The sequence below is a fragment of the Ruegeria aquimaris genome (genome assembly GCF_025751555.1).
In the GTDB taxonomy this organism is placed as follows: Bacteria; Pseudomonadota; Alphaproteobacteria; order Rhodobacterales; family Rhodobacteraceae; genus Ruegeria_B; species Ruegeria_B aquimaris.
In genome coordinates this window covers 1-57671 of record NZ_JAOWLB010000023.1, presented here as the reverse complement: position 1 = coordinate 57671, position 57671 = coordinate 1, and the positions used below count along the sequence as shown (strand labels likewise).

Here is a 57671-nt window from a genome sequence, read left to right as displayed (position 1 = left end):
GTCGGGCGTGTCGTAATCGGTGCCATGGATGGTGAGCGCATCGCGCTTGCCGTCGATCGCGTCCAGGATCAGCGGGATCAGATGGGTCTCGGGGCGGTGGAACTCGCCCACCTCGCCCTCGGGGTCGGCGCCGGCCACGTTGAAATAGCGGAAGATCACGTGGCGCAGCCCGTGCGCGGCCTCGAAATCGCGCAGCATGTCCTCGATCGCGCGCTTGCTGGCGCCATAGGCGTTCAGCGGAAGCTGCGGCGTGTTTTCGTCCAGCACCACATTGTCATGCTCGCCATAGGTGGCGCAAGTCGAGGAGAACACGAAGTCCAGACACCCCGCATCCACCGCCGCCTGGATCAGGTTCAGCGAGCCGGTGACGTTGTTGGACCAATAGCGGCCCGGCTCCGCCATCGCTTCGCCCACCTGGCTCAGCGCCGCGAAATGCATCACCGCAACAGGCCGATAAGCGGCAAAGACCTCGTCCAGCCGCGCCCGGTCCATCAGGTCGCCCTGTTCGAAGGGGCCGAATTTCACCGCGTCGCGCCAGCCGGTGACCAGGCTGTCATAGGTAACCGGGATATAGCCCGCACCGGCCAGAACCTTGCAGGCATGGGATCCGATATATCCGGCCCCACCCGTCACCAGAACATAGCTCATCCGTCAGTATTCCGTTTATTCCGCCGCTTTCGAGGTCTGCATGACCTCGCCCAAATAGCGGTTCAGATCATCGCGTAGATCCTCGCGCGCCAGGGCAAAGGCCACGGTCGCCTGCAGGAAACCCGCCTTGGAGCCACAATCGAACCGCTGGCCGCGGAACCGGTAGCCATAGACCGGGGTGCCCGACTCGATATCCTCAGCGATGGCGTCGGTCAGCTGGATCTCGCCACCGGCGCCCTGTTTCATCTTGTTGAGATTGCGCAGCACCGAGGGACCCAGGATGTAGCGGCCGATCACCGCCAGGTTTGAGGGCGCGGTGCCCGGTTCGGGCTTTTCCACCATGCCCCGGGCGGACACCACCGACCCCATGTCATCGGCCACATCGAGCACACCATAGGCGCTGGCCTTCTCCGGCGGCACTTCCATCGCAGCAACCATGTTGCCCCCCGTTTCGGCATAGGCCTCGACCATCTGTTGCAGACAGGGTTTTTCGGCCGCGATCACGTCATCGGGCAGCATCACCGCAAAGGGCTCGTTGCCGATCAGTCGGCGGGCACACCAGACCGCGTGTCCCAGCCCCAACGCCTTGTGCTGACGGATATAGGCGATGGCCCCGCTGTCCATGTTGGTCGTCTTGAGGATATCGAGCAGATCGGTCTTGCCCTTCTTGCGCAATTCCTGCTCAAGGATCGGGTTGTGATCGAAATAGTCCTCAAGCGCCGATTTCCCGCGCGAGGTGACAAAGATGAATTCCTTGATCCCGGCGGCGCGCGCCTCGTCGATGGCGTATTGCACCAGCGGCCGGTCGACCAGGGTCATGATCTCCTTCGGCACTGATTTGGTTGCAGGCAGGAAGCGCGTTCCCAGGCCTGCGACCGGGAAAATGGCTTTCGTAACCTTACGCATCATAATCCATCCTCATACAAAACAACAATTTAGAACCCGCAGGGTCGGTTCTCTTCCTGATACGCCGGAACCTCATGAAAACGCAATGCCGTCAGATAGATTGTACATGTTTGAAAGAAGATGAGGCGACACCCAAAGCAGGTTCTCGCTCATTTCCGGAACAGGTTCCCTATGGTCTGGAATACCAGGTCAAAATCGTAGCACATGTTCTGGTGGCGCTGATAGATGAGGTCCAGCCGGGCCTTGGCTGGCACGCAGGTCCGGGAGTAGACCGCGTCGGTCTCCTCGGGCGAGGCGCAGCGCTCCAGCAAGGCTGCCTCGTGCTTGTGATAGACAATCGAGGCGAGCCCGGTGACGCCGGGCCGCGATTTCAGCACCTTGCCGTAGATCTCGGGGTAACGTTCGACATATTGCCGGAGCGGCGGGCGCGGCCCGACAAAACTCAGATCGCCCCTGAGGATGTTCCACAGCTGCGGAAACTCGTCGAGCCGCTTCGAGCGCAGCCAGGCGCCGGTCGGCGTGATCCGCGCGCTCTTGTCGCCGCCCGAAACGCCGCTATCGGTGTCGACCACGGTCATGGTCCTGAGCTTCCACAGCATGAAGGGTTCATCCACCCCCTTCATCCGCTCGGCAACATAGAAGATCGGGCGCCCCTCCTTGATCAGCAGCCAGATCAGCAGACCCAGCAGGATCGGACCCAGCACCACGACCAGAAGCGAGGCAAAGAACAGGTCGAACAGGCGTTTGCTCCAGGTCATGATCTCTCTTGTCCTTCCGCCAGACAGGGCCACATCCGCTGCCAGTCCGCCACCATGCCGGCCGGATCGGCGGGCGCGGCGCCCACCGGGCTCAGGGCAGCCAGGCGGGTGGTGTCCAGTTCCACCCGCGCGATGACATCGGCGGGGGCGGGGCGCGGATGCCAGTCGAACCCGGCCGCGTCCAGGAGATCGCCCATCGCCACGGTGCCGGGGCTGGCGATGTTCAGGACAGCGGGCAACTCGGGCGCGGCCACCACCGCGGCCAATGCCGCGGCCAGATCGGACAGGCCGATATAACTGCGGTGGGGCGTGCCGCCACCGGGCAACACATCCAGTTCGAATCCCGTGCGCCAGCCCCCCAGAATAGAGTCTAATCCAGCGATATTTCCGATCCTGAGTGACGTCAGCGGAACACCCAGATCAGCGGCCAGCGCCGCGCCCCGCGCCTCCATCCGGGCCTTGGCCCGGCCATAGGCGTTGACCGGTGCCAGTGGCAAATCCTCGCCCAGCAGACCCGGCCGGTTGCCGTAAACCGCCGCCGACGAGGCCAGCAACACCCGCGCGCCCGAGGCCGCACCGGCACGAAGCGCCGCCTCGGCCAGCCGCAGGTTGTCCTCGAAATCACCCCCCCGGGCCGCCTGTACATGGGTCACCCCGGCCAGGCACAGAATCACCAACCGGCCCCGTGCGGCTTGTTCGCCTGCGGCCATATCGCGCAGCGGATCGTATACCGCCCAGTGCCCCCCGGCCCCGGACGGGCGGTATCGGCCCTGCCACAGCACCTTGTCCCCCTGCCCCGCCCAGCAATGGCGCAGCACCCGGCCGATACGGCCGGTGGCTCCGAGAACCAGAAGGGCGGGAAATGACATAACACTCTTTGTTCAGGTTGACGGGTTGTCCTATGCCAGTATCTTGCGGACACCAAAAATCAAGGCGTTTTCCCGACAGGCGGTATTCATGCGGCACCTTATGATCCTTCTCCTCCTGGCCAGCATCGGCCTGCTGCCCGCCGCCTGCTCACGCAGCCGGCTGCCCGGCGGTGCCCCGGTCAGCGAAGAGATCCTGAAACAGGCCGACTCGGAAAACGCAGATTTCGCGCTCTACACGGTCAATCGCGCCTTTTTGCCGACCGTTTCGCAATGGCCGCCCACCGGCAAGCAGGAGAACCTGCGCTGGATCGGCTCCAGCCAGGGCGCCAAGACCCAGATCATCCAGCCCGGCGACAAGCTGACGCTGCGGATCTGGGACAGCAGCGACAATTCGCTGCTGACCTCGACCGAACAGAAGATGGTGCAGTTGCAGGATGTGACCGTTGCCGCCAACGGCTCGATCTTCATGCCCTATGTCGGCAATATCAGCGTCATCGGCCTGACCCCGGACCTGGCACGCGAGAACCTGCAAGCGGCGCTGGAGGCGATCGTGCCCTCGGCGCAGCTCCAGCTCGACATGCGCGAGGGGCGCAACAACTCGGTCGACCTGGTCAGCGGCGTGGCCAAACCCGGCACCTACCCGATGCCCGACCGCAACTATACGGTGATGGGGCTGATCTCGGCAGGCGGCGGGCTCAGCCCGACGCTCAACAATCCGCAGATCCGGTTGGTGCGCGGCAGCTCGATCTATGGCACCTCGGTCGATGCCCTGCTGAACAACCCAAACTACGACACGCTGCTCAGGGGCGGCGACCGGGTCTTTGTCGAAGAGGACGAACGCTATTTCCTGTCCTTCGGCGCCACCGGGCGCGAGGATCTGCATATCTTCACCAAGGACAAGCTGTCGGCGATGGACGCGATGTCGATCGCGGGCGGATTGCAGGACAGCAAGGCCGACCCCAAGGGTATCCTGGTGCTACGCGAATACCCCTCGTCGGCGGTGGCGGCCGGCAACCGCGGGCCGCGCCACATGCGGGTGGTGTTCTCTCTGGACCTGACCACGGCGGACGGGCTGTTTTCGGCGCGCCAGTTCCAGATCAACCCCGACGACTTGGTCATCGCCACGGAATCGCCGATCAACGATGTGCTGACCGTGTCGAACATCATCGGTAACTTCGTCGGCGTGTTCAGCGCCACCGCCAATATCACCAACTGATCCGGGACATCCCGGATCAGGCCGGCAGCGGGATTTGCCTGTCTGTCGGCACCAGGCTGTTCATCTGCCGGATATGCTCCGGCAGGCAGCGGGTGAGAAAGTCGTATTTGCCCACCACATGCGCGCGCGCCGCCGGGCCCAGATGGGCATAGGCGCCGGGATTGGCCAGCACGTCGATCACCTGATCAGCGAGCGCATCCGGGTCGAAGAAATCCACCAGCATCCCGGTTTCACCATGGCTCAGCGCCTCGCGCACCGAGGGTACGTCCGAGGCCACGATGGTGGCCTGCATCGCCATCGATTCCAAAAGCGACCAGCTGAGCACGAAGGGCATGGTCAGATGCAGGTGACAACGGCTGATCTGTACCACCTGGCAATAGGCCGAATAGGGCACCCGGCCCAGGAAATGCACCCGGTCCCAGTCGACGCGGTCGCCCAGTTTCTCGGTCAGTTCCGCGCGCAGCCCCTTGGGATGCTTGCTGCGCCGCCCGTAAGAGACATCGTCGCCCCCCACCACCAGCACCCGGGCCTGTGGACGCGCCGCGAGAATTTTCGGCAGCGCCGCCATGAAGACATGAAACCCGCGCGCATGTTCGAGATTGCGCGCCAGATAGGTAAAGACCTCGTCCTGACGCGTGAGCGGCCGGTCGAGCCGACCCAGGTTCAACGATACATCCGGATCGGGGCCCAGCCGGTCGGTGCGGATGCCGTCATGGCAGGTATAGAACTTGTCGTGGAAACTGGCCGGAAAGGTCTGTTTCTGCCATTCGGTCGGCACATGGCCCAGATCCACATGCTGGATCGCGGCATAGGGCACCGCATTGCGCGCCTCCATCAGGAAGGGCATGTGATCCGAGACCGGTTCATCGGGGTCAAATCCCACCAGCCCGCCGGTGGCGTTATAGAAATATTCAAAAAAGCCCAGGATCGGCACATCCGACCAGATCTGCTTCATGAACAAGAGCTCGCCCCAGCCGGTATGGCCCAGGATCAGGTCGGGGCGGAACCCCTCCCGGTCCAGCTCGCGCGCCGCCATGGCGGCGCCGAACCCGGCGCCAGTAGCCTCTTCCCAGACCTTGGACAGGCCATAGGCCTTGTCAGGCGCCTTGTGATGGGTCGCATAGATCCGGGTGGTGACCCCGGCGATCTGCGGCGCATCCTTGCGCTGGGTCAGAAAGACGATGCGATGTCCCCCTTGCGCCACCAGCCACATCAGCAGCTCCCGGTATTGTCCGGGCATGTTCTGGTGAACAAAAAGGATATTCATCGGCACCCTCTCAGGAAATCAGTGCAGCAGCCCCTTGAGATAAGCACCATATCCGTTTTTCTTGAACAGCTCGGCGCGTTCGGCCAGCGCTTCGGTCGAGATCCAGCCATGCTGATAGGCGATCTCCTCCAGGCAGCCGGTCTGCAACCCCTGGCGTTTTTCCAGCGTGCGCACGAAATTGCCCGCATCCAGCAGCGACCCATGGGTGCCGGTATCCAGCCAGGCATAGCCTCGACCCATGCGTTTCACCCGCAGCTGTTCCTCGCTCAGGTACATCTCGAGAAGCGAGGTGATCTCGACCTCGCCCCGGGGCGAGGGCTTGACCTCGCGGGCCCGCGCCGAGGCGGTGCCATCGAGGAAATAGAGGCCGGTCACCGCATAGTTCGACGGCGGCACTTCGGGTTTCTCGATGATCGCGCGGGCCTTGCCTGCGGCGTCGAAATCCACCACGCCATAACGTTCGGGATCCGAGACATGATAGCCAAAGACGGTACCGCCGGTCTCTTCCTTGTCGGCCGCCGACAGCAGTTGCGGCAGGCCGTGACCGAAAAAGATGTTGTCGCCCAGAACCATCGCGCTGGGGGCGCCGGCCAGGAAATCCTCGGCCAGGATATAGGCCTGTGCCAGGCCGTCGGGACTGGGTTGCACCACATAGCTCAGCGAAATCCCCCACTGGCTGCCATCGCCCAGGGTGCGCATGAACTGGTCCTGGTCCTGCGGCGTGGTGATGATGCAGATCTCGCGGATGCCCGCCAGCATCAAGACGCTGAGCGGATAGTAGATCATCGGCTTGTCGTAAATCGGCAGCAGTTGCTTGGAGACCCCCATGGTGATTGGATAAAGCCGGGTGCCGCTGCCACCTGCCAGGATGATGCCCTTGCGATTGCTCATGCCTTGTCTTTCAACCTCTTGGAATATGTCGCCTTTTTCAGGCCCTAATAAGGAAATTCAGTCTTGTTTCAATGCACCGAGATCGGCCAGGATCTCGGTCAACCCGGCGCGCCAGTCGGGCCGGGGCAGGCCAAAGGCCGCCTCGGTGGCCGAATTGTCCATGCGCGAGTTGAACGGGCGCTTGGCCGGGGTGGGATAGTCCGAACTGGGAATATCGACCACCTCGCAGGTGATCCCGGCCTGGGCAAAGATTTCGCGTGCGAAATCGGCCCAGCTGACATCCGGCCCGCCCGAGACGTGATAGGTGCCCGATTTCGACGGATCCGCCACCAGCTGCCGGGCCGCCGCCAAGCAGGCATCGGCGAGCGCCGCCGCCGGGGTCGGGCCGCCGACCTGATCGGCCACGATGGTCAGCCGGTCGCGCTCGGTCCCCAGTTTCAGCATGGTCTTGATGAAGTTGTGGCCATGGGACGACACCACCCACGAGGTACGCAGGATCGCGTGCACGCCACCGGCGGCGCGGACTGCGGTCTCGCCATTCAGCTTGGTGCGGCCATAGGCCCCCAGCGGCCCGGTCGGCGCATCGACGGCAAAAGGCTGGTCGCCCGACCCGTCGAACACGTAATCGGTCGAGACCTGCACAAAGGGCAGCCCCCGCGCCGCCGCCGCCCGCGCCAGCGCGCCCGGCGTGGTGGCGTTGATCTGCTCGGCCAGGGCCTCGTCCTCTTCGGCCTTGTCGACCGCGGTATAGGCCACCGCATTGATCACCGCATCCGCATCGGTGGCCTCGACAAAGGCGACGCAGGCGTCAGGGTTGGTAAAATCGGCAACATCCAGCCCGCGGATCTCGAGCTCTGTTTCGCCGGCGCGGCGGATCAGTTCCTGACCCAGCTGGCCGATCTCTCCGAATACCAGGATCTTCATGCCTTCACCCCCAATCGCTGACCAACACCTTCGCGGTTCTGCAACGCGCGCCACCAGTCCTCGTTGTCGAGATACCACTCAACCGTGCGGCGCAGCCCCTCCTCGACGGTGACGCTGGGCCGCCAGCCCAGTTCCTCGCGGATGCGGGTCGGGTCGATGGCATAGCGCGCATCATGTCCGGGACGGTCGGTGACAAAGGTGATTTGCTCGGCATAGGCCTTGCCATCGGCGCGCGGGCGCAGGTCGTCCAGGATGCCGCAGAGCGTGTTCACCAGCTCCAGGTTGGTACGCTCGTTCTCGCCACCAATGTTGTAGGAGCGGCCCACCGCCCCCTTCTGCACCACCAGCAAAAGCGCGTCGGCATGATCCTCGACATAGAGCCAGTCGCGAATGTTCGAGCCGTCGCCATAGATCGGCAGCGGCTTGCCCGCCAGCGCGTTCAGGATGATCACCGGGATCAGCTTTTCGGGGAAGTGATAGGGGCCGTAATTGTTGGAACAATTGGTCAGCACCACCGGCAGGCCATAGGTCTCGTGCCAGGCGCGCACCAGGTGGTCGGAACTGGCCTTGGAGGCCGAATAGGGGCTGCGCGGATCATAGGCGGTGTCTTCGGTGAACATCACCGCCGGATCGGCGGGCAGGCTACCATAAACCTCGTCGGTCGAAATGTGATGAAACCGGAAACCCGCGGGCTTGCCCGCCTGCATCCAGTACTTGCGCGCCGCCTCCAGCATGTTGAAGGTGCCGGTGATATTGGTCTCGATGAAATCGCCCGGCCCGTCGATCGACCGGTCGACATGGCTTTCGGCGGCCAGGTGCATCACCGCGTCGGGCCTGTGTTCGGCAAAGACGGCATCCAGCGCCGCGCGGTCGCGGATATCGGCCCGGACAAAACCGTAACCGGGATGCCCGGCCACGCTGGCCACATTGTCGAGACAGGCGGCATAGGTCAGCGCGTCGAGGTTGACGACCTGGTGACCATCCCGGATCGCGTTCCGCACAACGGCGGACCCGATGAAGCCCGCGCCCCCGGTTATCAGCAGTTTCATCTGTTCTTATCCTTCCCAGACAAAGGGGCTGTCAAAATCAGCCAGAGCAGGCGCGGCGGCATCCTTGGGGCTCAGAACCGGGTCGCCATCGAATTCCCAGGGGATGCCGCAACTGTCCCAGCGCACCGCGCCATCACATTCCGGCGCGTAATAATCGGTGCATTTATAGCAGATCTCGGTGTTGGGCGCGCGGGTGACAAACCCGTGCAGGAACCCCTTTGGCACCAGCAGTTGCTTGCCATTCTCGGCGGTCAGTTCAACCCCGACCCATTGGCCATAGGTCGGGCTGCCCTTGCGGATATCGACCGCGACGTCAAACAGCGCCCCCTGGCCACAGCGCACCAGCTTGTCCTGGGCCGCAGGCGGGCTCTGGAAGTGCAGCCCCCGGATGGTGCCCACCTGGGCAGACATCGAATGGTTATCCTGCACGAAATCCAGCGTGATCCCTTGCTCGGCCAGAACCTTGCGGTTCCAGCTTTCGCTGAAGAATCCACGGTCGTCACCAAATCGCTTTGGGGTCAATATCTTCACCCCGGGCAACTTTGTCTCTTCTATCTGCATGGTCTTCCAAATGTTGTCCTGAAACTCTGCCCCCCTTACCAAGCCTGCTCCGGGCTGTCACCGGGGCTGGTCGACAAAAATCCCGAACCGGCCTCAAAACAGCATCTATTTCGGACCTGACCGTTTTCTGACCCACCCGAGGAAAGCCCCGTCCGGCCGCCTGAGCCGCGGCGCCCCCGACCGGGCCCAGACCCCCCGCCATTCCGCCTCGAGCGCATAGACATCCTGACCCGGCATCAGGGCGCGCGCCGCCTCCAGCGTCTCGGCGCGCAGCGCCGGCGGGCGGGCCTCGCCCTCGACCAGCCCGCCGCGCGGGGCAAAGCGGATCAGGTCGCCGGGCTCTTCGCTCATCTCGTAATCAGGCAGGTGACCGGCCTCGATCATGTCGCGCAGCATCTTGCGGAACACCCGGCGGGGCGAGGCCGAGCCGGATTTCTTGAGCAGCGTGTCGACCGAGACGGTCCAGGCCGGCTGACGCCCGCAATGTTTGCGCGCCAACTCGTAGATGCGCCGCTCGAGCGGTTTGCGCAGGCGGAAGTAATCGCGGCTGAGCGTCAGCACCGATTTCGACAGCACCGCGCGATAAAGCCAGTCGCTAAGCGTCACCGCCACGCTGACCATGCGCCCGCCCCGCGTCTTGCGCACGATCTCCCAGCTTTCGATCAGGCCGAACCCGGTGGTGGTCTCGATCTCGCCGGTGACGATATTGGTGGTGATGCGGGTGCCCGCCAGCCGCTCAAAGGCCTCGCGCAGGCGGCGATAGGCGTCTCCGCTGGTCTCGCGATTGGTGGCGATCAGCAGGTCATGCGCCTTGAGCTGCACCGTGCGGCTGACCCGGCGACCCGCGTTCAGCGCCGCCATCAGCTGGCTGATGCAGAAGATCAGGATATCCTTGTCATGGATGGTGGCCAGGCCCCGCACGCTGGGGGTGACGGTGATCTCGGTGCCGTTGTGATCATACTGCAGGATGCGCCGGTCGGGCCGGGTCGCCAGCGAGAACAGCGGATGTTCCATGCTGGCGATGTCGTCCTTGGGAATCGCATCGAAGATATCGCAGACGAAGAAATCGCCCTGCTGATGGTGATCGGGCAAAAGCCCCGCGCCCATTGTTGTCACTGCCCTGCTCATGGCCCTGCCTTCGGTGCCCGTTCTGCGGTCGGTATCCGACTCGTTTTCTTTCGTGGTTTTAGTGACACCACCCTAGAGTTATCCACAAGCCCGCACAACGGGGGTTCGGAGTCGCCTGATCGGGGGTTCGGAGTCAGTCTTTCGGGGGTTCAGAGTCGTGTCCTCTCCTGAAATTCAGGTTTACCGATTGATCATAAAGAAAAAAATGGCAAATCACCTACCCCGTAACAATTGAATAACACAAATCTAACACTACAAAAAAATCGCCAACCCGATGGAAATGCGGTAAAACAGCCTCACCACCCCCTTAATTTGCTTAGAAAATCCGCGCGACATGCGCCTTTTTCTTCCATGTGCCGTCTTTTCCGGTATCATGAGGAAAACACAGCACATCGAGCAGATTTCCCATGTCCAAGGACAGCACCCCCCTGCCCCCCTATTTCAACATCGACCCGGACGCGGCGCTGGCCGAGCTGGACTTACCCACAGGTACCGAAGGGTTTGCCGCCATTGCCGAGGCCTGTACCCGCGGCCGCGCCGACCTGGCCAGCCGGGGCATGAACGAAGAGGGGCGCAAGACGCTGCGCCTGTTTTCCACCTGGGAGATCACCCGCTATCTGATCCCGGTGGCCCAGGCCCATTTCCGCCGGGTGCTGAAACAGAACCCCGACCTGCCGCAAGGCCGTTCGGAAACCGAGGGCGGCGCCAAGTGGTTCACGCTGGACGAGGTGCTGCGGCTCAGGGCGCATTTCGGGGCGCAGGGGTCGAAGGCCAAGAACTATCTGCCCTACCGCCCCAAGGGGCAGCCCGCGAAACTGGTCGCCGTGGCCAATTTCAAGGGCGGCGTGGGCAAGACCAGCACGGCGGCGCATCTGGCCATGTCGGCGGCGCTGGATGGCTACCGGGTGCTGGTGATCGACCTCGACAGCCAGGGTTCCATGACCTCGATCTTTGGCGGCCGGGTCGAGGATGAGTGGCAGACCGCCTTTCCCCTGCTGGCGCGTCATTACGGCGAATATCTGCGGCTGGAGAACCAACGCCGGCTGGACCGGGGTGATGCGCCGCAGCCGCTGGACGAGGCGCTGAGCGCGGCGATGAAGATGACGGCCAAGGACGTGATCCAGTCCACCCATTGGCCCAATATCGACCTGATCGGCGCGCAGCTGAACCTCTACTGGGCCGAGTTCCAGATCCCGGTCTGGCGCATGGCCGCGCGCGGCTGGAAGCTGTGGGACGCGCTGACCGACCGGCTGGCGGCCGACGGGGTGCTGGACGCGTATGACCTGGTCTTCATCGATACGCCGCCCGCGCTGGGATATCTCACCATCAACGGTCTGGCAGCGGCGGATATCCTACTGGTGCCGCTGGGCGCCTCGTTCCTGGAGTTCGATTCCACCGGGCGCTTCTTCGACATGCTGCATTCCACCTTTGCCAGCATCGAGGATGGCGAGAATCTCGCCGCGCGCGCGCTGGGGCGGCCCGAAATGGCGTTCGAATGGGATGCGGTGCGCGCGGTGGTCACGCGCTTCGACGGGGCACAGCAAGGCGAACTTTCGGCTCTGATGCAGGCTTATCTGGGCAAGACGCTGTCGCCGCACCGGCAGGATTTCACTGCTCTGATCGGTCAGGCGGGCGAACGGGTGCATGGCATCTACGAGGCCGATTACCGCGATTTCAACCGCGAAACCTATGCCCGCGGGCGCGAGACCTTTGACGCCACCTATGCGGCGTTCAAACGGCTGTTGCTGGGGGTCTGGCGACGCGACGAGCTGGCCGCGCAGGCGGCGGCGGAATAACAGGGCCTAACAAGGGCAAACCCGGAGGTAGAGATGGCAAAACGCAAGCGACTGAGCCCGGCACAACCGGTTTTCCTGGACGGTCCCGTGCCCGGCCAGCGGGCGCCCGAGACCAAGTCGATGCCGCTGGGCGCGGGGCAGGCACCGATTGCCCAGGTGGCGGGCGATGCCTCGGCCCGGGCGGCGCTCGACGAGATGAGCCAGGCCATGGCCACGGCGCGGGCCGAAGGTCGGATGATCGAGCTGCTGCCGCTTGACGTGATCGACGAACGCCACTTGGTGCGCGACCGGCTGGAGCAGAACGAGGACGAGATGACCGCGCTGACCGACAGCCTGCGGGCGCGCGGCCAGCAGATGCCGGTCGAGGTGGTCCCCCTGCCCGATCCCGCTGGCGGGCGCACCCATGGCCTGATCTCGGGCTGGCGGCGACTGACCGCGCTGCGCAGGCTCTATAAAGAGACTTCAGACCCTAAATTCGCCACAGTGCGCGCCATGGTGATCGCGCCCGAGACCGCGCAGGACGCCTATGTCGCGATGGTCGAGGAAAACGAGATCCGGGTGAATCTCAGCCATTACGAACGCGCCCGTATCGCGGTGCGCGCGATGAAGGAAGGCGTCTATCCCAATCAGCGCGCCGCCTTGCAGGGGCTGTTTGGCAATACCACCCGTTCGCGCCGTTCCAAGATCGGGACCTTCATCCTGCTGGTCGAGGCATTCGACGCGGTGCTCTACTTCCCTTCGGCGATTTCCGAGAAGCTGGGCCTGGCGCTGGCACGCGAGATGGTGCGCGATCCGGGCTTTACCGATCTGCTCAAGGCGCGGCTCAAGGACAGCCCCCGCGACAGCGCCCCGGCCGAAATGCGCATTCTGGCCCAGTCCCTGGCCGAACGACAGGCACCACCGCCCCCGCCGGCCGACCCCGAACCCCCTGCCCGGCCCAGGCTGCGCTCGACCGCGCAGAACTCGGCCGCCGGTGAGCGGATCGTCACCCGGGTGACCCAGGGCATCGAAATGCGCTTCACCCCGGATCAGGGGCGCATCGAACTGGTGGGCGACGGTATCTCCGAACGCCTGGCCGAAATGCTGGAAGACTGGCTCAAATCCCTTTGACAGGGTCTTTCCTCTTGCTCCAAATATCCCAGGGGAGCCGCGTCTGACGCGGCGGGGCAGAGCCCCCACCTGCCCCGCGATGTTTCGCGCGCGAAACGTTTCGGTAACCAATCGGGCTAGCGCCCGACCCCGATGTAGCGCTCGAACCCGGCCTTGCGGGCGGCTTTTTCCGAGTAGATGTTGCGCAGATCGACCATGCGCGGGGTCTCCATCTTGCGCGCCATCTGCTTGAGGTCGAGGGCGCGGAATTCGTTCCACTCGGTCAACAGCACCACCAGATCCGCCTTGCGTGCCGCCTGATAGGGGTCGTCCATCCACTTGACCCCGGGCAGCAGCGCCTCGCCCTCGGCCTTTCCCTGCGGATCGACGACCCGCACCCGGGCGCCTCCCCCGATCAGGGTCGGCACGATGGTAAGCGACGGCGCCTCGCGCATGTCGTCGGTATTGGGTTTGAAGGTCACCCCCAGTACCGCGATGGTCTTGCCGTTGAAACTGCCGTCCAGCGCGTCGCGGATCTTCTCGACCATGCGGCTCTTGACCTCGTCATTGACCCGGATCACCGTTTCGGTGATCCGCATCGGAAAGGCGTGGTCCTGTCCGATGCGCGCCAGCGCCGCGGTATCCTTGGGAAAGCACGAGCCGCCATAACCGGGGCCTGCATGCAGGAACTTGTTGCCGATCCGACCGTCCAGCCCGATGCCGCGGGCCACCTCCTTGACATCGGCGCCGACCCGTTCGCACAGGCCTGCCACCTCGTTGATGAAGGTGATCTTGGTCGCGAGAAAGGCGTTGGCGGCGTATTTGATCATCTCGGCGCTTTCCAGATCGGTGGTCAGGATCGGAAAGTCGCGCAGATAGAGCGGTCGGTAAATCTCGGCCATCACCTCGGCGGCGCGGGCGTTCTGCACCCCCACCACCACCCGGTCGGGTTTCATGAAATCCTCGATCGCCGCCCCCTCGCGCAGGAATTCCGGGTTCGAGGCGACGTCGAATTCGGCCTGCGGATTGGCCTTGGAAATTGTCTGCTTGACCTGCCGGTTGGTGCCCACTGGCACGGTGGATTTGGTCACCACCACGGTATAGCCGGTCAGGGCCTGGGCAATCTCTTTGGCGGCGGCCATCACATAGGTCAGATCCGCATGGCCATCGCCGCGCCGGGTGGGGGTGCCTACGGCGATGAACACTGCCTCGGCACCGTCCACCGCGACGGTCAGATCGGTGGTGAAGCTCAGCCGCCCGGCAGCCACGTTCTTGGCCATCAGCGCGTCGAGCCCCGGCTCATAGATCGGCACCTCGCCGGCATTCAGTCGGTCAATCTTGCTTGCGTCCTTGTCGACGCAGATCACATCATGTCCGAAATCGGAAAAACAGATGCCGGAGACCAGGCCTACATAGCCGGTTCCGATCATGGCGATCCGCATAACCCCTACCTCTCTTGTTGTGCCGGGCTGCTCTTCCGGCCTGTTTACAATCTTCGGTTCCGCTTTCTGTTGCAACGCTGCTCTGCTGCGCTGGCTCAGATCCGGTAATAGTCGCGATACCAATCGACGAAATGCTGCATGCCGGTGGCCAGCGGCGTGTCCATCCCGGCGCCGGTCAGGTCGCGCAACAGCCGGGTCTCGGCCCAGGTGGCGGGCACGTCGCCGGGCTGCATCGGCAACATCCGCATCTCGGCCGGGCGGCCGCAGGCGGTTTCGATGGCGCGGATGAAGGTCATCAGCTCGACGGGCTGGCTGGCGCCAATATTGACCACGCGAAAGGGTGCCACCGGGCTGAGACTGTCGTGGTCGCCCACCGGGACCTCTCCGGGCACGGCTTCGGCCAAGCCCAGGATGGCCCCGACCAGATCGTCGATATAGGTGAAATCGCGTCGCATCCGGCCGTTGTTGTAGACGTCGATCGTCTCGCCGCTCAGGATGGCGCGGGTGAACTTGAAATAGGCCATGTCGGGTCGGCCCCAGGGGCCGTAGACGGTGAAGAAGCGGAACATCGTCACCGGCAGGTCATAGAGATGGGCATAGGAATGCGCCATCGCCTCGTTCGCCTTCTTGGTGGCGGCATAAAACGACATCTGGCTGTCGGCCTTGTCGGTTTCGGCATAGGGCATCGCGGCATTGGCGCCATAGACCGAGCTGGTCGAGGCCAGCAGCATATGGTCGGGGGGATGGGCGCGGGCGGCCTCGAGCAACTCGTAGGTGCCCAGAAGGTTTGCCTCGACATAATCGCGGGGCGCCTCGATCGAATGGCGCACGCCCGCCTGGGCGGCCAGGTGGAACACGCGGGCAGGGCGATGGGCGGCGAAGATATCTGTCAGCAGGCCGGGGGTTTCCAGCTTGCCCGTCACCGGCAAGAAACCCTCCTGCCGATTGAGCATCGCCAGTCTGCGTCGTTTCAGTTCCGGGTCATAATAGGCGTTCAGGGAATCGAGGCCGACCACACGCCATCCTGTCTGCAACAGGCGCAAGCTCAGGTGGTATCCGATGAAGCCGGCTGCGCCGGTGACGAAGGCTGTGCGCATGGGGTGTTCGGTCGGTCCTGTGGTTTGGTGCGAAGCTTTCAGGGCAAACACCACCGAAGGCAACACCCGATCTGCAGAAGATCCGGCCGGGGCATAACCGGCTCTACAGGAATCCAAGCCGCTTGGCCCTGTCCAGCAGCATCTTGACCGAAGAGGGCTGCCACCGGGTGCGCCCACGCGGTGTACGTTCGCGCATCGCCTCGAGCCGGTCGCAGATGGCCTGCAGGGTGATGTCCGGGTCCGCGCCCTTCATGGCGGCGATAATGGCGGGTAGGCGATCTTCGGCCTCGATTCTCCGGGCTCGGCCCAGGACGGTGTCCGGCAGAAATCCGTCGCGGACATAGGCTTTGACCGCGCGCAGGAGGCGGGCCTGTGTCCAGCGCCGCTCGGACGGAAGCGCCGCGTTGATCACTCGGACCACGTCTTCCCAAGGCGTTTCCGGGCGCATCCGGTGTACATGCGGCGCCCAATCGGCCGCAGTCTCGTTTAGGCGTTCCATGTAGCCGATCTGGCGGGCCAAGCGCATCTTGCGCAGCGCTACCGGATCCCGGGCGCGTAGGCCCGGGTTGCCGCCGACCCGCCCTCTTGCCCGCGCCGAGGCAAGCCCGGCCTTCGTACGCTCGCGGATCAGGGCGCGTTCGAACTCGGCGGCGGCGCCCAGAACCTGGAGCGTGAACTTACCCTGCGGCGAGGCGGTGTCGATCGGGTCCTGCAGAGAGCGGAAGAAGGCGCCCCGTGCCTCAAGCTGCTCAATCACCTCCAGCAGGTGCGAAAGAGAGCGCGCCAGCCGGTCAAGTCGCACAACAACCAGCGTATCCCCCTTACCGACCCGCTCCAGCACTCGGGCCAGCACCGGCCGTGCCCGACTGCCGCCCGAGGCCTGTTCCTGAAAGATCTCGGTACAGCCCGCGGATCTCAGCGCCTCTGACTGGGGCAGGGGGGTCTGGTCTTCCGTGGAAACGCGGGCATAGCCGATCAGGGGCATGAAACTAGAGACATTTTCAATCTAGGGGATCGCATATAAACGACCGTTTGTAAACGAATGCAAGTGGGAGCTCTGTCGTCATGTTGGCGCAAATCCCCTTGGAGTCCTTGCGCTGAGCGTCACGGGGGAGGTGTTGCGGATGACTGTGCGCGTATGCTTTGCAATGAGTATGTCTCTTTGCAAGAAAGTCACTCATATAATGTGCATAATGTTATATTAATGATCGTGTATATTCTATAATTCTGTTTTATATTATCTTTTCATGATCGATGATCAAACGGGCATGAGTGTGTCAAGGAATGTGCAGCCCTCCGATTCCTGCCCATGTATTGAACCTGTAAACCGAAACAACCCTTCAAACTCCTGCCCCGACAGGATAAGGAACCCTAGGCGCATTTGGCGGGGCGAAACGCCAGTTTATGACTGTCCATCCATATACGAAGGTATCGTTGAGTTGAATCAAGCCGCAGGTCAAACCCCCGAAACTTCATCCAGTTTGTTCTTCGTGGATTTTGCCGTCGAGATTGGCCGATGGACATATGTGGCTGGTTGGTGCGGCAGTAGCGTTTCTGACATCGGGGCCACCGTCGGGGAGCAGACATGCGAAACCCGGATTGAACGCTATTCCCGCCCGGATGTCGCAGCGATCTATGGTGAGCAGATCCCCAAGGATGCCGGGTTCATCCTGTCGATCCTGCGCGGAGATACCGAGGGTGAGGTGATCCTGCACTGGACCCGTCCCGATGGAGGGGACCAGACCGGCATCACGCTGCTGGACGATCTGCCGGACAATTTCATGCAAAGCCTCAGGCCAATCCTGGAACGGCAGGTTGCCGGGTTTGAAACAGGATCCCCTGACTGGATTGCCCATCAACTATTCCTGCCGCCCGGCGAGGAAGAGGATATCGAGATCCGGGGGGCGGTGGATGGTCTGTTTTCCCACCCGGATAGTGGCAGCTTCATCCACGGCTGGATTCTCGGGGACGAGGATGTCGCGATCGTCCTGCTGGAAAAGGACGGCACGTTTCATGCGCTGCAGGATATGTACCGCTTCCCGCGGCCCGATCTGGCCGCCAATTTCGACGCTGGGCAGGCGCAGGTTTCCAGGGCGGGTTTCGTCGCACGCTTGGAAAACAGGGTCTCCGGACCGGGCATGCTTCTGGCGATGTCCGGGACTGCGACCCTCACCCTGACAAAGACCCCCAAGCCTCGGCTGCTGCCGGCGGCCCCCAAGGCAGCGGCGAAGATTCTGTTGGGGGTCGAGACTCCCTTGCCCGATCTTGTTACACGCCTGTCGCGGGTGGACTGGCCCATCCTGGCCCCGTTGATTGCGCAGGAACAAGCGGGCTGGGCGGCTGAAGAGGTCGTTGGGGCGGACCTGGGTCCACAGCCGGACAGTCCCGAGGTCAGCCTGATCATACCGCTCTATGGACGCCATGATTTTGTGGAACACCAGTTGATGGAGTTCAGTCGCGACCCCTACATGCGGGAAAAGGCCGAAGTGATCTATGTGATTGACGATCCGGCCATCAAGGAGGCGTTCATCGCGTCCTGCAGCGAGTTGTACCAGCTTTATGGGTTTTCGTTCCGCTGGGTCTGGGGCGGGGTCAACCGCGGTTTCTCGGGGGCAAACAACTTGGGCGCCTCTCAGGCCCGGGCGCCTCGGCTTCTGTTCATGAACAGCGACGTCTTCCCACAGCAGGTGGGCTGGCTGGAGCAGATGGTGACCGCGCTGGACACGCATCCGGCACTTGGTGTCGTGGTGCCGCGCCTGCTGTTTGCCAACGGTGGTATCCAGCATTGCGGCATGATATCCAAGCGGTTGGACAGTCTCGGCATATGGATCAATCACCACCCTAACTTGGGGCTGGATCCTGCCCTCGATCCCCGCAAGGAACTGGAGGCGGTGGAACTGGCGACCGGGGCCTGCATGCTGGTGCGGCGCGAAGAACTGGAACGCCTGGGCGGCTGGAACACCGGCTACCTGATCGGGGATTACGAGGATTCTGACCTCTGCTTTAGCTACCGGGCGGCCGGGCTGGACATCGGCTACCTGCCCACCGTGTCCCTGGTTCACCTGGAACGGCAGTCATTTTCGCAGATCGGCGCGGATTCCTTCAAGATCAGGGTGATGGTCGCGAATTCGCTGCGCCACATGAACCGCTGGCCGCAGTTCCTGTACGCCTGATCCGATTTACCTGCAGACAGAGATTTCCTTGATGAACAAAGAACGCATTCTGGTCATGGCCCACGGGCATCCCGACTTCTCCAAGGGAGGAGGCGAGATCGCAGCCTACAACCTGTTCAAGGGTTATCTGGATCAGCCGGAGGTGGAGGATGCCTGGTTCCTTGCCCGCGCCGACTTGGGACGTGGCGCGACGGGGCGGATCGGCAAGCGCCGCGACAAGGAGTATCTCTGGGAGCAGTCGACACCGGAGGTAGTGAATTTCCGTGCCGCAAACCGGTTCGAGACCGTTGGCTATTTCGCTGAACTGCTGCGCGCCTTGCGTCCGACGGTCGTGCATGCCCATCATTACCTGCACCTCGGGCTCGAATTCCTGCAGGTGGTGAAGCGGGTCGATCCGAACATCAGGATCGTGCTGACCCTACACGAGTACCTGGGGATCTGCCTGCAGAACGGCCAGATGGTGAAACGGGGCAGCCTGCGGCTGTGCCACAGTTCCGACTACCAGGATTGCCACAACTGTTTTCCCGAGTTCTCGGCCGAGGATTTCTGGCTGCGCAAGCATCGGATCATGTGGTTCTTCGACCTGGTCGACCAGTTCGTCGCCCCCTCGGAATTCCTGCGCCAGCGCTACATCGACTGGGGCATCGCCCCCGAGCGTATCACGGTGATCGAGAACGGCCAGAACGATACCGTCGCGCTGCCGCCGCGCCCGCTGGAAGAAGGCGAGACCCGAAACCGCTTCGGCTTCTTCGGGCAGGTCAACCCGTACAAGGGGGTCGATGTCCTGCTGCAGGCCGCGAACCGGCTCTCCCGCAAGGAACGCAAGAATTTCGTGCTGGAAATCCATGGCGCCAACCTGGAAAACCAGACCGAGACCTTCCGCGAGAAGATTGCCGATCTGCGCGCCCCGCTGGAGAAGCACGGCACGCTGGAATGGGTCGGTCCCTACGAGATGACGCAGTTACCGGTCCGGATGCGCTCAGTGGACTGGGTCGTGGTCCCGTCGATCTGGTGGGAAAACTCGCCCATGGTCATCCAGGAGGCGTTTGCACTGGGGCGTCCGGTGATCGTCTCGGACATCGGCGGCATGGCGGAAAAGGTCACCGACGGGGTCAACGGACGCCATGTCCAGACCGGCAACCCGACCGCCTGGTCCAAGATGTTGCTGGAGCTTGCTACGACTCCCGGGGAATGGGAGCGTCTGCGGGGCGGAATAGAAAAACCCATTACCCATGCTGAATGTGCAAGGATTCATCTGGGCTTGATATCTGGATAGGTATTTAATCCCAGAGTTTGATAGTGCGACCCTTTCACATGAATGGAAGGATCGCAGCATGGGATAAAATTCCACACAGCCTCACCTCATTTCGGAGGCACAGCGATCAGAAAACGCTCAATGGTCTGGCAGACCACGATGTCCGGTTTGACCTGTTCGACGTATTCCATGTCTAGTTCCGGGTTCCACACGAAATGGAACTCGCGGAACAGCCGGGCGCACCACCAGGTGAGCCCGCGCGGGCTTGCGCCGCGTTCGAAGAACGAATTGCCAAACACTACCAGTCGCTTGTTGATCGGCGCCCCCGCGCAGCGGAACACCGCCCGGATGCCGATATGCTTACCGTCGGGTGGCACCAGCGTCTCGACCCGCTCGACCGGCCCCGGCAGGCTTGCCTTGGTGGCGGCGTCCATGTCGGCGCGGTCCTCCAGTCCAAAAAGACCACCGAACTTGGACCCTAGGTCGTTGCCGCCGCGCACCGTCGACTCGAACCGGTCGGGAAAGTCGAACCTCTCGCCTAGCGCGGTCAGCATGGCCCGCGTCGCCAGGATGCTGCCCTGGATGGTGAAATGCGAATCGAGCTTGCGATAGAGCGCCGCCGGATCGGGCTCCGCCATGAACTCCGAGTGAACATCCAGCATCCAGTCTGCTGCTCCCGCCTCGGCCATGATGCCACGATAGATCGGGTTGGGTACCTGGAGCGACTCCGGGTAGAACTGGCTCTGTACACTGATCTTTTCGGGAATGACTATCTGCAGGTAGTGCACTCCGACCGTGTCCAGCGTGGCCTTGCGCGCCTGGAACAGGTCTAGCCACCGCCGGACAAAGGTTTGGATCTCGGGTTCGTACCCGGATCGTTGAAACACATCTATCAGAGAGTTACGCCCCCCAACCAGGAACAGGTATCCGTCTCGGCCGACGCGTGCGGTCCCGCATCGTGACCGAAGGCCCACCTGCACTGGCAGATGCGACAGTTCTGCCGAGGGATCCGGCGGGGTCTTGCCAAGCCTGCGTTCGGCATGGTCGATCAGCGCCAGCAGGTTCCTGTCGCTCCACTTTTCGAAAAAGGCTGCCGCCTCGGTCGTGGACAATCCCGAAACGATTTTTTCCAGCCGCTCTGCCTCCTGTTTCCTGCAGAACTTCTGGAAAGACGGGTCGTGGATCGCGATTTCACCCAGTGTGGTTCCATTGTCGATACACCGAAACACCAGCCTCCTGTCCGCGACCAGTTCAGGCGTGATCGGTCGCGTCAGCACGACCCGAAATCCGCAGTTCGCTCCGATATCCTTTCGGTAGACACGGTCCTGTGTGGCCGTGATGTCCTGGCCATCAAGCAACACCCGCACTTGGGTTGTGCCGGGATCTGCGACGCTCGGGGGCAGCACCCAGCCGCCCAGGATTTTCTCGGAAAAGAAACCGTCGACGGCGCCCCGCAATTTCACGTCAACCATGCTCGAGACTCCGTAAATTCAAGACACTGAAAACAATTGAGGATTTCTCGTATTGTGAAAGTGTTTGCCAATGGTGGCAAGGTGCTTGCGGCGCGGGGTTGCGCACTACCCTGCGCCAGGATGTCTGTCCTCTGGATCGCGCTCCACAGCGTGATGCAGGTTATGGCAGAGGTGGTCATTCATGCTTCCCGCTGGTGAAGCATGAACTGGGTCAGTCCTATATAAAATGTTGAGCACTCTTTTCAGGCATGGCCTTTCCCGCCCGCCTGGACTAGCTTCGCAGCGGATTGCGGGAACGAGAACAAAGAATGAAGACAGCCCTTATCACCGGTATCACGGGACAGGACGGTTCTTACCTGGCGGAGTTCCTGCTGGACAAGGGGTACGAGGTCCACGGGATCAAGCGCCGGGCCTCGCTGTTCAACACCCAGCGCATCGACCACATCTATCAGGATCCGCATGCCGATCACGCGCGGTTCCGGCTGCATTACGGCGATCTGTCGGACACCTCCAACCTGACTCGGATCATCCAGGAGGTCCAGCCCGACGAGGTCTACAATCTTGGCGCCCAGTCTCATGTGGCGGTCAGTTTCGAGGCGCCGGAATATACCGCGGACGTGGACGCGATAGGGACCCTGCGCCTGCTCGAGGCGATCCGCTTCCTGGGGCTGGAGCAGAAGACGCGGTTCTACCAAGCCTCGACCTCGGAACTTTACGGTCTGGTGCAGGAGACGCCCCAGCGCGAGACGACGCCCTTCTACCCGCGTAGCCCCTACGCGGTGGCCAAGATGTATGCCTACTGGATCACGGTGAACTACCGCGAGGCCTACGGGATGTATGCCTGCAACGGCATCCTGTTCAACCACGAGAGCCCGCGGCGTGGTGAGACCTTCGTCACCCGCAAGATCACCCGGGGGCTGGCCAATATCGCGCAGGGGCTCGAACCCTGTCTCTACATGGGCAATATCGACAGTCTGCGCGACTGGGGCCATGCCAAGGATTACGTGCGCATGCAGTGGATGATGCTGCAGCAGGACGCGCCCGAGGATTTCGTGATCGCGACCGGGGTGCAGTATTCGGTGCGCGAGTTCATCACCTGGTCGGCGGCCGAGCTGGGGATTACGCTGGCGTTTTCCGGCACTGGCGTGGACGAGATCGCCACCGTGACCGCCATCGCGGGCGACAAGGCCCCGGCGCTGAAACCCGGCGACGTGATCATGCGTATCGACCCGCGCTATTTCCGGCCGGCCGAGGTGGACACGCTTCTGGGTGATCCGTCCAAGGCCAAGGCCCGGCTAGGCTGGGTACCAGAGATCACCGCGCAGGAAATGTGCGCCGAGATGATTACCGAGGATCTGAAAACCGCACGTCGCCATGCCCTGCTGAAGAGCCATGGCATGGATGTGCCGGTTCCTGTAGAAAACCGCTGACAGATCAGGATCGAACACGTATTTGTCGCGGGTCTCCATACAGGCCGGGAAAGTTGAACAGGAACAGCAGGGTTTATGGAACAGATCACTTTGGACGCGCAGATCGCCTCTCTTTTCATGCCCGAAGAGCGAGGCGTCTTCACATGTGCTGCCGGGTATTCCCACGCGCGATACGAGCAGTATACCGAGTTGTCCCAACATGTTCATGCCCAGATGCTGGGAATCCTTGATGCCTGCAGCGTCGGATATTACCTGTTTGCGGGATCCATGGTCGGCTATGTCCGGAACCGCAAGATGCCCTACTGGATGGATGATCTCGACATCATGATCTTTCCGGACCAGGTGCGGCAGTTCGAGGATGTTGCCCTGCCGGTTCTCAGGGAAACTGGGTTCAACTGCTGGGAGCCCGGACCCTACAAGGGCGGTGGCTTCCACATGTTGTCGATGCAGCAGGGCAACAGCCGCACGCTGTCCATTCCCCTGTCGGACAGTCGGCAGGTCAGTGTGCCCTGGGCCCAGATCGACGTGTTCTATTCCATCGTGGATGACAAGGGATTTATCCGGAACCCCGGAAAATGGGGCCTGTATCACGTCAAGGAGGTTCCGGCCGACTGGGTCCACCCCGGGCGGTTCGTCGAAATCGGTGATCTGCGGGTGCGTGCCTTCTCCAGGCTGGAAGAGGACATTCGCAAAGAATACGGCGATGTCGTCAACAACATCGTCATCTACAGTCACGGTTCCACCTTCCTGCGGGCCAACAACACGCCCTGGCCGAAATTCGAGAGGGAGTTCCTGCGGTTCCTGCAGCAGACATCCTCCTCGCTTCCCGAGGGGATTGAACAGTCCGCGCTTGACGCCTATGCGCCGGATCCGGCCCGGACCTATCGTTGTACCGAGAAACAGAGCTTTTCCTCGATCTGCCGCGGCATTCTGGAGGAACGGGCTGGCACTGTCCGGCTGGCGGATGGGGAACAGACATTCTGGGCGATGGATTTCAAGCGCCTGTTCGGTACCCTGAGGGTGGAAGGTACGGCACATAGCTTGTTGCAGGCGCAGCGCGCCGCGCATTTGCGCGCTTTTGTCGATGCCATGGAATTCACATCGGACGAGGCGTGGGCAGAGCATGACAGGTGCGTCGCCGGATTGCGCCGCGTTCTGGGACATTGATGCAGAATGATTTGATTACTGGAGGTCACGCCACATGAAAACCGTCATTACCTATGGTACGTTCGATCTGTTTCACATTGGCCATGTTCGGTTGCTCAAACGCCTGAGGGCGCTGGGGGACCGGTTGATCGTCGGCTGCTCGACCGACGAGTTCAACGCGCGCAAGGGCAAGAGCGCCATCTACAGCCACGAGGCTCGGGTCGAGATACTGAAGGCCTGCATCCATGTCGACGAGGTGTTCGCTGAGAATACCTGGGAGCAGAAGGCCGATGACATCCGCAGGTTCAAGGCCGACATCTTCGCAATGGGCGATGACTGGGCCGGAAAGTTCGATGCGCTTGGAGAAGAGACGGGATGCCTGGTCACTTATGTGCCACGCACCCCTGACATTTCTACAACAGATGTAAAGGCCATTGTCCGGGGGTTTCGCGCCGAGAAGCTCGACGAGCTTCAGAGAACGCTGGACCATGCCAAGGAGCAGGTGGCCTCTCTTTTGAAATAACAGGGTCGAAGCGGCGTTCATTCTCTTCTTCCCCGGCTCTTCAGCCGGAACTCTGTTCGGTGTAAAGATGGCGGAACCTGCCAGTGTCCTTTGCGACGCGTGACAGGGCCAGCCATTCAAGAAAAGCTGACATCATGCGATACTACATTGCCGGACATCGGGGCATGGTCGGGGGAGCGATCCTGCGTCGTCTGGCGGCGCGGCAGGAGGCGGGCGAGCCGCTTACCCTGCTGACGAGAACCCATGCCGACCTGGACCTGACCGATCAGGTCGCCGTGCGGGATTTCATGCAGACCGAGCGTCCGGACGTGGTGATCCTGGCCGCCGCCAAGGTCGGTGGCATCCATGCCAACAACAGCTATCCGGCCGAGTTCATCTATGAAAATCTGATGATCGAATGCAACGTGATCCACCAGGCCTATGCCGCCGGGGTCACGCGATTGCTGCAACTGGGTTCGTCCTGCATCTATCCGCGCGCGGTGCCGCAGCCGATGCGCGAGGACGCGTTGTTGACGGGGGTGCTGGAGCCCACCAACGAACCCTATGCCGTGGCCAAGATTGCGGGCATCAAGCTGTGCGAGAGCTACAACCGGCAATACGGGGTCGATTACCGCTCGGTGATGCCGACGAATCTTTACGGGCCGGGCGACAATTTTCACCCCGACAATTCCCATGTCCTGCCGGCGCTGATGCGCCGGTTCCACGTGGCCGCGCGGGACGGGCTGGACGAGGTGGTGATCTGGGGCACAGGCACGCCGCGGCGCGAGTTCCTGCATGTGGACGACATGGCCGAGGCAAGCCTCTTTGTACTGAATCTCGATGCCCGGACCTATGGCCGCGAGACCCAGCCGATGCTGAGCCATATCAACGTGGGCTCGGGCGAGGACATCTCGATCCTTGACCTGGCCCGGCTGGTGGCGCGGATCACCGGCTATACCGGGCGCATCGCCACCGACCCGGACAAGCCCGACGGCACCCCGCGCAAGCTGATGGACGTGAGCCGGCTGGCGCGGCTGGGCTGGCGGGCCAGCATCGGTCTGGAGCAGGGGATCGCCGAAACCTACCAGTGGTTCCTGGACCAGCCCGCGCACATGCTGCGCCAGGGCTGAGTTCGTTTCTCACCCCAGCCTGACACCGTATCCTGTCGTCGCCCACGCAAACTGTTCGCGTTCCTCTTCGGCATAGCACCTCTTCACGTCTGCGCCGTTCTCTATCCTCCGCCGGCCTCGAGAGGATTGAAGCTCGAGATCCAGGCGAAGTGATCCTGCAGATTTGCTGTTGAGGCCCGAATTCTTGCGACGAGTCCTGCGGTATCCGCCTCGAGCATCGCGGCGACATGCGCCTGTGGTGGCATCCCCGGTTCAAGATCCAGCTTCAGCGCGCGGGGCCATTGCGGCGAAAACCGCGCCATGGCAGCCATATGGCTCAGGGGTGGCGGCCCCCACGGTTTTTCACCTGGCTTCCAGAGCGCCCGGAAATGCAGACTGGTCGGAGTTCGGGCAAAGGCAATCGAGTTGGGGCCATATTGCTCGATCACGGCTTTCCAGAGTACCCAGTCTCCTGCCCGCTCGGCTGTGGCATCAAATCCGCCAACCGCCAGCAACGCGTCCCGTCGGGCAGCCACGCAATTCGACGGGATCACGTTGCGCTGCGTCATGAACGCGTTTCGCGCCGCAGGCACGGTCAGGTTCACGAAAAACGGAATGATAAAGCCGTCGTCGTCGATCCACAGCGGGCGGCTGTAGGCCCACATCGCCGTCGTGCGCCGGAACAACTGCCGCATGATCTGCAGATGATCGGGAAACATGAGATCATCATGCTGGGCAAAGGCGATAACCTCGCCCCGTGCTTCGTGCAATGCGCGGTTGCGATTCCCATAGCCCGGACCGGGCGCCTTGTCATAACCCAGCCAGCGCAACCGTGGGTCACCGATTGCACGGACGCACGATTCTGTCCCGTCCGTGCAGCCATCACCGACCACCAGAAGCTCGAAATCCGTTTCGGTCTGGGCCAAGACCGAGCCTATGGCATGTCCGACCACGTCCTCCCGCCCGTTGGTGGGCATGAGCACAGTAAAATAGGGGCGCTCCACCATCACCAACCGATCGAGGGATCGAGGCGGTAGGGAATGAGATCGGTATCGAGCGGCAACCGGTACTTGTCCGGGTTTGTGTGGTCATAGGGTTGCGTGGGGAAATTGATCACCCGCAAGTCGCCGGAGCCGATGTTGATGTTTACGTGCCAGACAAAGGTCGGAATGCTGAAGATACGCGGGTTTTCCGGCGACAGTACGATCTTGCTGATCTGACCGCACGTCGGACTGTCTGGCCTGACGTCATAGCAGACGATCTCCATCCGACCATCCAGCAGGAAGTAGCGGTCCTCGTGCTGTTTGTGCAGGCCCCATCCCTTGGCCCGTCCTTGCCGGATCGTGTAGGTATAGGCAAAGCAGACCGGATCCGGATGCCAGTTCCACCGGGTGTCGAACAATTCGGTCACCGTACCGCGGTCGTCCACATGAGTGACAGTCCGATGCTCCCGCGATCCGTACGGAGCCGCGGCCAGTGACGCGCCCTTTTTGGTCACCGTCGCCATATCGCGTTGCGCGGCGGTGAGGGTCTTTTCGAGTAACGAAAGATCGCCTGGCATGCGTGGCCCCAATATTGTTCTTCCGATCGGTATTCCGCCGCGAAAGGCAATGCAATTGACATTCCCCAAGTAGAACGTCCTGCTGTCCATGTTGCCGAGGAACTTGGCGCCGATCAAGCTTCTTGAACATGCCGTGCTTCCCGCCACGAAGCCCCTGACCTGCCACGAGATTTTTCCCCCACCTGGAACGAGAGGCCGACCCAGGGAAGGGACGGACCATGAAGCGAACGCGATACAGCGAAGAACAGATCATCAGAATCCTGGCCGAGCATGAGGCCGGAGCGAAGTGCATCGACCTGTGCCGCAAGCACGGCATGCCGGAGGGCACATTCTATGCCTGGAAGGCAAAGTATAGCGTGTAGCCCTGTCCGGCCGGGTCAGATCTTGCCCAGTATTGCTGCCAGCCAGAGCGTGGCCTGGTTCACATGCCCCTTGCGATGCAGCCCGGTGGCGCGCAGCATTGCCAACCGCTTATGCAAGGGGCCGTGACGGGCTTCGTCGAACCGACTCAGGATCTGGCAGGCCTCTGGTGTCAGCAGATCGCGCGTGGCCATGAGCGCGGCGACGTTCAGGTCGTTCCAGCCCCGGTAGGTGCCGCGCAGCATTGCCTTGAAACGGCGCAGCTTGGAGTCGAAGCCGGTATTGGCACCGATCTGGTTGTGGTGATGCTGCCGGTAGAGGATATGCGGTGTCTCGCCCAGCAGGATTGTCCCACCGGCGCCGGACACCATCTGGTAGAGCCACCAGTCATGCACCGCTGCGTCCCGGATCCGGGGCAGGGCGCTCTGGATCAGGTCAATGCCGGCCCGGTTCAGCACCATGGTGTTGCCTCCGGCATAGTTCTGCACCAGCGCATGGCGGAAATCATGCGGCTCGGGCACCGGGCGTGACAACTGCCGCCGGTCACTGTCAGGATCCCATTCCCAACTGCGCGTTCCGACCAGGGCCGGTGTGCCGCTGTGCGGGGACAGGCGCGCGACTGCGTCCTCCAGCTTGCCGGGCAGCCAGATATCGTCTTGGTCGGACAGTGCCACATGGGTGGTGTCCGGCCCGGGCCGGGCCAGCAGCGACAGGAAATTGGCGGTGGGGCCGCGTTGCGGCCCGTCGAACAACTGACAGGTGACGCCCGCCGCGCGGGCGCGTTCGGCAAAGCGGGTGAACACCGCCCGGCTGTCATCGGTCGAGCCGTCATCCGAGGCCAGGATGCAGGTCGGTTTCAGGGTCTGATCCAGGTAGCTGTCGAGTTGCGGTTCCAGCTCCGTACCGCCGTTGCGGATTGCCAGCAGGACCGTGACCTGTGCACTCATTGCCGACCCTCAGCCGATGCGGCGCAGGACGAAAACGTCGCGGAACTCACCCACCGCACCAATGCTGGGATCCTCGGGGATCAGGTGCGTGACGGCGAAATTCGGCTCCCACATCCGGATTAGGCTGCTGAAGTTGCGCCCAAAGCGGAAGGTGACCAGCGCGCCGCCCTCGGTGTCGATCGGGTTGCCGTGATACTCGGGCGGGGCGAGATGCTCGACACCATCCTCGAAATAGATTGCCCGGCGGTCGTTCTCGGCCTGATCGTGATAGACCGGGGTGGTGAAGATCGCGAGCCCGCCGGGCCGCAGGGTACGACACATCTCGCGGATCGCCCGGTCGGGGCGGTTGACATGTTCCATCACGTCCAGGTGGAGGTGGAGGTGGAGGCTTTGATCGGCGAAGGTGAGGGCTTCGAGGTCCTCCGAGCGGAAGCCGTCCCGTGTTTCGCCGCGCGGAACATCGGGGTAGTAGTGCGATCCGATGTAGCCCTTGCACTTCTCGGCCAGACGGCGTGACACGGCGCGTTCGGAAGGGGCACATTCATGGACCTGCATCTCGCGCCACTCGGGGCGGAAGACCTCCAGCGCCCAGGTGAAGATGCGCTCGCGGGGCAGCGAACCGCAGCTGCGGCAAAACAGGTGGTCGCGGAACCAGTTGTCTTTGCTTTCGAACCCCTCAGTGGATCCGCATATGGGGCAGGTGCCGTGAAACTCGATCATAGATTCCGCCTCAGGACATCGAGATTGGCCGACCCGTATTGCTGGGTCGGCTCCAGCATCGCTTTTTCCGCCCATTCGTTCCAGGCGTTGATCATCAACTCTCCCCGGTAGGCATGGGGAATCCGGGTTTTCAGCATTTCCCGCAGCCAGCGTTCGAAGCTGACCGGATTGGCGCCATAGGCCATATGCGCATCACGCCCGCGCCGGGCGGTATTGTCCCAGCTAGGCATGATTCCGGCGATCGTGTGGGCCGGCAGTTTTGACATGTAGCGCGCGGACTGGCTGTTGCGGCGCACCGCGTCATAGTCATAGATCAGACCCGAGAAGGCCGGCATGACACCGGCCTGCATCCGGTTGCCGTCGGGACCGCCGAACAGGTAATCGTCCATCCCCACCAGCCCGTGTGGCGGCATCTCGACCCAGAAGTCGAACAGGTCGGCCTCGACCGGGCTTTCGCCCTCGATATGGAACAGGACCGCGCCCAGTTCGACCTCGCCCACGCCCAGGCGGCGCCAGGTTTCGCGCATTTCCGCCACGGCGGCGGCCGGGTCGGGCATGTCCTCGGGCCGGTAGATGACAAAGCGCGGCCGCATCCCGTCGGGGCGCTGGTAGCGCGGGTCGTTGAAATAGGGGACCAGGCTTTCGGCCAGGCTGGCGGCAAAACCCGGCGCGTAAGATTGCTCCAGCAGGATTTCGCCGCTCATCCCGTCCCAGTTGCGCCGCCAGCTTTCGTTGGCCCAGCACAGGTAGAAGGGGAATGCGATATCGGGCCGCTCCATCAACCGGTCGATGGGCGTTTCCAGGATGCGACGCCCGTCGAACCAGTAATGATAGACACAAAAGGCGTCGATGCCGGCCGCGCGCGCCAGTTCCGCCTGCTGGCCCAGGGTTTCGGTGACGCGCAGGTCATAAAAACCCAGATCCGAGGGCAGGACCGGGTGGGCATGGCCCACGAAATTCGGCTGGGCGCGGGTTGCCGCCATCCATTCGGTGAATCCCTTGCCCCACCAGGCATCGTTCTCGGGGGTTGGGTGGAACTGCGGCAGGTAGAAGGCCGACACGAAGGAGGGGCCGGGCGCGGCCGGTTCCGGCGCGGGCAGGGCCGCCAGCTGCGAAGTTTGCAGGATATGCATGCCCATCGCGTCCGTCATCACCCCCAGCACCCGCTCGATCGCATGCGCCACGGTGCCGTCGGTCTGCCCCAGTTCGAGGTCGAAATTCTCGGTCCCCAGTTGCAGGCCGCGCAGCAGGGTCACGATCTGGGGCTTGAGCCAGTAGATCGAACCGGCCGGGAAGGACAGCCGGTCCTTGTCAACCGGGACCTCGATCCGTTGCAGCAACTCGGTGGTGCGGTTCAGGTTCGAACCCCACCATTGCGGATCGTTGTAATGCTGGCCATCGGCCACCCAGAAGGCGGCATCGGGCTCTGCCACGAAGCGTTCCAGCAGCGCCCGGGTTCCGGCCTCGGGCAGGATCCCGTCGATCAGGTGCCGCCGCCAGGTGTCGCCGTCCTGGCGGTGCGGCGACTTCTTGGTGTGAAACTTGCAGACGGCTTTGTAGCCCGACAGCAGGCCGGCATTGATCAGGTGGAGGAAGGGGAAGATGTCGCGCCCGTGATTGGGCATCGGGACCACGCGGGACCGCGGCCATGCCTCGCGGATCTGCTCGGCCAAGGCCTCGGTCTCGTCGCCCTTGTAGGTGATCGACACGAAGAGATCGAAATCGAAATCCAGCATCTTGAGGCGGGCTTCGAATTCTTCCCACAGGTCATGATAATAGATATGGACCACCACCGCGTAATCGGCGGGGTTCGCCTCGGCACCGCGCAGTTTTGGCAGCGGAATACTCAACCCGCCCCCATCCGAGGGCAGATCCCGGGTCACCCGCTGCTCGTGGCGGCCGGCGCGCAGATAATGATCGAACGGGGCCATGCCGCCCGACCTGATGTCGGGATTGTGCTTGAGATAGGCCTTGGGAGAGAAATCGGGGTTTGGATAAAGGCCGGCGGATTCGCCGAACAGGACATAATGACGTTCGGGAAAGAACCGGAAGATCCAGTGGATCAGCGGGTTCACTTCCAGATAGAACTTGCGGTCGAACAGGCCGCTCCGCTTCATGCGGCGCACATAGAGAAACTGGCGAGGTGACAAGAAGATCAGCCGCAGCGCATGTTTGATTCGAGACAAGTCCGTGCCTGTTCATTTTAGTCCGACATCTGCATGCGCTTAGCAGGTGGGGATATGGGGGTCAAACCCAACCCCGGCACCCTTCGCCATGAATAGGACTGGTCAAATTGCGTACCGGATGTCAATTACGGGTGGGCAAGGCGCAACCGGTTTCGGGCCGATTGCGCATAAAAAGATAGTTTGGCGTTAAAGTGATGAAAAGAAAATTCATTATCCATATCGGCCCGGCCAAGACCGGAACCAGTAGCCTGCAAGAGGTCCTGTTCGAGCATCGCGACACGCTTCTGGTCCATGGATATGACTATCCCGGTTTTGGCCGTCACGCGGAGATGCTGCTTTTGCCGGGGCACCATGGCATCCCTGCCCGCTTGCAGCAGTTCCGCGAAGTACCGCCCGGCGTGATCGAGAATCTAGCCGCGCTACCCGACAACAGGACGGTGATCTTCTCCTCGGAGAACCTTGCGCATATCGGTGCCGAGGGGGTGCGAATCCTGGTCGAGGCGCTTGATCCGGAGGATCTTGAAATCGTCTATTACGCCCGTCGCTGGGATCACCTTTTGCCGTCGGTCTGGCAGGAACTGGTCAAGCATGGCAACAGCCGGACCTATCTGGAGTTTCTCAATCACCAGGTCTCGGCCCCGATGGCAAGCATCTACCTCAATTACCTCAACTGTCTCGAACCCTGGGCCAAGGTGCTTGGTCCCCGGCGCTTGCGTATCTTTTCCTACGACATGATGACTGCCGCTGGGGATGACATCGTCACGCATTTTTGCCGCGAGGTTCTTGGGCTCAAGCTCGATATCTCCGAGGAACGACGGGAGAACCGCCGCCAGACCCCGGAATATACCGAGACATTGCGGCTCTTGAACAAGATGGCCTTTGCCGGACGGACGCCGTCTCCGGCCGTGCGGTTTGCCCTGACCCGCAAGCGGGACGAACTGGCCGACGATCTGGCCGAGATCCAGGCCGGGATGAAGCCCTACCTGCAACAGGCGCGCCCCTACCCGGTCTTTCTTTACGACCATCTGGAGCGGATGTTCCTGAAGACCTTTGGCAACCGGGTCGAGAACCTGTCGAAGGCCGGGCGCCTGCTGGAGGAGCACACCGTCGCCAATACGCCCTATGTCAGCCAGGATTATCTGCTGGAGGCCGGCATGATCGAGCGGTTCCGGGCCTTGCTGAACGCGCTCGGCCCGGTCTGAGGGGGTCTGCTCAGAGGTTCATGGCGTCCCGCAGGTAGCGCCGGATCAAGTGTAGTCCGATCAGGCTCAGCACCATGGAAATTCCGATCACATATGTAACTGAGACGTAGTTCGCTTCGTAGGTCGGATAAATGCCTGCCCGCATCAATCCGACGATATGGACAATCGGATTGAACCAGAGAATATCGCGAAAGGGCTGCGGCACTTGGTCGAACAGGAAAAATATCCCCGATACAATGAACATCGGCCGGTTCAGGATGGCCCAGATCTGGGCATAGGATGGGTAGGCCACGAACAGGTAACAGTTGAAGACACCGATGCTGAGCGCGAACCCGCCTGCGATGACGAGCGCCAGGATCAGTTTGCGGAAATCCATGATTTGGTGCAGATCGTAGATTTCGATGATCCCTGTCAGGATGATCGCGATGACCATCAGATGGGTCAGGAAGTTGAGCAGAAACCGGGCCAGGATAGTATCCAGCGGGGTCACGGCGGGAAACTCCAGCAGCGGCCGCGAATACTGAACCGCCCGTGCGGCGTTGTTGCCCACGTCGACATAGATGTTGAAGACGAGAAAACCCGAGGCATAGAACAGCGGGAAATTCGATCCGATCGGTGGTGATCGCAGGAAGACGGAAAACACCACCGTCATCAGCGCCAGGGCGGCCACCGGTTCGACGATCGCCCAGAGATAGCCCATGATCGACCGGCCATAGGAGGTGGCCATCTCGCGCAGCATCAGCGCCAGGATCGTGCGCGCCGACCGCAGGCGGCGGTTGCGTGGCGTTTTGGCTGGGAGAGCGGTCATCTAAACGTTGTCTTCACGGCGGCAATTGAGCGGTTCTCATGGCCGTCTTAGTGGTATAAGAGGCCGGATACAAAGGTTTTCGGAAAGGTCCCGAATTGACCCAGCCTGCTCCTGCGCCGCAAGCGAAACCGGCCCCGGCCCTTCCGGCCGGGCCGCAAGTGATCGAGGTGCCGCCAATGGCGGGCACCACGCAGTTGCGCCCCCGGCACCGTGGCATCCTTGCCAGTTTCGTGCTGCTGGTGATCGTCCCGGTCGCCGTGACCGCGTGGTACATGTTCTTTGTCGCGGCCGATCAGTACGAGTCGCGCATGGGCTTTGCCGTGCGCGCCGAGGAGACTAAATCCGCGCTCGATGTGCTGGGCGGGCTTGCGGGAATATCCTCGGCCAGTTCGTCGGATACCGATATCCTCTATGAATACATCCAAAGCCAGGAGATGGTCGAACATGTCAACGAGCAGCTGGATCTGCGCACCGTGTTCTCCAGGCCGGAATACGACCCGGTTTTTGCCCTGTCGGCCGATAGCAGCATCGAGGAACTGGTAGAATACTGGCCCAGCATGGTGCGGGTCTATTACGGCTCCAACCGGCTGATCGAGGTGCGCACCTTCGCCTTCACCGCGCAAGAGGCGCACCGCCTGGCGGAACTGGTGTTTCAGGAGGCAAGCCGCAAGATCAACGCGATGAGTGCGATCGCCCGCGATGACGCAACTGGCTATGCGGCCGAAGAACGCGACAAGGCCATTGCCCGTTTGATCGAGGCGCGCAAGGCGCTGACCGCGTTCCGGATCGACAACCAGATCGTCGATCCTGAGGCGGATATCGCCGGGCAGATGGGGCTCTTGAATGCGCTGCAGACCCAGTTGGCCGCCGAGCTGATCGAGCGGGACAAGCTGGCGCAGACCTCTCGCGACAACGACCCGCGCCTGGAGCAAATCGCCCGCACCATCGAGGTGATCGAGAAGCGGATCGGTGAAGAGCGCAAGAAGCTCGGCGTCGGCGGTCAGGGGGCCAGCGAAAGCGGCGACCCCGAGCAGGGTTATGCCGAGGTGGTCGGCAAGTACGAGGAGCTGCAGGTTGATCTGCGCTTTGCCGAACAGACCTATCTGAGCTCGCTGAGCGCCTATGATGCCGCCGTGTCCGAGGCGCAGCGCACCAGCCGGTACCTCACCCCCTATCTGCTGCCGACCATGCCGGAAACCGCAACCGCACCGGATCGGTCGATCCTGACGCTCCTAGTGGCGGGGTTCCTGATGGTGAGCTGGTTCATCCTGCTCTTGATCTATTACAGTCTGCGCGACCGCAGATAGGCGGACCCGAGCGATGATCCGTCTCGAGAACCTCAACAAGGCGTTCCATTTCCGCGGCCAGCAGAAGGTGGTCGCCGACAATCTCAATCTCACCTTTCCATCGGGAGTGTCGGTGGGGCTGCTGGGCCGGAACGGGGCGGGAAAGTCGACCCTGTTGCGGATGATCGCGGGCTCTATCGAGCCAGATTCGGGGCGTATCCGGACCTCGGGAACCATCTCCTGGCCCGTGGGACTGGCGGGCGGGTTCCACCAGGACCTGACCGGGTCGCAGAACGTGCGGTTCATTGCCCGGGTCTATGGGGTGGATACCGAGGAGTTGCTCTACTTCGTCGAAAGTTTTGCCGAACTGGGCATACATTTTCATCAGCCGGTCCGTACCTATTCTTCGGGGATGCGGGCGCGGCTGGGCTTTGGGGTGTCGATGGGCATCCCCTTCGACACCTATCTGGTGGACGAGGTGACCTCGGTGGGCGACGAGAACTTCAGGGTCAAGGCCCAGGCTCTGTTCAAAGAGCGGATGCGCAACGCGGGCGCGATCGTGGTCACCCATGCGCCGCCGATGATGCGGCAGATGTGCGAGGCAGGTGCTGTTCTGGTGGATGGGCGGCTGCATTATTTTGACGATGTGGGCGACGCGATTGCTTATCACTTCGAGGTGATGCGCCAGCAGAACCTCGCGCGGAAATCCCTAGAGTAATCAACCCAAAATCTGAGGCCACAGGAGGATCGCGCCTCGGCGGTGCCGGTCGTGTATGGAACACAGAAGGCGCAGTAGACCACGGAACTTCCGCGCGGAGGTTCTCCATCGAAACGGAGGGCGCTTCTTCATGAGCCATGAGAGTGCCCTCACCACTCTCGGATCCACTCCGATGGGGTAGACACTTCAGCAAGCATGTTAGAGCCTGTTTCCCTCGTGTTGGAAGCCGACAGAACTGTGCGCCGTTGGCAAGAAACAGGAGTGCAATCTTCAAAATGTCACGTGACCACGGGCGGTCTGAAGCCGAGCGTCTGAGCATCGCCAAAGAGCGGTCGGGGGGCGCTTCGCCCCCCGACAAGGGTCAGCTCAAAAGATCGAACACATCCGAGCCGATCTGTAGGTTGATCGCGGATTGCCCTTCGCCATCCACCAGTGCCCACATGATCTGGCCGGTGGGCTTGTAGATGACAAAGGCTTCCTTGACCGCATCGTCGCCGGCGCGCTCGCCTTCGGCATTTTCCGTGTGATTGAAATTCACCTGGAAATCGGCCCGGGTGGCCGATCCGATGCCAAAAAGCAGCACGTCACCTTCGGCGGCCGCGTAATCCTGGACCCAGTCCGACCCGTGGCCCTCGACACCGACATGGAAGAACTTGTCGGCCCCGCTGCCGCCATTGATCCTGTCATGCCCGAAGCCACCGTTGACGAAATCATCCCCCGCGCCGCCATAGACGAGGTCAGAGAAGGAGGAGCCGGTGATCACGTCATCGCCGTCCTGGCCCTGGATCTCGTCGACACCGAAGCCGCCGGCGATGGTGTCGTTGCCGCCCTGGCCATAGACCAGATCGTTGCCATATCCGGCATCGACAGTATCGTCGCCCTCGCCGGCATAGATCACGTCGCGCACGTCATTCTCGGTGTCGCCGCCGATGATCGTGTCATTGCCGTCGCCCCCGTTGAGAATGTCGGCGCCGTCGCCGCCTTCCAGACTGTCATCGCCTTCGAGCGCGACCAGGCGGTCGGCGCCGTCCAGCCCCCGCAATGTGTCGTTGCCGCCATTGCCGGTCAGCACGTCGTTGCCGGGCGTGCCGATCAGGGTCAGGGCCGATCCGGTGATGGTAGAGGTCGCGGTGCTGCTCAGGGTTTCTGCGGTGCCCTGCCCGTCGGTATAGCTGACCCGGACGCGGATGGTGCTGCCCACATCGTCGGGTCCCAGCACATGGCTGTCGCCGGTGGCACCGTCGATCGGGTTGCCATCGCGCAGCCACAGGTAGCTGAAACTGCCCAGCCCGTCAGTATCGCGGATCGTGCCCGTGTTCACGGTCAGCAGGTTGCCCTCGCGGGCCGTGCCCTCGATCACCGGGGAGCCGACAGGCGCATCGTTGACGTTCTCGACTGCCGCGGTTTCGGAACTGGACACGCTTTCTGCGGTGCCGCGCCCGTCGGTATAGCTGACCACGACCGACAGCCGGGCGTCGACATCCTCCTGGGTCAGCATCCGCGCGCTGCTGGTAGCGCCGTCAATCGCAACCCCGTCCCGCAGCCACTGGTACCGAAGGGTGCCCAGCCCGTCGAAATCGGCCAGAGTGGAGGTCTGCGCGGTCAGGGTGGCGTTTTGCCGGGCGGTGCCGCCGATTGTCACTGCGCCGGTTGGCTCATGGTTCACCGGGGTCGGCACCAGGGTGATCGAGGAGCCATCCCCCAGCCTGTGTACCGTGTTGCCATCGCCATCGGTCGAGATCACGATGGCGGCGCGCTCGGCCGCGCTGAGCGCGCTCAGGTCCAACTGGTCGACAGCGCCGTCGAAATCGGTGACCGTGTCCTGACCCATGCCCAGGGTGACGATGAACCTGTCGGCGCCGTCGCCGCCCGACATCCGGTCATTGCCGCTGCCGCCCTTGAGCGTGTCGTCGCCCGCCCCGCCGTGCAGCGTGTCGTTGCCGGTGCCGCCGTCGATGCTGTCATTGCCTTCCAGCGCGGTGATGATATCGGCGCCGCCCAGCCCCGAAATGGTATCGGCGTTCCGGGTGCCACTCAGCGAGTCGCCGCCCCCGGTGGCCGTGGTCGAGGCCGGGATCAGGATCTGGCCGATTCGGGCCACCAGATCCGCCTGGCTCCAGACCTCGCCATCACCGAACACGATCCGCTCGATCGCGCCGGTGGCGCCGATGTCCCGTGTATTGGCCATCACCACCCGGTCGCTGCCGAAATTCAGCACCACCGCCTTGTTGTTGGGGTCGGTCGGGTTGGCCAGCACCACGTTGGCGTTCTCGGACCGGTAACTCATGATATAGACGGTGTCGTCGCCCCCCGCATTGGCGCCCAGGTCGTTGATCGTGTCGATCTTGTCCCCGGCATAGAAGACATAGCTGTCGCCGCCATTGCCGCCCGACAGCACATCGTCGCCGCCGCCGCCAGCCAGCGTGTCGGCGCCCTCAAAGCCCAGCAAGGTGTTGGCCGCGTCCGATCCTTGCAGGAAATCGTTGAAATCCGAGCCGTGAACCTGCTCGACATTGGACACTCGGTCGGTCTCGCCAAACCCGTCCCGCACCGTACCGGCCAGCAGGTCGGCGCTGATCCCCGAGGCCGAGTTGCGGTAGCGGATCAGGTCGCCCGACCCGGCGCCGCCGTCGATCGTGTCGGCGCCGGCCTCGCCCCAGATCTCGTCATTGCCATCGCCGCCCAGGATGCTGTCACTGCCATTGCCGCCCAGCAGGATGTCATTGCCGCCGCCGCCGCTGATCGTGTCATTCCCTTCGAACCCGGACAGCCGGTTGATGATGCCATTGCCGGTCAGGCGGTCGCCCAGGTCCGAACCGTGCACGTTCTCGACGTTCAGGATCGTGTCGGTGCCGCCCAGCCCGTCAGAGCCGCTGCCGGTCTCCAGGTTGATGGTCACTGCCGCCGTGGCATCGCGATATTGCACCAGATCGCCCGCGCCTGCGCCGCCATCCAGCGTGTCATTGCCCGCATTGCCCCAGATCTCGTCATCATTGCCGCCGCCGATGACATGGTCATTGCCCAGCCCGCCCAGCAGGATGTCATTGCCGAAACCGCCATCCAGGGTATCGTCGCCTTCCAGGCCTTCGAGCCGGTTGCTGACCGCGTTGCCGGTGAAATTGTCGTTGCTGCCCGAGCCGAACGCATCCTCGATGTTGATCAGCCGGTCGGTATCCCCGTAACCGTCGGTGGCGGTCCCCGTCGCCAGGTTCAGCACCACGCCAGCCGTCCCGCCCCCCAGCGTGTCATCGCTGTAATGCACGCTGTCGGTGCCATCCCGGCCGTCGATCGTGTCATTGCCACCCAGGCCCCAGAACCGGTTGTTGCCGGCGCTTCCGACCAGCCGATCGCCAAAACCGGTGGCGCGGATATCATGGATATTGATCAGGGTATCGGTATCGCCGAACGTATCCGTCGCGGTGCCGGCGCCCAGGTCGACCACCACGCCGCGGTTGCCGAATTCCTGCCGTCCCAGCTCATGGTTGAAGGATCCGACCGTGACCTCGTCATCGTAGATGACAGTATTGCCGCTGCCGCCGCCGCCGTCGATCGTGTCGTTGCCGCGGTTGCCGCTCAGCCATTCGAGGTAGTCGTGACGCGTGTTGCCGCCGATCAGGTGATCGTCATACGAGGTGCCGTTGACCTCGAGAAAGAACAGCGCGGCGGAAAAATCGACCCGCATCCCGGTGGCGGTGGCGATGCCGGTGGCGAGGTTCACGGTGACGCCGCTGTCATTGTCAAAGACCAGGTGATGGGCATAACGGGTGCCCGTGGCACCGGTGCCCGTGATCACCTTGTTGCCATGCCCTTCGATCACCACGGTATCGCGGGCATCGACCTGGGTGGTCCCGACAACGACCTGATCGTCGCCGTCTCCGGTAAAGATCAGGTTGTTGCCGTCGCGGCCATCGATGAAGTCATCGCCGCCGCCGCCGAACAGGCGGTCGCCATCGACATTTGTTCCCAGCAGGATGTCGTTGCGGTCGGTTCCGACCACATATTCGATCGAGGTGAGCGTGTCGGTATTGCCAAACGTATCGGTCGCCGTGCCTGCCAGCAGATCGACGCGCACGCCACTGCTGCCGGATTCCATCGAATAGGCCACGATGTCGTTGCCGCTGCCGCCGATCAGCGAGTCACGTCCCGCCCCGCCCACCAGCGTGTCATTGCCGCCGCCCCCGTCTATCCTGTCATTGCCGGTGCGCCCGGACAGCAGGTCGCCGGCGCTGTTGCGCCCGGTCAGCACGTCGTTATGGCTGGTGCCATAGACCCGCTCGATCCCGATCAGCCGGTCGCTGTTGCCATGGGTGTCGGTCGCCTCGCCGGTTTCGAGGTTGACATTGACCCCGTTCGCACCGGTTTCGCGGTAATAGAGAACCTCGTCGGTTCCGGCGCCGCCATCGAGCGTATCGTTGCCTTCGCGTCCGACCAGGAAATCATTGCCAGCCCCCCCGGAGAGCAGATCGTTTCCCGCCAGACCGGTCAGCGTGTCATTACCGCCCAGACCGTTGAGGATATCGTCATTGTTGGTGCCGAGAAGATCATTGTTACCATTGTCACCGTTGAACGTTGCCATGTGTATCCTCAATCAATGTCGGTTTCGGGTTTCCGGCAGTCTAATGTGAAATGGGTCAACAAACCGGCAAAAAATGAAGCTGATTGAAAACAGACACACAAGGTGTCTGTTTTGCCCGGCGGCGGCAATCCATGATCAGAACCTGGAAATGCGGCTCTGAAGCTGACCGATCTCCTCTTTTACCCGGGTCACCCAGCGCGGGTCGACCGGGTCGGACAGTTCGTTGTGATCCACCGCCTTGAAGAATTCCATGTCCCGCGCGGCGTCAAGCTTGTCCGCAAAGCCGCGCGGGGCTTTGCGTGTCCGGAATTCTTCTTCGGATTTGATGATGTAATGGCGCACGAAGAACGACCCGAACACCGGCTTGACCGCCACTCCGGGTTTTTCTGTCTGGACCAGGTCGTTTCCGGCGCTGTCGACATAACGAAAACCGGGCTTGAGGTTGAACAGATGCGGATTGACCGGGTCCTTGAACGCAGTGCACCGGCATATGGATTTGAAGATCGCGTTGATGCCCCGTTCGTCCCGCGCCCGCGTCGGAAACCGTTCCTGCACCAGCCCCTCGCCCGGTTCCCTGCGCCCTGCCGATCCGTGCACTTTCCAGTTCAGGGCGACCGCGCCGACATCGGCGGGCAGGGTGGTCAGCCAGTCGCTCAGCGCCGGGGTGCCGGGAACCGGTTCGATGAACTCGTCGGCATCCACAAAGACCATCCAGTCGACGCTCTTGCCGTGATCAAGGAACATCCTGAGATAGGACCAGATCTGGGGTGGCTTTCCTGGTTCTCCGGGAAAGGGAAGATGCGTGACGATCCCGGCGGCATCCAGCTTCTTCAGGATATCGGTCGTCTCGTCGGTGGAATTGTTGTCTGCAATGACGATCCGGTCAAAGCCCAGCAGCCGGTAATGCGCCACCCATTCCAGGACATAGGGGCCTTCGTTCTTGAAAATGGCGGCAACCGCGATCCTGGGTCGGCCGGACCCCCGCCTGAACAAGTTTTTCAATCCCAACTGGTCGTCCTCTTCTTCGGCGTTCGAGAGGGACCCGGCCCTCCCGACCAGGTGTTTGCAACAGCCCGGAGCGGTGTTTTTCCGTTTAAAATCCTTGAGAAAATCCTGCGCACGGTCCCTTGCCCCGTGCATAGGCGAAGCCGCGGGCCAGTTCAATGATCAAGCCCGCGGCGAGTTTTGGCGTACAGATCCCGGCCTGCGGATCGCCTTGCGGCGCGACTGTCTCGTGCCGTTCCCGGATCACGCCAGAAGATCGACCGTGATGCCAACCGCATCCGACCCGATCTGAAGGGTGATGCTGTCCTGCCCCGCGCCATCGACCAAGGCCCACATGATCTGTCCGGTGGGGCGATAGATCACGAAAGCCTCCTGCACCGCATCGTCGCCCGCGCGTTCGCCCTCGGCGTTTTGCGTGTGCGCGAAGTTCACCTGGAAGTCGGAGGCGCGGGCAAGCGCGTTTCCAAAGAGCAGCACGTCCCCTTCGGCCGAATTGTAATCCTGCACCCAGTCCGAGCCGTGGCCTTCGACGCCGACATGGAAGAACCTGTCGGCGCCAGTGCCGCCGTTGATCCGGTCATGCCCGAAACCGCCATTGACGAAGTCATTCCCGGCGCCGCCGAACACGAGGTCACTGAACGCAGAACCGGTGATGACGTCGTCACCGTCCTGCCCCTGGATCTCGTCGACGCCAAAGCCGCCCGCGATGGTGTCATTGCCGCCCTGACCGAAGATCTGGTCATTGCCAGCACCAGCATCGACCGAGTCGTTGCCCTCGCCCGCAAAGATCACGTCACGCAGATCGCCCTCGGACGGGCCGCCGAGGATGGTGTCATTCCCATCGCCGCCGTTGAGCGTATCGGCGCCAAGGCCGCCATCGAGACTGTCATTGCCCGCCTCGCCCAACAGCCGGTCGTTGCCGTCGAGGCCGGTGATGGTGTCGTCACCCGCCGTGCCGGTCAGGACATCGGCCTCCGGCGTGCCTTCGATCGGGCCGGTGCCCCCGCCCGACACCAGATCCAGCAGCTCCACGAGGCTCAGTGTGCGGTCGGTGAATTCAAAGAACTCAACCTCGCGCACACTGTCGGTGCCTTCGGAGGAGATCAGCGTGAAGACCGCGCCGCTCAATCCGCCGGAAACCTCGGTGCTGGCCACATTGAACCGGGCGGTATCGGTGCCGCGCCCGCCCCAGATGTCATCGTTCCCGGCGCCGCCATCGAGCGTGTCGTCGCCCTCGCCGCCCAGCAGTGTATCGACCCCCGCCTCGCCCAGCAGCAGGTCGTTGCCACCATTGGCAAAGATCACGTCATCGCCGTCCCGGGCTTCGATCCGGTCATCGCCTTCGGTGCCATTGAGCTCGTCGCTGTCGGGCGTGCCGATGATGGCCCCGCCCGTGCCGCCGCCGCCGATAGGCACCGGATCAGGCTCAACGAACTCGATCACGGTGCCGATTTCCGACAGAGACAAAAGCCCGTCCGTCACGCCATCCGCCGCGTCGAAGGCGCGCAGCCTTTCAGGGCCGCCGTAGATGATGAAGGCGCCGCCCACGTCAAAGGTCGGGGTCCGACCCGCCGCGCCCGGGTTGTCGAACCGGGCCGCCCCTGCGATCAGGTCGGCGAACCCGTCATTGTTGAAATCTCCCAATTGCCCGCCGGCAAGGTTGTCATTGGAGTTCACCCCATGCAGCCGGTAACCGTTGGTTCCATTCAGCGTGCTCAGGTCCAGCTCGGCCGGGTGGCCTGTGTTCTGCCCGAACACGATATAGGCGGTACCGGTGCCGCCGTTCTGGCTGCCCAGGACAAAATCGCGGATCCCGTCGCCATTGATATCCCCCACCCCGCCGATCTGGAACGAGACACCCGCCCCGATGAGCCGCATGCCATTGCTGCCATCCAGGTCGGCGGGACCGAAACTGGTCGGAAACCCGCTGTCCGAGCCAAAGATCAGCGCCGCCTCACCAGAGGTGTTCAGCACCAGCATGTCGCCCAGCCCGTCGCCATTCACGTCCCCCAGCCCCTCGGTCACCCAGGGAGAGCCGCTGTCGAAGACAAAGCCGTCCGTGCCGGTCAGGCTCAGCCCGTCCAGCGCGATGCTTCCCGGGGTCCAGCCGGTGCTGCCAAAAAGCACCGACATGCCGCCGGTGCCCTGCGCCTTGATCGCGATATCGCCCAAGCCGTCGCCGTTCAGATCGCCCACCGGGGCGCCGCGCGCATCCGTCCCGGTAAAGATCAGCGTCTCACCCAGCCCGCTGCCGGTGCCAAAGCGGATGATCACCTGATTGTCGTTCTGGCTGGAGATGTAGAGATCGTCATGCCCGTCGCCGTTGAAATCGCCGATCCCCTCGGCCTCGAGCGCGAACTGGGCGCCCGTGGGACCCGGCAGGCTTATTCCCACCGCGGCATCGAGGCTGCCCGTCACCGTGCGGGGCGCCAGCCCGCCTTCCTGGCCAAAGATCACAAACGCCGCGCCGCCATCGCCATAGCGGTCCGAGCCCACCACCAGATCGCCGATCCCGTCGCCGTCGATATCGCCGGCCGCATTCAGCGCCTCGCCCAGCCGGCCATTGGCCAGATCCCCTTCGATCACCGAAAAGAACGTGCCATCCGGGCTCAGGCCGCCATCGAAGGCGAAATCATAACTGGCGGCCAGATCGCCTGACTGCCCGTAGATCACATAGACGATCCCGGCCTGATCGACACTGTCCCCCGGCCCGGCATAGCCATTGCCCGCCGCCGGGGCCGCGATCGCCAGATCGGCGATGCCGTCATTGTTCAGGTCTCCGACCGAGCGGACCTTGCGCCCGAATTGCGACAGCCCCTCGGGGCCGAGAAAAACCGTTCCTGCAAAACCGGTTGCCATGAAATTTCGCCCCCACCGTTGTGATTGCCGCCAATGATCTTCTCAAATCAATGTACCACCCGACAAAGCGGGTGGCACAGAACGGGATGAAACCCCGCGCGTATATCCGGGGCGCGCGGGTTTGCGCCGGCGCGCCCCGGAAGGATCAGGCCAAGAGGTCGAACACGTCGCCGCCGATCTTGAGGTTGATCGAGCTCTGCCCCTGACCATCGACCAGCGCCCACATGATCTGTTCGGTGGGCCGGTAGATGACAAAGGCCTCCATCACGTCGTCATCGCCGGACCGCTCGCCTTCGGCATTCGCGGTATGGGCAAAGTTGACCTGGAAATCGTCGCGGGTGGCGGACGCGTTGCCGAACAGCAGCACGTCGCCTTCGGCCGAATTGTAATCCTGCACCCAGTCCGAGCCGTGCCCCTCGACACCGACATGGAAGAACTTGTCGGCGCCAAGTCCGCCATTGATCCGGTCATGGCCAAAGCCGCCGTTGACAAAGTCATCCCCGGCACCGCCGAACACCAGATCGGAAAACGCCGAACCGGTGATCACGTCATCGCCATTCTGGCCTTCCAGCTCGTCAACGCCGAAGCCGCCGGCAATGGTGTCATTGCCATCCTGGCCGAAGATCTGGTCGTTGCCATGGCCGCCGTCGACACTGTCATTGCCGGCCCCGGCAAAGATCTGATCCCGCAGGTCGGCCTCGGTGGCGCCGCCCTCGATCAGGTCGTCGCCGTCGCCGCCGTTCAGCGTGTCGGCGCCATCGCCGCCACGCAACGTGTCGTTGCCACCCAGGCCCAGCAGCCGGTCGTTCCCGGCATCGCCGGTGATCACGTTGTCCAGCAGGTTGCCGGTCAGAACGTCATCGCCGGGTCCGCCGGTGAAGTCGAAGATACCGATGCCGATATCAGTGCCCATCTGCCGCGCTTCGAGCCCGGCGCCGGTCAGGTCGCCGTCGAAGAACAGGCCGAATTCCTGCGAGCCGTCGTCGTCGAGGTCCAGCAGCAGGCCGGTGGTTCCCGGATCGTCCGGTGTACCGCCGGGGGTGAAGTCGCGGAACGGCGTGCCAAACAGGGTCTCGGTGCGCAGGATGATCGCATCCTCGGGACCAAAGCCCGGCCCCACCCGGTCGCCGGTCAGCGAACTGCCCGGCCCGCTGATCAGGTCGCGGCCCTCGCCCGGCAGCAGCAGGTCGGTGCCCGATCCTGGGTTAAGCGTGTCGTCGCCGGCGCCGCCGTCCAGGATATCGTCGCCCGAGCCACCGCTGAGGATGTCATCGCCATCCCCGCCCAGGATCGAGTCATTGCCGGCAGACCCGTCGAGATTGTCGTTGCCGCCCAGCCCCAGAATGGTGTCATTGCCGCCCAGGCCCAGGATCACGTCGGCCCCTTCGGTCCCGGTCAGTTCCTCGCCCGTATCGGTGCCCAGTTCGGTGACCGACCCGCCGATGGTGGCGAGGCCCGCGCGTACCGCATCAGCCACGTCGCGGCTGTCGCGCGTGGTGGTGACGACCACACCCTCGCTGCCCAGCCCGGACAGCGCCTCGCGATAGGTGCTTTCGGTGCCTCCGGTGGTGCCGATGATCGGGATTGCCGAAAGATCCCGGAACGCATCGCCCACCGCCGAGATCAGCAGATCCTCGAAAGAGCCCAGTTCGGGCGGAGCGCCTTCGCCGTCATACCCATCGGGGGCCTCGCCCGGAAGCTCGTCCCCCTCGCCGCTGCCGGACCCGGCTGTCGTGCCGGAGGCCGTCTCTGGGGCGACCGCCGGGCTGGAGCCTTCGACATCGATCCCCTCGGTTTCCAGGAACGCGCGGATGGTGCTTTCGTCCAGCCCATAATCCGCAGCGGAATGCGCCGGTGCGTCGGTGGCCATGTAGATCACCCGCGACGAGCCATCGCGCAGGCTGAGGCCAACGCCGTTGGCGGCGCGCCATAGGCCCACCCACTGTGCCTCGGGAGTGTCGCCGCCAAAGAAGGTCGACAGCCCGTCCAGCCGCGCTTCAAAGGCGGACACATCATCGGTCAGCGCCAGTTCGGCCCGGTAGAGGTAGTCGCCGGAACCGCCGTAAGGGCTGACCGGACGGTCGACGAAGGAGGCGATCGCAAACTGCACATCGGGGTTTTCGGCGCGCAGGTCGGCCGCGATCTGCTTGGCCGAGTTCACGAAGTTCGGCAGGTCGTCCGAGAACGAGCCCGACAGGTCGACCAGGAAGATGAAGTCGAGCGGCGGACAATCCGAGATCTCCTCGGCGGTCAGGTCGATCTCGCCATCGGTGAACCGTGCGGTCTCGACCCCGACCAGGATGTCGGTGCCATCCACCATCGAACCATCCGTATGGCGGATGGTGACCACGCCGGTCGCGTCGTCGCGGGTGATCTCGTAGTTGCGGCAGGCCTCGGAGAAGATCGCCACATCGGTGCCCTCGCCGCCTTCGAGCCGGTCGTCACCATCGCCGCCGGTCATCTCGTCATCGCCGGCGCCGCCCTTGAGCGTGTCATTGCCGTCGAAGCCGAACAGCGCATCGTTGCCGCCCTTGCCATCCAGCGTGTTGTTGGCGGTGTTGCCGACCAGCAGGTCGCCCTTGGCGCCGCCCTCGGCATTCTCGATCACCACGCCATTGGCGATGGAATAGCCGCCCAGATCGCCGGTGGTGGAATTGGTGAACACCCGCGAGAAGAAGCCGCCGGCATAATAGGCCGAAGCTGCATGGGTGGCGTCGCCCTGGTATTCCAGTTTGAAATCGGTCGGCAGATCGGAATAGATCTGGGATTTCTTGATCCCCTGGATCAGCTCGTTGATATCGGCATTTCCGGCCGGATCCAGCGTGGCTGCGTTCAGGTTGATCACCGTGCGCTGGTCGCCGCCATAGCGGATCGAGTCGCTATCCCCTCCGGCATCCCAGATCGAATAAAAGCCGCGCCCGATCGACACGCTGCCATCCGATCCGTCGCCATCATAGGCGGTGGTGGCCCGGTCGGTCAGGTTATAGGCGGTATCGGTGGTATGGGTCGAGGTATTGGCGCCATAGAGTCCTTGCAGCACCGCGATGTCCAGGGCGCTTGGCGTCAGGGCATGGCCATAGGTCAGGGCGAAGTTCGAATTGGTGCCACCCCGCTCGTAGGACATGATGGTATAGCGCTCGTTGTCGAGCGGGTTGTCGGTGGTCGAGCGCGGGCTCTGGTTGATCGAGATCGCCGTCGACCCGTGCCCGTCATCATGCGGATGCGCGATGCCCAGCCCGTGCAGCAATTCGTGCATCGTCACCCGGCCCATATAGCTGCCGGCGCCGGTTTCGGTGGTATGTGTGGTCCAGAAGCTGGTGGTGTTGAAGAAGTTCCAGCTTTCGAAATCGGTGGTCGATGTGCCCTTGGCATTGGTGCCCGGGAAGGTCGATAGCCCGCCCGCCCCGAAATTGTCGACACCCACGATCTTGAAATCGGCATCGGCAAAATTCGTGGCCACCGAGAATGTCAGGTTCGCCACCCGCGAAAAGGCGGTGAACGCATCCGCCACCGCGATCCGCTGCGCATTTTCGCTGGCGTCGCTGGCATCGAGATAGTTGAGCGTCTCACCGGTTTCCGCCGCAAATTCGGCCTCGGCCGAAGCGCTGTCCGCCGAGGTGGCAAAGGCATAGGTCAGCGAGTTGGTGCTCCACTTGGTCTCGCCTTCCAGCCCGCGCAGGGTCGTGTTGGTGGTTCTTGGCGTTACACTGGTTGTACCGGCCATATCTGTTTCCCCCTTTCAGAAACACAATCGTCTTAATGTCTTACGTGCCGCCAAGCTGGCGGCGGATCATTCGGCTCAATTCGAGACGTTCGGCGGTGCCGAAAATCTCTGTGCCGGGTCGGGTTGGATGTGCGACAAAATCCGCAAGCTTGCCCTCCCTGGTCCGGACCCGGCCATAGACCGTCGGCGCATAGGGGCCGGCGGTGATGGTCCAGATATCGGGCCGTGTCTCGCCCGCCCCGGCTGTCCCCAGGCTATGCTCGATCTGGGCGGGCGCGACGAACAGAAGCGGCCCGTCAAAGGCCGGATCGTCCGCCTTCATCAGATAGGTCGCGCGAAACGGATCGGGCAGATCCGGATCGGTATTGGCTCCGGGCCCCCGCACATCGGTATAGGGCCAGCGTTCGTCCGTGCGCAGGAACCGGTCGGTGACATCGCGGCTTTCGCCGGGTGCCAGCGAGGCGTGAAGCTGCCGCAGATCCGGATGCGAAAACGCCGCCGGACCGGCATCCAGCGTGCAGATCTCGTAAGCGGCTTTCGATACCATTGCACTGGCTCCCTGCATCATGCCGCATTCTCCCGAAACGGAGGCCCTGAAAAGACTGAACCCCGGCCCCAGCGCCCCGGCGGACAGCGCGGTGGCCGATGTGACAAGGAACACGCAGACCGGCAGGATGCGGCGCGACCGGACAGGCCGGGAACCCGCCGCCCGGAACCGCAGCCCGTCCCGGAGCCGGACAGACATGCCCGCTGACCGTGTCGATTGGACCTTATCCCTGGACAAGATACTCCCCAGTTCCCGTGCAATCCTGCGGGGCCTGCCTGAACCATGCACCCGCTTGTCCGGATGCGCCGCGCCTTGCCTTCTGGCCAAAATATGCCCGCAGCCGCATCCACTTGGTCCCGCCCGTTCCGGCGCGGAATAGATCAATCAAAATTTTTCCCGCCATAAGACAGCCGGGAAGTCTTTTACTACGGGTCAAGGGAAACATGCGGATTCTCGTGCGTCAAGCGTTCAGATCATTGACACGGCGTTTGGTCGCGGAGGAGGCGTGGACGTCATGCAACAGGTCCGAGCGACCTGCCCGGCCCGGCCCCGCCAGTACTTGATTTTGCAAGTTTCCCCCGTGACCTTTCCAAAATAGATCAAGAAAAACACTTGCTTCTGGGGAGAAGTATATGACGCGCTATACATTGCTGGGCTACAAGGTCACCTATGACCTGGCGGATAATGTGACCAGTGTCACCGACACGTCCCTGACCGTGACCATGCCCGACGGGACCCTGCCGAACCTGATCTACCGGTTCGAGAACCCCGCGAACCCGGTGCCAGACCCCGCCGACGAGCCGCTCCCCCTGATCATCGGCGATGTGTCCGGCATGCTGGGCGTCGATCTGCTGGGGCCCGAGCTGGACGAGACCGACAGCTATGCCGGTCAGGTTCATTTCGCCGGACAGACCACATATTTCATCAGCTTCCACTATGGCCCGCCGGGCCAACCGGCCGAGGACTGGTATTTCCGCCTGGGCGGTGCCCTGCTGCCGGACTTTCCCGACACCGCGGACCCGGTCGCGGCCTGGAACAGCTTTGAGAGCACCATCACCGGCGCCGGTCCGGTCACCAGCGGCCCGTTTGCGCCCGGCGCCTCGATCCCGCTTGCGCCGGTCAGCATGATCCATAGCGGCGAAACCGTCACCAGCATGGATCCGGCCGATAATGAGGTGACCACCGGCGGGGGCAACGATTACGTCACCGTCGGCGGCGGCGGGTATGACGAGGTGCGCACCCAAGGCGGTGACGACCTGGTGCTGGTCGATGGCGAAAGCGGCTATACCGGGGCCTATGTCGATCCCGGCACAGGCAGGGATGTGGTGGACCTGTCGGACACCCGCAGCAGCGATTCTTATGTCGATATCGCCCATGGCGACGGGCTGAGCGCGGGCATCACCGCCGATATCAACGGCACCACCAATGTGGGCCGCATCGACAAGGGCGCGGGCGGCACCACCACCCTGCTGAACCCGGCCGAGGCGATCCTGGGCGGGGGGCTGGGCGTGCATGGCACCTCCTTTGCCGATACGCTGAACGTGACCAGTGCCGATCGCGGCTTTCTCCAGGTGCGTGGCCTGGGCGGTGACGACCGGATCAACATTGGTGCCAGCGACGGCACCGTGCGGCTGGATTACCGCGCCTCGCCCGGCGGGATCGTGGCCGATCTGGCCACCGGCATCATCCAGGACGGCCATGGCGGCAACGACACGGTCACCGGCTTTGCGGGGGAAATCCGCGGCTCGATGCACACTGACCAGATCACCGGCTCGGCCCGCGACGAGCGCTTCATCCTGATGGCCGGCGATGACACGCTGGACGGCGGCGCTGGCCGCGACCTGGTGCGCTATGACCGCAACCGGGTTGAGGCGGTCGATGTCGACCTGGCCGCGGGCACCGCCACCGGCATCTGGCGCGGCACCACCTTCAGCCATTCGCTGACCCGGATCGAGGATGTGAACGGCTCGCTCGAAGCCAGCGACATGCTGGCGGGCAATGGCGGCAACAACCAGATTCGGGGCCGGGGTGGCAATGACACCCTGCTGGGTCGTGGCGGTGACGACACCCTGGTCGGCGACGGCGGCAATGACTCGATCGATGGCGGCAGCGGTTTTGACAGCGCCCAGTTCTGGGGCATCAACCGGGATGATGCGACCATCACCCAGCTGGCCTCGGGCGCGATCCAGGTGGTCAGTTCGCTGGGCACCGACACGCTGGTCGGCATCGAGGAGCTGGGCTTCAACGACCAGGCGGTTCTGGTCAATGACTTGTTCCCCGAACCGGGCACCACCGTCGGTGGCGGTGGCTCGGACACGCTGAGTGGCGGTGAGGGTAATGAGACGCTGACCTCGGGTGGCGGCGACGACGTGGTCGATGGCGGCGGCGGGGACGACAGTATCGACGGCGGCGGCGGCAACGACACCCTGCGCGGCGGCGACGGCGCCGACAGTATCGACGGCGGCGAGGGATCGGACACGATCAATGGCGGCGAGGGCGACGATTCGCTGTCCGGCGGCGGCTCTCCGGACGATCTGCGCGACGTGATCTATGGCGGCAGCGGCGATGACTGGATCGACGGCGGCGCGGGCAACGACCAGATCTTTGGCATGGCGGGCAATGACACCATTGCCGGCGGGTTTGGTGTCGACGAGTTGCAGGGCCAGACCGGCGATGACGTGATCACCGGCTCGGCGTTTTCCGACCTTGTCTATGGCGGCGATGGCAACGATTTCGTCAACGGCGGCTTCGGGCACGACCGGATCAACGGCGGTACCGGCGCCGACAAGTTCTTTCATGTCGGAGTCGAGGGTCACGGATCGGACTGGGTGCAGGATTACAGCGCCGGCGAGGCCGATGTACTGCTCTTCGGCATCGCCTCGGCCACCCGGGATGATTTCCAGGTCAACTTCGCCCATACCGAAAACGCCGAGGGCGAGCGTGCCGGGGATGACGACGTGATGGAGGCCTTCGTGATCTACCGGCCCACCGGACAGATCATGTGGGCGCTGGTCGATGGTGGCGGCCAGTCCGCGATCAATCTCCAGATCGGGGCGGATGTCTTCGACCTGCTGATCTGAGACAGATGCTTGCCGGGCCATGCCGCCCGGCAGGCAATATCGTCATCAATACACTGAAAATACGGATCAATTCGGCGACAACCTCCCCGGTTTCGCCACATTGCCGATCCGCCCGGCGTCCCTGGGCCCGTCCACCCTGCCCCCGTGGTGGGTGAAACGGGCGGAGGGCACGGGGGTGCTGTCTTTGCAATTCCAGGGGCTGCTCGATCTGTCCGGGCTGCCCTTCGAGGTGTCCATTGCCGATCTCGAGGTCGTCGAGGCCGGTGGCGTGACACATGTTCTGGCGGCGACCGAGACCGGTGGCGGGTTGGGCGCGTTCCGTCTGTCCGGCGGCGCAATGGCCCGGTTCGAGACGATGCAGTCCTATGGCCCGGGTCGGGTCGGCGGCTCGGGTGTGGACCTGCTGACCCTGGAGACCGGCGGCGGCGCCCGGGTGGTGCCGCTGGGCACCGGCCTGCCCATGTGGATCTCGTATCAACTGACGGAAAGCCTCGGTGCGGGTCAGGCGATGCTGCCGGGCGGCAGCCCGATCGCGGCGGCGCGCGCCGCGGTTGCCGGAGAGTTCGGCGGCCGGACGGTGGTCGTGGCCCTGCCGGGGATCGGGGATGAGATCGCCACCCATGCGCTGGATGCCACGGGGCAGCTTGCGCCGCTCAACCGGATGAACGAGGCGGAGGCGGGGTTTACCGCCCTGGCGCTGACCGCCGGGGGGATCCTGCTGGCCGCCGGGACCGGCGGCGAGGGCGGTGGCAGCCTGTTCAGCTATCAGGTTGCGGGCAATGGGCGGCTGACCCTGCTCGACCGCGCGGGCGGCCCCGAAGGCCCCGGTTTTGCCACCCCGACAGCACTTGAGACCCTGCGGCTGGCCGGGCAGGATTTTGCGGTTCTGGCCGCCGCGGGCAGCGCCTCGCTGAGCGTGTACCGGGTCGGCTCCGACGGTACGCTGACCGCCACCGACCATGTGGGCGACACCCGGATGACGCGGTTCGACGATGCCACCCGGCTGGCCAGTGCCCGCTGGGGCGACTGGCAGTTCGTGCTGGCGGCGGGCGCCGATGACGGTATCAGCCTGTTTGCGCTGCTGCCCGACGGGCGGTTGCTGCATCTCGACAGCCTCGCCGACAGTCGGGCCGCGACCCTGACCAATGTCAGCGCTCTGGACGCGGTGGTGATCGGGACCGAGTTGCAGGTTTTCAGCAGTTCCGGGGCCGAGCCGGGGATCAGCCAGATCCGGGCCGATCTCTCCGCGCTGGGACTGATCCTGCAAGGGAATGGCAGTGGCGCCGAACTGACCGGCAGCGATCGCAACGATGTGCTGATCTCGGGCGGCGGCGCCGACCGGCTGCGCGGCGGTGGCGGCGCGGATACATTCGTCTTCCGTCCCGGGCGCGCCGATGCCGAGGGGCGGCTTGGCCGGGTGCTGGATTTCGATCCCGGCCGGGATCGGCTTGACCTGTCCACCCTGCCCTTTCTCTACGATATCGGGCAGGTCACCTTCGCGTCGGTCAGCACCGGTGTGATCCTGCGCTTTGGCGCTCTTTGGGTCGAACTGACCGGTGCCTCCGGGATACGTCTGACACCCGAGATGTTCACGACCGGGATGATCCTGAATGCCCAGCACCTGCCCACGGGCAATGTCGCCGTCGAGGATGGCGACGGCGCCGGGGAAGGCGGCGGCGGAACAGGTGGGGGTACCGGTGGCGGCGGGACCGGGGGGGAGAGCCTCTCCGGAGATCACGGCGACAACCGGTTGACCGGTGGCGCGGGCAACGACGTCCTGCAGGGCCATGGTGGCAGCGACCGCCTGGCCGGAGAAGCCGGGAACGACACGATCGACGGCGGCGACGGGTCGGACACGATCAATGGCGGCGACGGGGACGATTACCTCATCGGGGGCAATTCCGGCGGCGACCTGCGCGACATCATCTATGCCGGAGAGGGGAACGACTGGATCACCGGCGGCCCGGGGAACGACCTGCTGTTCGGGATGGGTGGCAACGACACCATCGCGGGCGATGCCGGGGTCGACGAGATCCAGGGCCAGGACGGCGACGATGTGATCACCGGGTCGAGCTTTTCCGACCTGATCTATGGCGGTGCCGGCAATGATTTCGTCAATGGCGGCTATGGCCATGACCGGATCAACGGCGGCACCGGGGCCGACAAGTTCTTTCACGTGGGTGTCGAGGGTCACGGCTCGGACTGGGTGCAGGATTTCACCGCCGCCGAGGGGGACGTTCTGCTCTTTGGCAACCGCAGTGCCACGCGCGCGGATTTCCAGGTGAACTTCGCCCATACCGCGGATGCCGAGGGCGAGCGCGCCGGCGACGACGCGGTCAAGGAGGCCTTTGTGATCTATCGCCCCACGGGGCAGATCATCTGGGCGCTGGTCGATGGCGAGGGTGAGGCGGCGATCCGTCTGCAGATCGACGGCTCACCCGAGTATTACAACCTGCTGCTCTGAGCGGGTCCGGGTCCCGGGCCGCTCCCATCGGAGCGGCCCAAGCCTGTTTCAGACAGTGAACAGGATATCGTCGAACACCATGGCGCTGCCATCATCGGTGGCGAAGCTGATCGCATAGATATCGTCAAAGGCGCTCACATCGGTGATCGGCCCGGCAACGGTGTTGAAATCGATGATTTCGGCCGGGGTCGATGCGTCGGCGGTGAAGTTGAACGTATCGGCTGCGACAAGGGCATAGTAATAATTGTTGCCCCCGCCGAAATCAGCCGGCTCTCCCTCGACAATCGCAAGGCGATAGGTGGTTGCAGTGACCGTTACCCCGTCATTGCCGATCACGTTCAGCGACAGCCCGTCCAGATTGAAAGTGTTGTCCACACTTTCGGGCAGGACGGTTGGCAGGGAGGGCGTGCTGCCGGCAGGCAATTGAGTGTAGAACAGCCCCGGATCACCGATGCCAAAGCTCATGCCCGGCGCCAGCATGGCAAAATCATTGTCCCGCACGGTCTCGAAGAGCGGATCGCCATTGCGGTCGAGCACCGGTTCGCCGGTCACCGGATCGGTCACCGGCACCCGCAGCGTGTTGAAGGTACCGACCAGCACATTGTGGCTATCCTCCCCCGGCGTGGTCTGGCCGTTGACGAGTCCCGAGGAGCCGGTATCGCGGCCGCTGCCGCCACCCAGCTCGTTGGTCTCGATCACTGCGGCCGATCCCTGAAAGATCAGGCCCTGGTAATTCGGTACGAGGGCGTCGCCGCCAACCGGCGCGTTCAGGGTTCCCAGCGGGATGACAAAGCCGGGATCGGCGGCGAAAGATTCGAAATCCAGCACCCGGTTGTCGGGGGCTGGCGGCGTATCCGGCGCGGGGTTGGTGAAGTTGATCGCGATCTGGCCCCGCGTGACATCCGGGCCTTCGGCCACCTCGTATGTCATTGTCGCCAGCACGCTCTCGCCATCGGCAAGGCCGAAATTGGCAAGGGTGATTACCATTTCATTGGTGGTGTCGTCGAAGCTATAGGGCACGGTGATCGGTGTGCCGTCACTGCCGCCGATCACCAGATTTCCCGGGGTCACCACCAGCGCAGCGGCCAGATCGCCTGGCTGGCCATTGTCGGGATCCCCGATCAGATCGTCGAAATCGATGGTGAACGTGGTGACGGCGGGGTCATCCACCACCACCGTGCCCGGAGTTGGACTCGGGAAATCGGGTACGCTCGGGTAGCCCGGCGCGCCCGGAATGTTCAGCGCGGTCGGGGCCACATTTCGGGGTGTGAGATCCGGCTCGTCCCCGGTCAGGTTCAGGGTGATCACGTTGGACGCGCTCAACCCGGCGGGATCTTCGACCGTGAAACTCAGCGCCAGGTTGGCCAGTTCACCGCCCGACAGGATCAGGTCGCCTGAATCCTCGGGCACCGGTTCGCCTTCCTGGACAAAGAATTGCCTGGGGTCGATGAGGATATTGCCCTCGCTCTGGCTGAAGGCGACGTTGCTGCCGGGTACCCCCATGACCGTGCCAGTCAGCGCGGTCACAAGCAATGCATCGCCATCGGGATCGCTGGCAAAGCTGGAAATCGGGATCACGATGGTGCCGCCACCCTCGTTGGCGTCGATGCTATGGGCATCAGCCTCCGGCGCCCGGTTTGCCGGTGGCGGCGTGTCATCGGCCCCATTGATGGTCAGCGGCACGAAACCGGTATCTGTTTCGCCGTTGCCGTCGCTGACCCGATAGCGGAACTGGGTGCTCAGGCTGTCACCTGTGTCCAGCCCGAGCGCCTCGACATTGATCCGGATGAATTCATTGTTAGCGCCGAACACCTCGAACGGGATCGGGGTGGCGCCACGGTCGATATTGATGAACGAGAAGGTCAGGTTGTCGCCGTCCACATCCAGAACCTGATCGTCCAGCTGGATGATGTAGAACGGCCCGTCCGCCTCGTTCGCCACCTCTGGCAGGTCGAGCGAAACCGGCGGGTCGTTGACCGGATGCACGGTGATAGCGACCTCGGCGCTGGCGCTGCCGCCATTCCCGTCCGAAACGGTATAGCTGAGCGTGTCCGGCCCGAAGTAGTTGGCATCCGGCGTATAGCGCAGCGTGCCGTCATTGTTCAGATCGACCGTGCCATGCAGGGCCGAGAAGGCGGAGGGCATCAAGTCGTCGCTGGCATCCACGTCGGTGTCATTGGCCAGCACGTCGATATCGACGGGCGTATCCTCGTCGGTCGTGGCCACATCGTCATTGGCGACGGGATCGTCGTTCACCCCGTCGACGGTGATGACCAGCTGAGCGCTGTCGGTGCCGCCGTTATTGTCCGACATGTCATAGTCGATCACCACCTGCGCGCTTTCGCCGACCGCGAGATAGTCATAATCGGTGCCCGGGTCCCAATGGACCTGGTTGCCGCTGATCGAGACAGAGCCGAGCCCCGACGCGATCGCGACCGCGTCGACCGTATGGGTGTCGCTGGTATCCACATCGGTGTCATTGGCCAGCACATCGACGGTGACGGCGGTGTTCTCATCGGTGGTGACCGCATCGTCATTGGCGACGGGGGGGTCATTCACCCCGTTGACGGTGATCGTCACCGTGGCCTGATCGGTGTCGCGATTGGCATCCGTCACCTCGTAGACAAAGGTGACATCCTCGCTTTCACCCAGCGCGAGATATTCGAATTCGCCGTTCGGATCATAGCTGAAGCTGCCATCGGGCGCTCCGGGCAGGCCTTCGTTGAAGGTCAGGACACCCTTGGCAGGCCCCGAGACCAGCGCCACCTGATAGACCAGATCGGGCACCACGTCATTCGTCAGAACATTGCCGAGCGCGGTATCGCCATCGTCTTCGGTCAGCGAGGCGCTGTCGTCATTGGCGGTGACCGGGTCGTCCTCGGGGCTCAACTCGACCCCGTCGACAAAGACCCGCATATCCTCGAACTCGCGCGCGGTCAGCCCGAAGGCCGCAAAGTCGAACCCTTGCCCGTTGGCCTCGCCGGTCAGCGGGTCGATATTGACTGCTACAAAATTCAGGAAGGCGGCGATGTCGTTCTGCACCTCGATACGGAACCAGTCGCTGAGCGTCATGGTGAGCGTCAGCGTGTCGATGCCGCTGCCGCCGGCGTAATAGTCCATCGCACCGGCGTTTTCGGTCAGGTCATAGATCGCCTCGTCATTGCCGCCGCCGCCGAAGACATAGTCATTGCCGGCGCCGCCATCGACCAGGTCATCGGAACTGTCGCCGTCCCCGGGTCCGTCGGCACTGTTCCAGTAGCTCGATCCCGGGCCGTTGCCGCCGACATCGCCAAACACCACGTCATCGCCGTCGCCGCCATGGACCGTATCGGCATCGTGATGACCGACCAGGGTATCGTTGCCGTCGCCGCCGGAAATATCGTCCATGCCGTGCTGGCCGCGGATATTGTCGTTGCCGCCGAGACCGCTCAGGGTGTCGTTGCCGTGCTGGCCGTCGATATCGTCGTCCAGCGCGGTGCCGATGATCGCGTCGTCACCATTGTTTCCCTTGAACTTAGCCATGAAACTTTACTCCCCCCTTTGGCAAGGGCTGAAACCCTTGTCAGAACACCTGAAAAGAAACCGATCTCAAAATCTGTTCCGACCAGACTAGCAAAATATCTGGAGAATTTACATAAAATCCTGATTCTGCCTGCGGCGGCCCTGCCGGATCGCGCATTCGGGCGTTTCCGGCGCATCGGCCAACCACCTGTCATGGCTGAGGAGAGCCTGCGAAACCGCGCGCCCAGCGGGACCGGGGAGGTCCGGCGGGAAGATCAAGGCCGCCAAAGTGGTCCGGGCACCCCGTCCCGCGATCACCGGCCAAAGCCGCGAATTGACCGTTTTGTACCTGTCCCCGGCGGTGGATTGACCGTTTTGTACAGCGTCCGGGGGCGTTTT

The 57671-nt window shown here is 63.1% G+C and carries 41 protein-coding genes and 1 pseudogene (1 of these 42 running past the window's edge); 16 read left to right on the top strand and 26 right to left on the bottom strand.

Annotated elements, in window-relative coordinates; all coding sequences use genetic code 11:
* The 4 genes from galE to OE747_RS21380 form a co-directional block, all read right to left on the bottom strand.
* A protein-coding gene (galE, locus tag OE747_RS21395) for a UDP-glucose 4-epimerase GalE (RefSeq protein WP_263830500.1) crosses the window boundary here: on the bottom strand, positions 1-648 show its 5' portion. Its footprint begins 336 nt before the window's first position; only the first 648 of its 984 coding nucleotides appear in the window; it begins with the start codon at positions 646-648; its stop codon lies beyond the left edge, outside the window.
* A 15-nt stretch (positions 649-663) separates the two neighbouring features.
* On the bottom strand, positions 664-1557 hold the full coding sequence (gene galU, locus OE747_RS21390) for a UTP--glucose-1-phosphate uridylyltransferase GalU (protein WP_263830499.1): 894 nt from the start codon (positions 1555-1557) through the stop codon (positions 664-666).
* Positions 1558-1703: 146 nt separating this feature from the next.
* On the bottom strand, positions 1704-2312 hold the full coding sequence (locus OE747_RS21385; RefSeq protein ID WP_263830498.1) for a sugar transferase: 609 nt from the start codon (positions 2310-2312) through the stop codon (positions 1704-1706).
* Positions 2309-3181 (bottom strand): NAD-dependent epimerase/dehydratase family protein, encoded by an 873-nt coding sequence (locus OE747_RS21380; RefSeq protein WP_263830497.1) that lies wholly within the window; start codon positions 3179-3181, stop codon positions 2309-2311. Before OE747_RS21380 ends, OE747_RS21385 begins: the two co-directional genes overlap by 4 nt.
* Positions 3182-3269: 88 nt before the next feature.
* On the opposite strand from OE747_RS21380, the gene OE747_RS21375 reads away from it, so the two are divergent.
* The gene (locus OE747_RS21375) at positions 3270-4397 is read left to right on the top strand and encodes a polysaccharide biosynthesis/export family protein (protein ID WP_404818347.1); all 1128 of its coding nucleotides are present in this window, start codon (positions 3270-3272) and stop codon (positions 4395-4397) included.
* Positions 4398-4413: 16 nt separating this feature from the next.
* On the opposite strand, the gene OE747_RS21370 is transcribed toward OE747_RS21375, so the two are convergent.
* The 6 genes from OE747_RS21370 to OE747_RS21345 all read right to left on the bottom strand — a co-directional run bounded on the left by OE747_RS21370 (position 4414) and on the right by OE747_RS21345 (position 10217).
* Complete coding sequence (locus OE747_RS21370) at positions 4414-5664, bottom strand: glycosyltransferase (protein ID WP_263830495.1); 1251 nt, start codon at positions 5662-5664, stop codon at positions 4414-4416.
* Positions 5665-5682: 18 nt separating this feature from the next.
* Entirely contained in the window at positions 5683-6555 is an 873-nt protein-coding gene (gene rfbA, locus OE747_RS21365; RefSeq protein WP_263830494.1) for a glucose-1-phosphate thymidylyltransferase RfbA, read from the bottom strand.
* A gap of 57 nt (positions 6556-6612) precedes the next feature.
* Positions 6613-7479 (bottom strand): dTDP-4-dehydrorhamnose reductase, encoded by an 867-nt coding sequence (gene rfbD / locus OE747_RS21360; protein WP_263830493.1) that lies wholly within the window; start codon positions 7477-7479, stop codon positions 6613-6615.
* The gene (gene rfbB / locus OE747_RS21355) at positions 7476-8528 is read right to left on the bottom strand and encodes a dTDP-glucose 4,6-dehydratase (protein WP_164128232.1); all 1053 of its coding nucleotides are present in this window, start codon (positions 8526-8528) and stop codon (positions 7476-7478) included. Before rfbB ends, rfbD begins: the two co-directional genes overlap by 4 nt.
* A 6-nt stretch (positions 8529-8534) precedes the next feature.
* Positions 8535-9089: a dTDP-4-dehydrorhamnose 3,5-epimerase gene (gene rfbC / locus OE747_RS21350; RefSeq protein ID WP_263830492.1), complete on the bottom strand. Its 555-nt coding sequence runs from the start codon at positions 9087-9089 to the stop codon at positions 8535-8537.
* 105 nt (positions 9090-9194) lie between these two features.
* Positions 9195-10217, bottom strand: coding sequence for a replication initiator protein A (locus tag OE747_RS21345; RefSeq protein ID WP_263830491.1), 1023 nt, complete (start codon positions 10215-10217; stop codon positions 9195-9197).
* A gap of 407 nt (positions 10218-10624) precedes the next feature.
* Between OE747_RS21345 and OE747_RS21340 the strand changes: the two genes are divergently transcribed.
* Both OE747_RS21340 and OE747_RS21335 read left to right on the top strand, forming a co-directional pair.
* Positions 10625-12013 (top strand): AAA family ATPase, encoded by a 1389-nt coding sequence (locus OE747_RS21340; RefSeq protein ID WP_263830490.1) that lies wholly within the window; start codon positions 10625-10627, stop codon positions 12011-12013.
* A gap of 33 nt (positions 12014-12046) precedes the next feature.
* Entirely contained in the window at positions 12047-13123 is a 1077-nt protein-coding gene (locus OE747_RS21335; RefSeq protein WP_263830489.1) for a ParB/RepB/Spo0J family partition protein, read from the top strand.
* Positions 13124-13239: 116 nt separating this feature from the next.
* On the opposite strand, the gene OE747_RS21330 is transcribed toward OE747_RS21335, so the two are convergent.
* The 3 genes from OE747_RS21330 to OE747_RS21320 all read right to left on the bottom strand — a co-directional run bounded on the left by OE747_RS21330 (position 13240) and on the right by OE747_RS21320 (position 16626).
* Positions 13240-14544 (bottom strand): UDP-glucose dehydrogenase family protein, encoded by a 1305-nt coding sequence (locus OE747_RS21330; protein WP_263830488.1) that lies wholly within the window; start codon positions 14542-14544, stop codon positions 13240-13242.
* A 95-nt stretch (positions 14545-14639) separates the two neighbouring features.
* Complete coding sequence (locus tag OE747_RS21325; protein ID WP_263830487.1) at positions 14640-15641, bottom strand: NAD-dependent epimerase/dehydratase family protein; 1002 nt, start codon at positions 15639-15641, stop codon at positions 14640-14642.
* Between the two features lie 103 nt (positions 15642-15744).
* Entirely contained in the window at positions 15745-16626 is an 882-nt protein-coding gene (locus tag OE747_RS21320; RefSeq protein WP_263830486.1) for a recombinase family protein, read from the bottom strand.
* Between the two features lie 505 nt (positions 16627-17131).
* Here OE747_RS21320 and OE747_RS21315 point away from each other — a divergent pair.
* Both OE747_RS21315 and OE747_RS21310 read left to right on the top strand, forming a co-directional pair.
* Positions 17132-18814 (top strand): glycosyltransferase family 2 protein, encoded by a 1683-nt coding sequence (locus tag OE747_RS21315; RefSeq protein WP_263830485.1) that lies wholly within the window; start codon positions 17132-17134, stop codon positions 18812-18814.
* A 31-nt stretch (positions 18815-18845) separates the two neighbouring features.
* Complete coding sequence (locus tag OE747_RS21310; RefSeq protein WP_263830484.1) at positions 18846-20090, top strand: glycosyltransferase family 4 protein; 1245 nt, start codon at positions 18846-18848, stop codon at positions 20088-20090.
* Between the two features lie 86 nt (positions 20091-20176).
* Here OE747_RS21310 and OE747_RS21305 read toward each other — a convergent pair whose 3' ends face one another.
* The gene (locus tag OE747_RS21305; protein ID WP_263830483.1) at positions 20177-21541 is read right to left on the bottom strand and encodes a hypothetical protein; all 1365 of its coding nucleotides are present in this window, start codon (positions 21539-21541) and stop codon (positions 20177-20179) included.
* A gap of 308 nt (positions 21542-21849) precedes the next feature.
* Between OE747_RS21305 and gmd the strand changes: the two genes are divergently transcribed.
* The 4 genes from gmd to fcl all read left to right on the top strand — a co-directional run bounded on the left by gmd (position 21850) and on the right by fcl (position 25749).
* The gene (gene gmd / locus OE747_RS21300) at positions 21850-22971 is read left to right on the top strand and encodes a GDP-mannose 4,6-dehydratase (RefSeq protein WP_263830482.1); all 1122 of its coding nucleotides are present in this window, start codon (positions 21850-21852) and stop codon (positions 22969-22971) included.
* A gap of 75 nt (positions 22972-23046) precedes the next feature.
* A complete protein-coding gene (locus OE747_RS21295; protein WP_263830481.1) occupies positions 23047-24138 on the top strand; it encodes a LicD family protein in 1092 nt (363 codons plus the stop codon).
* A 34-nt stretch (positions 24139-24172) separates the two neighbouring features.
* Positions 24173-24640 (top strand): adenylyltransferase/cytidyltransferase family protein, encoded by a 468-nt coding sequence (locus tag OE747_RS21290; RefSeq protein WP_263830480.1) that lies wholly within the window; start codon positions 24173-24175, stop codon positions 24638-24640.
* A 134-nt stretch (positions 24641-24774) separates the two neighbouring features.
* Positions 24775-25749, top strand: coding sequence for a GDP-L-fucose synthase (gene fcl, locus OE747_RS21285; RefSeq protein WP_263830479.1), 975 nt, complete (start codon positions 24775-24777; stop codon positions 25747-25749).
* Positions 25750-25850: 101 nt separating this feature from the next.
* On the opposite strand, the gene OE747_RS21280 is transcribed toward fcl, so the two are convergent.
* Together OE747_RS21280 and OE747_RS21275 are read right to left on the bottom strand one after the other, a co-directional pair.
* Positions 25851-26735 carry a glycosyltransferase family 2 protein gene (locus tag OE747_RS21280; protein ID WP_404818346.1) on the bottom strand — a complete coding sequence of 295 codons (885 nt, stop codon included), beginning with the start codon at positions 26733-26735 and terminating at the stop codon, positions 25851-25853.
* Positions 26735-27406 (bottom strand): dTDP-4-dehydrorhamnose 3,5-epimerase family protein, encoded by a 672-nt coding sequence (locus OE747_RS21275; protein WP_263830478.1) that lies wholly within the window; start codon positions 27404-27406, stop codon positions 26735-26737. The genes OE747_RS21280 and OE747_RS21275 overlap by 1 nt, the downstream gene beginning before the upstream one ends.
* 101 nt (positions 27407-27507) lie before the next feature.
* On the opposite strand from OE747_RS21275, the pseudogene OE747_RS21270 reads away from it, so the two are divergent.
* Positions 27508-27642, top strand: a pseudogene (locus OE747_RS21270) (transposase); the annotation flags it as partial.
* 24 nt (positions 27643-27666) lie between these two features.
* Here OE747_RS21270 and OE747_RS21265 read toward each other — a convergent pair.
* The 3 genes from OE747_RS21265 to OE747_RS21255 are packed head-to-tail and all read right to left on the bottom strand — an operon-like array spanning position 27667 to position 31502.
* The gene (locus OE747_RS21265) at positions 27667-28596 is read right to left on the bottom strand and encodes a glycosyltransferase (RefSeq protein WP_263830477.1); all 930 of its coding nucleotides are present in this window, start codon (positions 28594-28596) and stop codon (positions 27667-27669) included.
* A gap of 9 nt (positions 28597-28605) precedes the next feature.
* Positions 28606-29316 carry a methyltransferase domain-containing protein gene (locus tag OE747_RS21260; protein ID WP_263830476.1) on the bottom strand — a complete coding sequence of 237 codons (711 nt, stop codon included), beginning with the start codon at positions 29314-29316 and terminating at the stop codon, positions 28606-28608.
* Positions 29313-31502: a glycoside hydrolase family 99-like domain-containing protein gene (locus OE747_RS21255; RefSeq protein ID WP_263830475.1), complete on the bottom strand. Its 2190-nt coding sequence runs from the start codon at positions 31500-31502 to the stop codon at positions 29313-29315. Before OE747_RS21255 ends, OE747_RS21260 begins: the two co-directional genes overlap by 4 nt.
* Positions 31503-31696: 194 nt before the next feature.
* Here OE747_RS21255 and OE747_RS21250 point away from each other — a divergent pair, with 194 nt between their 5' ends.
* On the top strand, positions 31697-32704 hold the full coding sequence (locus tag OE747_RS21250; protein ID WP_263830474.1) for a sulfotransferase domain-containing protein: 1008 nt from the start codon (positions 31697-31699) through the stop codon (positions 32702-32704).
* A gap of 10 nt (positions 32705-32714) precedes the next feature.
* Here the strand turns inward: OE747_RS21250 and OE747_RS21245 are convergent, their stop codons facing one another.
* Positions 32715-33512 carry an ABC transporter permease gene (locus tag OE747_RS21245; RefSeq protein WP_263830473.1) on the bottom strand — a complete coding sequence of 266 codons (798 nt, stop codon included), beginning with the start codon at positions 33510-33512 and terminating at the stop codon, positions 32715-32717.
* A 95-nt stretch (positions 33513-33607) separates the two neighbouring features.
* Here OE747_RS21245 and OE747_RS21240 point away from each other — a divergent pair, with 95 nt between their 5' ends.
* Together OE747_RS21240 and OE747_RS21235 are read left to right on the top strand one after the other, a co-directional pair.
* Positions 33608-34819: a sugar transporter gene (locus OE747_RS21240; RefSeq protein ID WP_263830472.1), complete on the top strand. Its 1212-nt coding sequence runs from the start codon at positions 33608-33610 to the stop codon at positions 34817-34819.
* A gap of 13 nt (positions 34820-34832) precedes the next feature.
* Positions 34833-35516: an ABC transporter ATP-binding protein gene (locus OE747_RS21235; protein ID WP_263830471.1), complete on the top strand. Its 684-nt coding sequence runs from the start codon at positions 34833-34835 to the stop codon at positions 35514-35516.
* A 361-nt stretch (positions 35517-35877) separates the two neighbouring features.
* Here OE747_RS21235 and OE747_RS21230 read toward each other — a convergent pair whose 3' ends face one another.
* From OE747_RS21230 to OE747_RS21210, 5 genes are all read right to left on the bottom strand, one after another.
* Positions 35878-40092 (bottom strand): beta strand repeat-containing protein, encoded by a 4215-nt coding sequence (locus OE747_RS21230; protein ID WP_263830470.1) that lies wholly within the window; start codon positions 40090-40092, stop codon positions 35878-35880.
* Between the two features lie 135 nt (positions 40093-40227).
* Positions 40228-41085 carry a glycosyltransferase family 2 protein gene (locus OE747_RS21225; protein WP_263830469.1) on the bottom strand — a complete coding sequence of 286 codons (858 nt, stop codon included), beginning with the start codon at positions 41083-41085 and terminating at the stop codon, positions 40228-40230.
* A gap of 255 nt (positions 41086-41340) precedes the next feature.
* Positions 41341-43956 (bottom strand): FG-GAP-like repeat-containing protein, encoded by a 2616-nt coding sequence (locus tag OE747_RS21220; RefSeq protein ID WP_263830468.1) that lies wholly within the window; start codon positions 43954-43956, stop codon positions 41341-41343.
* 145 nt (positions 43957-44101) lie between these two features.
* Positions 44102-47680, bottom strand: a complete 3579-nt coding sequence (locus OE747_RS21215; RefSeq protein WP_263830467.1) for a M10 family metallopeptidase C-terminal domain-containing protein — start codon at positions 47678-47680, stop codon at positions 44102-44104.
* A 40-nt stretch (positions 47681-47720) separates the two neighbouring features.
* Complete coding sequence (locus OE747_RS21210; protein WP_263830466.1) at positions 47721-48425, bottom strand: hypothetical protein; 705 nt, start codon at positions 48423-48425, stop codon at positions 47721-47723.
* Positions 48426-48859: 434 nt separating this feature from the next.
* Between OE747_RS21210 and OE747_RS21205 the strand changes: the two genes are divergently transcribed.
* On the top strand, positions 48860-51307 hold the full coding sequence (locus OE747_RS21205) for a calcium-binding protein (RefSeq protein ID WP_263830465.1): 2448 nt from the start codon (positions 48860-48862) through the stop codon (positions 51305-51307).
* Between the two features lie 175 nt (positions 51308-51482).
* Positions 51483-53771 (top strand): calcium-binding protein, encoded by a 2289-nt coding sequence (locus tag OE747_RS21200; RefSeq protein ID WP_263830464.1) that lies wholly within the window; start codon positions 51483-51485, stop codon positions 53769-53771.
* Positions 53772-53819: 48 nt separating this feature from the next.
* Here OE747_RS21200 and OE747_RS21195 read toward each other — a convergent pair whose 3' ends face one another.
* Entirely contained in the window at positions 53820-57293 is a 3474-nt protein-coding gene (locus tag OE747_RS21195; RefSeq protein ID WP_263830463.1) for an Ig-like domain-containing protein, read from the bottom strand.
* An 18-nt stretch (positions 57294-57311) separates the two neighbouring features.
* On the opposite strand from OE747_RS21195, the gene OE747_RS21190 reads away from it, so the two are divergent.
* Positions 57312-57671: hypothetical protein (locus tag OE747_RS21190; protein ID WP_263830462.1), on the top strand; the 360-nt coding region annotated here is incomplete at its 3' end.

Coding starts and splice junctions, on each gene's coding strand:
- galU (WP_263830499.1), bottom strand. CDS start 1,557: ATGATGCGTAAGGTTACGAAAGCCATTTTCCCGGTCGCAGGCCTGGGA.
- OE747_RS21385 (WP_263830498.1), bottom strand. CDS start 2,312: ATGACCTGGAGCAAACGCCTGTTCGACCTGTTCTTTGCCTCGCTTCTG.
- OE747_RS21380 (WP_263830497.1), bottom strand. CDS start 3,181: ATGTCATTTCCCGCCCTTCTGGTTCTCGGAGCCACCGGCCGTATCGGC.
- OE747_RS21375 (WP_404818347.1), top strand. CDS start 3,270: ATGCGGCACCTTATGATCCTTCTCCTCCTGGCCAGCATCGGCCTGCTG.
- OE747_RS21370 (WP_263830495.1), bottom strand. CDS start 5,664: ATGAATATCCTTTTTGTTCACCAGAACATGCCCGGACAATACCGGGAG.
- rfbA (WP_263830494.1), bottom strand. CDS start 6,555: ATGAGCAATCGCAAGGGCATCATCCTGGCAGGTGGCAGCGGCACCCGG.
- rfbD (WP_263830493.1), bottom strand. CDS start 7,479: ATGAAGATCCTGGTATTCGGAGAGATCGGCCAGCTGGGTCAGGAACTG.
- rfbB (WP_164128232.1), bottom strand. CDS start 8,528: ATGAAACTGCTGATAACCGGGGGCGCGGGCTTCATCGGGTCCGCCGTT.
- rfbC (WP_263830492.1), bottom strand. CDS start 9,089: ATGCAGATAGAAGAGACAAAGTTGCCCGGGGTGAAGATATTGACCCCA.
- OE747_RS21345 (WP_263830491.1), bottom strand. CDS start 10,217: ATGAGCAGGGCAGTGACAACAATGGGCGCGGGGCTTTTGCCCGATCAC.
- OE747_RS21340 (WP_263830490.1), top strand. CDS start 10,625: ATGTCCAAGGACAGCACCCCCCTGCCCCCCTATTTCAACATCGACCCG.
- OE747_RS21335 (WP_263830489.1), top strand. CDS start 12,047: ATGGCAAAACGCAAGCGACTGAGCCCGGCACAACCGGTTTTCCTGGAC.
- OE747_RS21330 (WP_263830488.1), bottom strand. CDS start 14,544: ATGCGGATCGCCATGATCGGAACCGGCTATGTAGGCCTGGTCTCCGGC.
- OE747_RS21325 (WP_263830487.1), bottom strand. CDS start 15,641: ATGCGCACAGCCTTCGTCACCGGCGCAGCCGGCTTCATCGGATACCAC.
- OE747_RS21320 (WP_263830486.1), bottom strand. CDS start 16,626: ATGCCCCTGATCGGCTATGCCCGCGTTTCCACGGAAGACCAGACCCCC.
- OE747_RS21310 (WP_263830484.1), top strand. CDS start 18,846: ATGAACAAAGAACGCATTCTGGTCATGGCCCACGGGCATCCCGACTTC.
- OE747_RS21305 (WP_263830483.1), bottom strand. CDS start 21,541: ATGGTTGACGTGAAATTGCGGGGCGCCGTCGACGGTTTCTTTTCCGAG.
- gmd (WP_263830482.1), top strand. CDS start 21,850: ATGAAGACAGCCCTTATCACCGGTATCACGGGACAGGACGGTTCTTAC.
- OE747_RS21295 (WP_263830481.1), top strand. CDS start 23,047: ATGGAACAGATCACTTTGGACGCGCAGATCGCCTCTCTTTTCATGCCC.
- OE747_RS21290 (WP_263830480.1), top strand. CDS start 24,173: ATGAAAACCGTCATTACCTATGGTACGTTCGATCTGTTTCACATTGGC.
- fcl (WP_263830479.1), top strand. CDS start 24,775: ATGCGATACTACATTGCCGGACATCGGGGCATGGTCGGGGGAGCGATC.
- OE747_RS21280 (WP_404818346.1), bottom strand. CDS start 26,735: ATGGTGGAGCGCCCCTATTTTACTGTGCTCATGCCCACCAACGGGCGG.
- OE747_RS21265 (WP_263830477.1), bottom strand. CDS start 28,596: ATGAGTGCACAGGTCACGGTCCTGCTGGCAATCCGCAACGGCGGTACG.
- OE747_RS21260 (WP_263830476.1), bottom strand. CDS start 29,316: ATGATCGAGTTTCACGGCACCTGCCCCATATGCGGATCCACTGAGGGG.
- OE747_RS21250 (WP_263830474.1), top strand. CDS start 31,697: ATGAAAAGAAAATTCATTATCCATATCGGCCCGGCCAAGACCGGAACC.
- OE747_RS21245 (WP_263830473.1), bottom strand. CDS start 33,512: ATGACCGCTCTCCCAGCCAAAACGCCACGCAACCGCCGCCTGCGGTCG.
- OE747_RS21235 (WP_263830471.1), top strand. CDS start 34,833: ATGATCCGTCTCGAGAACCTCAACAAGGCGTTCCATTTCCGCGGCCAG.
- OE747_RS21230 (WP_263830470.1), bottom strand. CDS start 40,092: ATGGCAACGTTCAACGGTGACAATGGTAACAATGATCTTCTCGGCACC.
- OE747_RS21220 (WP_263830468.1), bottom strand. CDS start 43,956: ATGGCAACCGGTTTTGCAGGAACGGTTTTTCTCGGCCCCGAGGGGCTG.
- OE747_RS21215 (WP_263830467.1), bottom strand. CDS start 47,680: ATGGCCGGTACAACCAGTGTAACGCCAAGAACCACCAACACGACCCTG.
- OE747_RS21210 (WP_263830466.1), bottom strand. CDS start 48,425: ATGTCTGTCCGGCTCCGGGACGGGCTGCGGTTCCGGGCGGCGGGTTCC.
- OE747_RS21205 (WP_263830465.1), top strand. CDS start 48,860: ATGACGCGCTATACATTGCTGGGCTACAAGGTCACCTATGACCTGGCG.
- OE747_RS21195 (WP_263830463.1), bottom strand. CDS start 57,293: ATGGCTAAGTTCAAGGGAAACAATGGTGACGACGCGATCATCGGCACC.